General features: G+C 54.1%; 42 protein-coding genes and 3 pseudogenes (1 of these 45 running past the window's edge). 24 read left to right on the top strand and 21 right to left on the bottom strand.

Annotation, left to right across the window (positions count from 1 at the left end; all coding sequences use genetic code 11):
* A protein-coding gene (locus J8X26_RS22220) for a PLP-dependent aminotransferase family protein (protein WP_244370794.1) crosses the window boundary here: on the bottom strand, positions 1-1,209 show its 5' portion. It extends 348 nt beyond the left edge of the window; 1,209 of the gene's 1,557 nt are visible here — the first part of the coding sequence; the start codon lies at positions 1,207-1,209; the stop codon falls past the left edge of the window.
* 145 nt (positions 1,210-1,354) lie between these two features.
* Here J8X26_RS22220 and J8X26_RS22215 point away from each other — a divergent pair, with 145 nt between their 5' ends.
* From J8X26_RS22215 to J8X26_RS22180, 8 genes and pseudogenes are all read left to right on the top strand, one after another.
* The gene (locus J8X26_RS22215; protein ID WP_208951980.1) at positions 1,355-2,623 is read left to right on the top strand and encodes a 4-aminobutyrate--2-oxoglutarate transaminase; all 1,269 of its coding nucleotides are present in this window, start codon (positions 1,355-1,357) and stop codon (positions 2,621-2,623) included.
* Positions 2,624-2,631: 8 nt separating this feature from the next.
* Positions 2,632-4,087: pseudogene (locus J8X26_RS22210) on the top strand (NAD-dependent succinate-semialdehyde dehydrogenase).
* Positions 4,088-4,356: 269 nt separating this feature from the next.
* Complete coding sequence (locus J8X26_RS22205) at positions 4,357-5,385, top strand: ABC transporter substrate-binding protein (RefSeq protein ID WP_165059897.1); 1,029 nt, start codon at positions 4,357-4,359, stop codon at positions 5,383-5,385.
* A 170-nt stretch (positions 5,386-5,555) separates the two neighbouring features.
* Positions 5,556-6,821, top strand: a complete 1,266-nt coding sequence (locus J8X26_RS22200) for an ABC transporter permease (protein WP_165059899.1) — start codon at positions 5,556-5,558, stop codon at positions 6,819-6,821.
* A gap of 12 nt (positions 6,822-6,833) precedes the next feature.
* Positions 6,834-7,673 (top strand): ABC transporter permease, encoded by an 840-nt coding sequence (locus J8X26_RS22195; protein WP_371819750.1) that lies wholly within the window; start codon positions 6,834-6,836, stop codon positions 7,671-7,673.
* 86 nt (positions 7,674-7,759) lie between these two features.
* Positions 7,760-8,494, top strand: coding sequence for an SDR family NAD(P)-dependent oxidoreductase (locus tag J8X26_RS22190; protein ID WP_152326703.1), 735 nt, complete (start codon positions 7,760-7,762; stop codon positions 8,492-8,494).
* Positions 8,487-9,554 (top strand): phosphotransferase, encoded by a 1,068-nt coding sequence (locus J8X26_RS22185; RefSeq protein ID WP_208951979.1) that lies wholly within the window; start codon positions 8,487-8,489, stop codon positions 9,552-9,554. Before J8X26_RS22190 ends, J8X26_RS22185 begins: the two co-directional genes overlap by 8 nt.
* Positions 9,548-10,807, top strand: coding sequence for an aspartate aminotransferase family protein (locus tag J8X26_RS22180; protein WP_208951978.1), 1,260 nt, complete (start codon positions 9,548-9,550; stop codon positions 10,805-10,807). Before J8X26_RS22185 ends, J8X26_RS22180 begins: the two co-directional genes overlap by 7 nt.
* A 2-nt stretch (positions 10,808-10,809) precedes the next feature.
* On the opposite strand, the gene J8X26_RS22175 is transcribed toward J8X26_RS22180, so the two are convergent.
* The gene (locus J8X26_RS22175; protein ID WP_101078088.1) at positions 10,810-11,481 is read right to left on the bottom strand and encodes a GntR family transcriptional regulator; all 672 of its coding nucleotides are present in this window, start codon (positions 11,479-11,481) and stop codon (positions 10,810-10,812) included.
* Between the two features lie 292 nt (positions 11,482-11,773).
* On the opposite strand from J8X26_RS22175, the pseudogene J8X26_RS22170 reads away from it, so the two are divergent.
* The 4 genes and pseudogenes from J8X26_RS22170 (at position 11,774) to J8X26_RS22155 (ending at position 16,494) form a co-directional block, all read left to right on the top strand.
* A pseudogene (locus J8X26_RS22170) lies at positions 11,774-14,154 on the top strand (DMSO/selenate family reductase complex A subunit).
* A complete protein-coding gene (locus tag J8X26_RS22165; RefSeq protein WP_208951977.1) occupies positions 14,151-14,771 on the top strand; it encodes a DMSO/selenate family reductase complex B subunit in 621 nt (206 codons plus the stop codon). The pseudogene J8X26_RS22170 and the gene J8X26_RS22165 overlap by 4 nt, the downstream one beginning before the upstream one ends.
* A 2-nt stretch (positions 14,772-14,773) precedes the next feature.
* Positions 14,774-15,622, top strand: coding sequence for a DmsC/YnfH family molybdoenzyme membrane anchor subunit (locus J8X26_RS22160; RefSeq protein ID WP_208951976.1), 849 nt, complete (start codon positions 14,774-14,776; stop codon positions 15,620-15,622).
* Positions 15,622-16,494 (top strand): 4Fe-4S binding protein, encoded by an 873-nt coding sequence (locus tag J8X26_RS22155; protein ID WP_208951975.1) that lies wholly within the window; start codon positions 15,622-15,624, stop codon positions 16,492-16,494. Before J8X26_RS22160 ends, J8X26_RS22155 begins: the two co-directional genes overlap by 1 nt.
* A 33-nt stretch (positions 16,495-16,527) precedes the next feature.
* Here J8X26_RS22155 and J8X26_RS22150 read toward each other — a convergent pair whose 3' ends face one another.
* A complete protein-coding gene (locus J8X26_RS22150) occupies positions 16,528-18,000 on the bottom strand; it encodes a sugar porter family MFS transporter (RefSeq protein ID WP_208951984.1) in 1,473 nt (490 codons plus the stop codon).
* A gap of 345 nt (positions 18,001-18,345) precedes the next feature.
* Between J8X26_RS22150 and fabV the strand changes: the two genes are divergently transcribed.
* Entirely contained in the window at positions 18,346-19,542 is a 1,197-nt protein-coding gene (fabV, locus tag J8X26_RS22145) for an enoyl-ACP reductase FabV (RefSeq protein WP_152326696.1), read from the top strand.
* A 361-nt stretch (positions 19,543-19,903) separates the two neighbouring features.
* Here the strand turns inward: fabV and J8X26_RS22140 are convergent, their stop codons facing one another.
* From J8X26_RS22140 to J8X26_RS22130, 3 genes are all read right to left on the bottom strand, one after another.
* Positions 19,904-20,206 carry a TM2 domain-containing protein gene (locus J8X26_RS22140; RefSeq protein ID WP_152326695.1) on the bottom strand — a complete coding sequence of 101 codons (303 nt, stop codon included), beginning with the start codon at positions 20,204-20,206 and terminating at the stop codon, positions 19,904-19,906.
* A gap of 197 nt (positions 20,207-20,403) precedes the next feature.
* Positions 20,404-20,709 (bottom strand): DUF1471 domain-containing protein, encoded by a 306-nt coding sequence (locus J8X26_RS22135; RefSeq protein WP_101078070.1) that lies wholly within the window; start codon positions 20,707-20,709, stop codon positions 20,404-20,406.
* A 298-nt stretch (positions 20,710-21,007) separates the two neighbouring features.
* Positions 21,008-21,268 (bottom strand): helix-turn-helix transcriptional regulator, encoded by a 261-nt coding sequence (locus J8X26_RS22130; protein ID WP_152326694.1) that lies wholly within the window; start codon positions 21,266-21,268, stop codon positions 21,008-21,010.
* 741 nt (positions 21,269-22,009) lie between these two features.
* Here J8X26_RS22130 and J8X26_RS22120 point away from each other — a divergent pair.
* On the top strand, positions 22,010-22,507 hold the full coding sequence (locus J8X26_RS22120) for a ferritin-like domain-containing protein (protein WP_152326693.1): 498 nt from the start codon (positions 22,010-22,012) through the stop codon (positions 22,505-22,507).
* 48 nt (positions 22,508-22,555) lie between these two features.
* Complete coding sequence (locus J8X26_RS22115; protein WP_152326692.1) at positions 22,556-23,071, top strand: ferritin-like domain-containing protein; 516 nt, start codon at positions 22,556-22,558, stop codon at positions 23,069-23,071.
* Positions 23,072-23,148: 77 nt separating this feature from the next.
* On the opposite strand, the gene J8X26_RS22110 is transcribed toward J8X26_RS22115, so the two are convergent.
* Positions 23,149-26,871 (bottom strand): autotransporter domain-containing protein, encoded by a 3,723-nt coding sequence (locus J8X26_RS22110; RefSeq protein ID WP_208951974.1) that lies wholly within the window; start codon positions 26,869-26,871, stop codon positions 23,149-23,151.
* A 391-nt stretch (positions 26,872-27,262) separates the two neighbouring features.
* Positions 27,263-29,463: pseudogene (gene fhuE, locus J8X26_RS22105) on the bottom strand (ferric-rhodotorulic acid/ferric-coprogen receptor FhuE).
* A 411-nt stretch (positions 29,464-29,874) separates the two neighbouring features.
* On the opposite strand from fhuE, the gene J8X26_RS22100 reads away from it, so the two are divergent.
* Positions 29,875-31,518 (top strand): methyl-accepting chemotaxis protein, encoded by a 1,644-nt coding sequence (locus J8X26_RS22100; RefSeq protein WP_208951973.1) that lies wholly within the window; start codon positions 29,875-29,877, stop codon positions 31,516-31,518.
* Positions 31,519-31,537: 19 nt separating this feature from the next.
* Positions 31,538-32,869: a sugar ABC transporter substrate-binding protein gene (locus J8X26_RS22095; protein ID WP_244370789.1), complete on the top strand. Its 1,332-nt coding sequence runs from the start codon at positions 31,538-31,540 to the stop codon at positions 32,867-32,869.
* Between the two features lie 62 nt (positions 32,870-32,931).
* Here J8X26_RS22095 and J8X26_RS22090 read toward each other — a convergent pair whose 3' ends face one another.
* Entirely contained in the window at positions 32,932-34,323 is a 1,392-nt protein-coding gene (locus J8X26_RS22090) for an aldehyde dehydrogenase family protein (RefSeq protein WP_208951972.1), read from the bottom strand.
* Positions 34,324-34,423: 100 nt separating this feature from the next.
* Between J8X26_RS22090 and J8X26_RS22085 the strand changes: the two genes are divergently transcribed.
* From J8X26_RS22085 to J8X26_RS22075, 3 genes are all read left to right on the top strand, one after another.
* Positions 34,424-35,308 (top strand): LysR family transcriptional regulator, encoded by an 885-nt coding sequence (locus tag J8X26_RS22085; RefSeq protein WP_165059929.1) that lies wholly within the window; start codon positions 34,424-34,426, stop codon positions 35,306-35,308.
* Between the two features lie 536 nt (positions 35,309-35,844).
* A complete protein-coding gene (locus tag J8X26_RS22080; protein ID WP_152326686.1) occupies positions 35,845-36,252 on the top strand; it encodes an H-NS family nucleoid-associated regulatory protein in 408 nt (135 codons plus the stop codon).
* Between the two features lie 216 nt (positions 36,253-36,468).
* The gene (locus tag J8X26_RS22075; protein WP_165059931.1) at positions 36,469-37,002 is read left to right on the top strand and encodes a cytochrome b; all 534 of its coding nucleotides are present in this window, start codon (positions 36,469-36,471) and stop codon (positions 37,000-37,002) included.
* A 343-nt stretch (positions 37,003-37,345) separates the two neighbouring features.
* Here J8X26_RS22075 and panE read toward each other — a convergent pair whose 3' ends face one another.
* From panE to rhaS (J8X26_RS22050), 5 genes are all read right to left on the bottom strand, one after another.
* Positions 37,346-38,263, bottom strand: coding sequence for a 2-dehydropantoate 2-reductase (gene panE, locus J8X26_RS22070; protein WP_208951971.1), 918 nt, complete (start codon positions 38,261-38,263; stop codon positions 37,346-37,348).
* 238 nt (positions 38,264-38,501) lie between these two features.
* Positions 38,502-39,467, bottom strand: a complete 966-nt coding sequence (locus tag J8X26_RS22065) for an ABC transporter permease (RefSeq protein ID WP_152326813.1) — start codon at positions 39,465-39,467, stop codon at positions 38,502-38,504.
* Between the two features lie 44 nt (positions 39,468-39,511).
* Positions 39,512-40,525 (bottom strand): ABC transporter permease, encoded by a 1,014-nt coding sequence (locus J8X26_RS22060; protein ID WP_208951970.1) that lies wholly within the window; start codon positions 40,523-40,525, stop codon positions 39,512-39,514.
* Positions 40,522-42,036 (bottom strand): sugar ABC transporter ATP-binding protein, encoded by a 1,515-nt coding sequence (locus J8X26_RS22055; RefSeq protein ID WP_208951969.1) that lies wholly within the window; start codon positions 42,034-42,036, stop codon positions 40,522-40,524. Before J8X26_RS22055 ends, J8X26_RS22060 begins: the two co-directional genes overlap by 4 nt.
* Before the next feature lie 67 nt (positions 42,037-42,103).
* Positions 42,104-43,096 (bottom strand): rhamnose ABC transporter substrate-binding protein, encoded by a 993-nt coding sequence (gene rhaS / locus J8X26_RS22050; RefSeq protein WP_104925188.1) that lies wholly within the window; start codon positions 43,094-43,096, stop codon positions 42,104-42,106.
* 130 nt (positions 43,097-43,226) lie between these two features.
* Here rhaS (J8X26_RS22050) and J8X26_RS22045 point away from each other — a divergent pair, with 130 nt between their 5' ends.
* The 4 genes from J8X26_RS22045 to J8X26_RS22030 all read left to right on the top strand — a co-directional run bounded on the left by J8X26_RS22045 (position 43,227) and on the right by J8X26_RS22030 (position 47,225).
* Positions 43,227-43,445, top strand: a complete 219-nt coding sequence (locus J8X26_RS22045) for a hypothetical protein (protein ID WP_193333159.1) — start codon at positions 43,227-43,229, stop codon at positions 43,443-43,445.
* A 51-nt stretch (positions 43,446-43,496) separates the two neighbouring features.
* Positions 43,497-44,315 carry an HTH-type transcriptional activator RhaS gene (gene rhaS, locus J8X26_RS22040; RefSeq protein ID WP_152326680.1) on the top strand — a complete coding sequence of 273 codons (819 nt, stop codon included), beginning with the start codon at positions 43,497-43,499 and terminating at the stop codon, positions 44,313-44,315.
* 216 nt (positions 44,316-44,531) lie between these two features.
* Positions 44,532-45,971 carry an aldehyde dehydrogenase gene (gene aldA / locus J8X26_RS22035; protein ID WP_208951968.1) on the top strand — a complete coding sequence of 480 codons (1,440 nt, stop codon included), beginning with the start codon at positions 44,532-44,534 and terminating at the stop codon, positions 45,969-45,971.
* A 210-nt stretch (positions 45,972-46,181) separates the two neighbouring features.
* Positions 46,182-47,225 (top strand): hypothetical protein, encoded by a 1,044-nt coding sequence (locus J8X26_RS22030; protein WP_208951967.1) that lies wholly within the window; start codon positions 46,182-46,184, stop codon positions 47,223-47,225.
* Positions 47,226-47,336: 111 nt separating this feature from the next.
* Here the strand turns inward: J8X26_RS22030 and J8X26_RS22025 are convergent, their stop codons facing one another.
* The 7 genes from J8X26_RS22025 to J8X26_RS21995 form a co-directional block, all read right to left on the bottom strand.
* Complete coding sequence (locus tag J8X26_RS22025) at positions 47,337-47,750, bottom strand: hypothetical protein (protein ID WP_208951966.1); 414 nt, start codon at positions 47,748-47,750, stop codon at positions 47,337-47,339.
* Between the two features lie 224 nt (positions 47,751-47,974).
* Positions 47,975-49,396, bottom strand: coding sequence for a hypothetical protein (locus J8X26_RS22020; RefSeq protein WP_208951965.1), 1,422 nt, complete (start codon positions 49,394-49,396; stop codon positions 47,975-47,977).
* Complete coding sequence (locus tag J8X26_RS22015; protein ID WP_208951964.1) at positions 49,380-51,302, bottom strand: hypothetical protein; 1,923 nt, start codon at positions 51,300-51,302, stop codon at positions 49,380-49,382. The genes J8X26_RS22020 and J8X26_RS22015 overlap by 17 nt, the downstream gene beginning before the upstream one ends.
* A gap of 10 nt (positions 51,303-51,312) precedes the next feature.
* Positions 51,313-52,971, bottom strand: coding sequence for a hypothetical protein (locus J8X26_RS22010; protein ID WP_208951963.1), 1,659 nt, complete (start codon positions 52,969-52,971; stop codon positions 51,313-51,315).
* Positions 52,972-52,980: 9 nt separating this feature from the next.
* Positions 52,981-54,816: a hypothetical protein gene (locus J8X26_RS22005; protein WP_208951962.1), complete on the bottom strand. Its 1,836-nt coding sequence runs from the start codon at positions 54,814-54,816 to the stop codon at positions 52,981-52,983.
* Between the two features lie 67 nt (positions 54,817-54,883).
* Entirely contained in the window at positions 54,884-57,034 is a 2,151-nt protein-coding gene (locus tag J8X26_RS22000; protein WP_208951961.1) for a hypothetical protein, read from the bottom strand.
* A gap of 21 nt (positions 57,035-57,055) precedes the next feature.
* On the bottom strand, positions 57,056-57,535 hold the full coding sequence (locus J8X26_RS21995) for a hypothetical protein (protein ID WP_208951960.1): 480 nt from the start codon (positions 57,533-57,535) through the stop codon (positions 57,056-57,058).
* Between the last annotated feature and the right edge of the window lie 136 nt (positions 57,536-57,671).

Raw genomic sequence — 57,671 nt, 5'->3', positions numbered from 1 at the left:
CACATTACGCCGCTTGCCGTAAATCAGCCGCATCCGGCGGATATGCGCCGCGTAATGACCTTCGCGTATAAATTCCGCCAGCGTATGTTGCGTCAGTCCGTTACCCGCCCGGTACAACTCGGAATGTGCAATCTTGAGGCGCGAAGCCAGAGGGCGCGGCAAAACGACGTAACTGATTCGCATCGCCGGGTACAGCGTTTTGCTGAACGTCCCGATATAAATCACAGGTGCATCACTGCTCAGGCCTTGCAACGCGGGGATCGGACTGCCGGAATAACGAAATTCGCTGTCGTAATCATCTTCAACCACCCAGCTGCCTTGCTGGCTGGCCATCGCGAGAATTTTTTGTCTGCGCGCCAGACTCATTACCGCACCCAGCGGATAGTGATGTGACGGTGTCACGCATATCAGTTTAGGTGCGCGGCTTTCTGGTGGATTTTCAGGCGGATCCATACCGTTTTCATCCACAGGAATTGGCTGAATATCCACGCCGTTGATGGTTAGTACATTGCGAATGCCCCAGTAGCTGGGTTCTTCAATCCAGGCGACATCGCCCGGATCGCAAAGCATTTTTGCCAGTAAATCCAGAGCCTGATGCGTACCGGCGGTGATGAGGATCTGGTCGGCGGTGCAGTCCACCGAGCGTGCAATACGCAGATAATCAGCGAGCGCATGCTGAAGTTCCGGGCAGCCACCGTGGCGCGAATAGGTGAGATATTCCGGATGCAGACGGCGGCTCAGGCGGTTTTGCAGCTTGCGCCAGATGTCATGAGGAAACTTTGTGACATCCGGTACGCCCGGCATAAACGCGCCCCACTGGTGCGACGCCACGCCGGTGCGCGTCAGCAAATTTGAACCGCGTTTGGAAAGTGAAACATGGCTGCGGAGCGGGGCACAGCGTGTGGTGTTTTTGTCGGCGATTACGCCGTCTTCCGGTAAATCGGATGTGACGAAGGTACCACTTCCGGTACGCGTCTGAATGTAGCCCTCAGCCTGCAATTGCTCGTAGACCGCCAGCACCGTATTGCGCGAAATATCCAGTTCTTTGGCCAGGTCCCGGGATGCAGGTAAACGGCTGCCGGGGCTGATGCTGCCGTCAAAGATAGCCTGTTGTAATGCCTGATAAACGCGCCTGTTCAGCGTGCCTCCGGAAGATTCAGAAAGCCCGGTGAGACGCTGAAAAATGAGGTCAGAGAGCAGTGAGCGCAAAAGTGGATCCTCAAAATAATTAAAACTGGTTCTGGATTATAGAACCGCTGACAGGATAAAAAACAAGGACAGATTGCTATTTCGACAAATTGTTCACCTTGCAACCGGCAATCTCCAAAACATAACCCTCAGGCAGGAGCGAAAGATGAGTCACAGCGAACTGGAAAAACGCCGTAAAGAAGCGACACCGCGTGGTGTCGGCGTCATGTGTGATTTCTATGCAGCGAAGGCGGAAAACGCAACGTTGTGGGATGAGCAGGGTCGGGAATATATCGATTTCACCGCCGGGATCGCCGTGCTCAATACCGGTCACCGCCATCCGAAAATTGTCGAAGCGATCCGCAAACAGCTCGACCTTTTCACGCACACCGCCTACCAGATTGTGCCTTATGCAAGCTTTGTCACGTTGGCCGAATGCATCAACGAAATCGCTCCGGTGACAGGAAATGCGAAAACCACCTTCTTCAGTACCGGTGCCGAAGCGGTAGAAAACGCGGTGAAAATTGCCCGCGCTGCCACCGGTCGCCCCGGCATTATCACTTTCTCCGGTGCATTCCACGGCCGCACCTTACTGACCATGGCGCTGACCGGAAAAGTCGTGCCATACAAAGTGGGTTTCGGTCCATTCCCGGCATCAGTATTCCACGGTCAGTACCCGAATGCGCAACACGGCATCAGCACCGAAATGGCGCTGGAAAGCATCGAACGAATTTTCCGCAGTGATATCAGTCCGCAGCAGGTTGCCGCCATTCTTTACGAACCGATTCAGGGCGAGGGCGGTTTTAATATTGCGCCGGAAGATTTTGTGAAAGGCCTGCGCGACATCTGCGACCGTCACGGCATCGTGCTGATTGCGGATGAAGTGCAGAGCGGCTTTGCGCGTACCGGTAAAATGTTTGCATCTGATTACTACCCGGATTCCCGGCCGGATTTAGTCACCATGGCGAAAAGCCTGGGCGGCGGGATCCCGATTTCAGGCGTGACCGGTCGCGCTGAACTGATGGATGCGCCGGAACCGGGCGGTCTGGGCGGCACTTACGCGGGCAACCCGCTGGCGGTGGCGTCGGCGCTGGCGGTTCTCAAAATCATCGAAGAAGAAAAACTCTGCGAACGCGCGAGCCGTCTGGGTGCGGAATTGGTTGAAACGCTGGAAAAAGCAAAAGCGAAATGCCCGGCGCTGGTTGATGTGCGTGCGCGCGGTTCCATGGTCGCGGCAGAATTCAACGATCCGGCGACAGGCAAACCGTCGGCAGAACTGACAAAACAGTATCTGCGTAAAGCGCTGGATGCCGGATTGCTGATGCTGAGCTGCGGCGTCCATGGCAACGTGATCCGTTTCCTGTATCCGCTGACCATTCCTGATGCGCAGTTCAAAGACGCACTGGCTATTTTGTCCCGTGTGCTGGCTGACTGAGGAACGCTATGCAACTCAAACATACTGAACTCCTGCGCCAGCAATGCCTGATCAACGGTGAATGGGCCGACAGCGAAAATGGCGAACGCGAGGACGTCGTCAACCCGGCAACGGGCGCGGTAATCGGCAGCGTACCGCAGATCACCACCGCGCAAACGGCGCAGGTTATTGCTTACGCCGAACAGGCGCAGGCGGTCTGGCGGGAAAAAACTGCCAAACAACGTGCCGCGCTGATGCAGAAATGGGCGCAACTGATGCTCGAAAATGCGGACGACCTGGCTGCGTTGCTGACCGCTGAACAGGGTAAACCGCTGACGGAGGCAAAAGGCGAAATTGTTTATGCCGCATCGTTTATCGAATGGTTTGCCGAAGAGGCGAAACGCGTGGAAGGCAGCGTGCTGGCACCGGTTCAGGCGTCACAACGCATGCTGGTTCTGAAGCAACCGGTTGGCGTTTGCGCGGCCATCACCCCCTGGAATTTCCCGGCGGCGATGATCACCCGTAAAGCCGCACCGGCGCTGGCCGCAGGTTGCGCGATGATCGTGAAACCCGCAGAACAAACGCCGTTCAGCGCTTTAGCGCTCGGGCAACTGGCGGTCGAAGCGGGCATTCCGGCGGGGGGTATTGCAGGTGATCACCGGTTCCGCGCAAAAAGTCGGCAAAGTGCTGTGCGCGAGTCCGGTGGTTCGCAAACTGAGCTTTACCGGATCCACTGAAGTCGGGCGCATCCTGATGGCGCAAAGTGCGCCGACGGTGAAAAAACTCTCTCTCGAACTGGGCGGTAACGCGCCGTTTATCGTGTTCGATGACGCCAATCTCGAGCGCGCCGTGGCCGGTATTATGGCTTCGAAGTTTCGCAACAGCGGGCAAACCTGCGTCTGCGCTAACCGGATTTATGTCCAGCAGGGGATTTACCCGGCGCTGGTGAAACGGCTGGTAGAAGAAGTGGAAAAACTGAAAGTGGGCGAGGGTTCTCAAACCGGCGTCACGCAGGGGCCGCTGATCGACGACGCAGCCGTCAGCAAAGTGCGTGAGCATATCGACGATGCGCTCTCACACGGGGCAACAATATTGACCGGCGGCGAGCCGCACGCGCTGGGCGGCACGTTCTTCCAGCCTACCGTGGTCGGCGGTGTGACATCTGCGATGAAATTTGCGCGCGAAGAAACCTTCGGGCCGGTCGCGCCGGTTTTCAGTTTTACCGATGAAGCGCAGGTGGTGGCGATGGCGAACGATACCGAATTCGGGCTGGCTGCTTATCTCTTCACGCGTGACGCTGCGCGCCAGTGGCGGGTACCGGAAGCCCTGGAATACGGCATGGTGGGCATCAATACCGGTCTGATTTCCAACGAAGTCGCGCCGTTCGGCGGTATTAAACAGTCCGGTCTGGGGAGGGAGGGGTCCCGCCACGGTATGGACGACTATCTGGAAATGAAATATCTGTGCATCGAACTGGGTGAGTAATTCTGAAGCACAACGTCCCGATAGGGTGCAGAAATGCACGTCAGCTGTGCAAGGTTCATTAATAAAAAGAAACTGAGTGGTCATGAGGCACAAAAAAATCACATAACGCCTCTGCAAAACCTGTCCGCCCGTCATTTACGGCGTGGCGGACGGACTCAACAGTAATGGCATGGTTTATGCTTCGTTATAAAATATGATGCATCATGTTTTTAATAATGCCGTTACCTTAGCGCTTTCCTTACTTTTTTAGTTAACCCAGGAGTCACAGCATGTTTAAAAAAATTGCCCTTACCACTCTTCTCGCCGGGTTGGTGTTTCAGGCTCAGGCTGAATCTCTGACAGTGATCTCTTTCGGCGGTCTGAACAAAGACGCTCAGGACAAAGCGTTTTACAAACCTTTCGCAGCAGCCGGTAAAGGCACGATCGAGCCGGGCGAATACAACGGTGAAATGGCCCGTATCCGCGCCATGGTAGAAACCAAACAGGTAGGCTGGGACGTGGTGGAAGTCGAAAGCCCCGAACTGATCCGTGGCTGTGATGAAGGGCTGTTTGAACCGCTGGACTGGAGCAAACTGGGCGACAAAACGCAGTACGTGCCGGGCGCGGTAACCGAGTGTGGTGCGGGCATTTTCCTGTGGTCAACTGTGCTGACGTATGACGCCAGCAAACTGAAAAAAGCGCCGACCAGCTGGGCTGATTTCTGGAATGTAAAAGATTTTCCGGGCAAACGTGCGCTGCGTAAAAGCGCCAAATTCACGCTGGAAATCGCCTTACTGGCCGATGGCGTGAAGCGTGAAGACATCTATAAAGTGCTCGCCACGCCAGCCGGTGTGGAACGTGCCTTCAAAAAACTTGATCAAATCAAACCGAACATTCAGTGGTGGGAATCCGGCGCGCAACCGCTTCAGTGGCTGGTGTCCGGGGACGTTGTGATGACTTCTGCCTACAACGGCCGCGTGAGCGCCGCGCAGGGTGAAGGTCATGACTTCAAAATGGTCTGGGACAACAGCCTGTATGACCTCGACAGCTGGGCTATCGTGAAAGGGTCCAAACATAAAGATCTGGCCGAACAGTTCATCGCTTTCGCCAACAAACCTGAAAACCAGAAAGTCTTCGCCGAAACCATCCCCTATGGGCCGACTGAAAAATCAGTCACCGGCATGATTGACCCTAAATATGCGCAGAACTTGCCAACTGCCGAGAAAAACCTGGCAGGCGCTTTGCAGGTAGATACTAACTTCTGGATTGAGCATGGCGAAGATCTGGAACAGCGCTTCAACGCCTGGGCTGCTAAGTAAATACCCGTCATCCTTCGGTCTGACTCTGCTTTGGCTTCGCTCACGAACCCCGGTCACAGTCTTTTGTGTGCTCCCGGGGACTTGCTCACTTGCCGCCTTGATTCAGACCGAATGATTTTGTGCTCAGCACCTGTGAAAAAAGAAATCAGAACCCGCAGCGGGAGAAAATTATGAGCCAGACCGAAATGCTGACGACACCGGTGCCGGACGACGCCGCTTCAGGGCCGACGCTGCGTCAGCGCCTGCGCAAAGTAGAAGCGGCGTATACGCGACGTTCTTTGTTGCTGATTGCGCCACTTTTGTTATTTGTGATTGTCAGCTTCCTGTTCCCGATTGCGTCCATTTTGGGTAAGAGCGTGACCAACCCGGAGCTTGGCGAAACCCTGCCGGAAACCGTGGCGCAGCTTGCGCATTGGGAAGGCAAAACTGTGCCGGATGAAGCGACGTTTTCCGCGCTGGTGACGGATCTGCGCAACGCCCGCAACAGCGGGCAGATGGCGACTATCGCCAAACGTCTGAGCTATGAGGATAACCGCTACCGGAGCCTGATCACCGGCACATTACGCCATGTGCCCGAAGGTACCGCGCCGGTCAAAGAGGCGCTGATCCAGAGCATGCCGCTGTGGGGCGAAATGAGCACCTGGCAGACGTTGCAGCGCGCGGCGAAACCGCTGACTTCCTATTACCTGCTGGCTGCGTTTGACCGCAAAGTTGACGTCGATACCGGCAAAATTACTGCGCTGCCGCCGGATCAGGCGCTGTATGTTAACGTTCTTCTTCGCACCTTGTGGATGGCGCTGGTCGTCACGCTGTGCTGCGTTGCACTCGGTTATCCGCTGGCGTACTGGCTGGCGAAACAACCGGCCGGTCGCGCCAATCTATTGATGATTTTGGTGTTACTGCCGTTCTGGACATCGCTGATTGTCCGCACCGCCAGCTGGATTGTTTTGCTGCAATCCGGTGGTCTGATCAACCGCGCGCTGCTTTCCACCGGCATCATCGATCATCCGCTGGTAATGGTGTTCAACCGTCTCGGCGTTTACATCTCGATGACGCACATCATGCTGCCGTTCATTGTTCTTCCTTTATATGCCGTGATGAAAAGTATTTCGCCGAACTATGTTCGCGCGGCGATTTCACTCGGCGCGCATCCTTTCTCCGCGTTCTGGCGGGTGTATGTGCCGCAGACCTATGCCGGGGTCACGGCGGGTGCGCTGCTGGTATTCATGATGGCAATTGGTTACTACATTACGCCCGCGCTGCTCGGCGGGCCGGGCGATCAGATGGTCAGTTATTTTGTGGCGTTCTTCACTAATACCACGATGAACTGGGGAATGGCGGCGGCGCTCGGGAGCCAGTTGCTGGTGATTGTTGTGCTGCTTTATATCGTTTATATCCGCGTGACGCGCACCAAAGCCGAAGTGGCTGCGAACTAAAGGGGCCTGACCATGAAACACAGTATGAAACAAAAAGGGGCGCTGATTTTGCGGTTGTGGCGCTGGTGTTTCAACTTCTACAGCGCGGCAATCTTGCTGTTTCTGATTGTGCCGGTGCTGATCATTGTGCCGCTGTCGTTTAATTCCGGCTCGTTTCTGAGTTATCCGCTGACCGGTTTTTCGCTGCGCTGGTATCACACGTTCTTCCACTCGGATGAATGGCTGAGTTCGCTGGGAAACAGCCTGCTGATTGCGCCGCTGGCGACGATCCTGGCCACCGTATTGGGTGTTCTGGCCTCTGTCGGATTAGTGCGCGGGGAGTTTCGCGGCAAATCTCTGGTGATGGCAATTCTGATTTCGCCAATGATTGCGCCGGTGGTGATCATCGCCGTCGGAATGTTCTTCTTCTTTGCCCGCGTTTCCCTGCTCAACAGTTATCTGGGGCTGGTGCTGGCGCACGCGCTGCTCGGCGTGCCTTTTGTGGTGATTACGGTTACCGCAATCCTCAAGAACTACGACCGTAATTTATCGCGCGCCGCCGCCAGTTTGGGCGCTTCGCCGTGGCGTGTATTTCGCAAAGTGACGCTGCCGCTGATTGCACCCGGCGTATTTTCCGGTGCGCTGTTTGCGTTTGCGGCCTCGTTTGACGAAGTGGTTGTGACATTATTCCTCGCCAGCCCGCGTCAGCGCACGTTGCCGATCCAGATGTTCGCCGGTATCCGCGAAAACCTTGACCCGACGATTGCCGCTGCGGCGTCGCTGATGGTTGGCGCATCGCTGATTTTGCTGCTGGTGATGGAACTGCTGCGCCGCCGGGGCGAACGCCTGCGCCATTCTTTCGCCGCACATTAAACATAAATGACTCAGAGGACTTTACAGGTCCTCTTTTTTTGATTATTCCTGATGCATCAAATATCAAAACGACAAGGACCTTCATCATGACAGAGAAAAAAACGTTACTGCTGACCGGGGCAAGCCGCGGTATCGGTCACGCAACGGTGAAACATTTTTATGCTGCAGGATGGCGGATTTTCACCGCGTCGCGTCAGAACTGGGTGGATGAATGTCCGTGGGCAGAAGGTTTTCTTAACCATATTCATCTGGACCTGGAAGACATCGACAGCGTGCAAAAAGCGTTGCCGATGATTAAAGAGCGCCTCGGCGGACGGCTCGATGCGCTGGTAGATAACGCCGGGATTTCGCCAAAAACGCCGGCGGGCGGGCGCATGGGCGTGCTCGGCAGCGATTACGCCACCTGGTTGCAGGTGTTCAACGTCAACCTGTTCTCGACGGCGATTCTGGCGACCGGATTATTTGATGAACTTAAGGCCGCGCAGGGCAGCATCATCAACGTTACGTCGATTGCGGGCAGCAAAGTGCATCCGTTTGCGGGCGTGGCGTATGCCTGTTCCAAAGCCGCACTTTCCACGCTGACCCGCGAAATGGCGCATGAGTTTGGCCCGCACGGCGTGCGGGTTAATGCGATTGCGCCGGGGGAAATCGATACCGCCATTCTGTCGCCGGGCACGCAGGAAATCGTCGAGCGCAGCGTGCCGTTACAGCGTCTGGGCAAAGCCGAAGAAGTGGCGTCGCTGATTTATTTCCTCTGCACGTCGGGCGCGTCTTATGTGAACGGCGCGGAGATCCACGTAAACGGCGGTCAGCATGTCTGAAACACCGTCACTGCTGACTACCGAAGTGCCGCGCGTCAGCCCGTTGCAGGCCGAAAACATCGCCGCGCAAATCTACGGGCTGGAAGGTTCCGCGCAGGTTTTGGGCGGAGAGCGCGACAGCAATTTTTGCCTGACCACGCTTTCAGGCCGCGCTTACATGCTGCGGTTTGTGAATCCGGCGGAAGTGCCGGAAGAAGTCGATTTTCAGACCGCCATTCTCAGTCATCTTGCCCGGCGCGACAGCCATCTGCCGGTTCCGCGTTTGCAGAAAAGCCGCAGCGGCGAACTGACGCCGCAGGTCAGCGTCGCCGGGCAGAACCTGACTTTACGCGCCGTCAGTTATCTTCCGGGCACTGCGCAATTTCAGGTTCCACGATCTCAGACACTGATGCGCGAACTTGGCGATACGCTGGCGCGTCTCGACATTGCGCTCAGCGATTTTGAACATCCCGGCGCAAAACGGGATTTATTGTGGGACATCAGCGATATGTCACGCCTCGAAGGCTGGATCCCGCATCTGACTGACCCGGAGCAGCGCCACACCATCAGCCGCGTGCTGGATATCCATCAGCAAAAAGTGGTGCCCGCCAGCCGCTTTTTGCGCAAGCAGGTGATCCACAACGATTTGAACGCGCACAATGTGCTGGTAAAAAGCGCAGACCCGCAGCGTCTGGCGGGGATTATCGATTTTGGTGATGCGCTGCGTGCGCCGCTGATCAACGAACTGGCAACGGCGCTGGCGTATCAGCTCGACAGCCAGGGCGAAAATCTCTTCCAGTATTGTCGCCCGATGATTGCGGCGTACACCGCCCGTCAGCCGTTGAGCGAGGCAGAACAACACGTTTTGCCTGAACTGGTGGCCTCGCGTCTTGCGCTGAGTCTGCTGATCGCCCAGCACCGCGCCGTGTTATATCCGCAAAATCGTGACTATATTTTGCGTAATCAGGCGCACGCGTGGGGCAGCTTATCGCGTCTGATGACGCTGTCGTTTTCGCAGACTGGCGAGATTTTCAGTCAGTCTTGTACGTCTGAATGGCCGTATAGGGAGCAAAAATGCTGACTCAGCAACAGGTTCTGGAAGGCCGCCAGCAGTGGCTGGGCGGCGGTTATCGTCTGTTTTATCAGGAACCGCTGCACGTCGTGCGCGGCGAAGGCGTCTGGCTGTACGACAGCGAAGGGCGTCGCTATCTGGATGCTTACAACAACGTGGCGTCCGTGGGGCATTGCCACCCGGCCGTTGTCGAAGCGATTGCCACGCAGGCGGCGCAGCTCAACACGCACACGCGGTATCTTAATGACGCCATCGTAGAGTTTGCTGAAGATTTTCTGACGGAATTTCCGCCGGAACTGCGCAATCTCACCATGACCTGCACCGGCAGCGAAGCCAACGATCTGGCGCTGCGCGTGGCGCGGCAAATCACCGGCGGGCAGGGCGTTCTGGTCACGCGCTGGGCGTATCATGGCGTCACCAGCGCACTGGCCGGACTTTCGCCTTCACTCGGTGACGGTTTTGAGCAGGGCAAAAATGTCTGGCTGATTGATGCGCCGGATACTTTCCGCCGCAAGGGCGCTTTCGCCGATGGCGTGGAACGGGCGCTGGAAGAAATGAAACAGGCTGGTGTAAAACCGGCTGCGCTGCTGCTGGACACTATTTTCTCCAGCGACGGCGTTTTCAGCCCTGAACAGGCCGAAATGCAACGCGCGGTGGCGCGGGTGCGTGCGGCGGGCGGATTATTTATCGCCGACGAAGTGCAGCCCGGTTTTGGCCGTACCGGCAGCCAGCGCTGGGGCTTTGCCCGTTACGGCGTGATGCCGGATCTGGTGAGTCTGGGTAAACCGATGGGCAACGGCCATCCGGTCGCCGGGCTGGTTGGCAGGCCGGAACTGTTCGCGGAATTTGGCCGTCGTCAGCGTTATTTCAACACCTTCGGCGGCAATCCGGTTTCGTGCCGTGCGGCGCATGCGGTTTTGCAGGTTTTACGCCGTGAAAAGCTGCAACAAAACGCGCAACGGACGGGGGAAATTCTGCGGGAAGGGCTGCTGAAACTGGCGGCGCGTTATCCGGTGATCGGCGATGTGCGCGGTGACGGTTTGTTTATCGGCGTGGAACTGGTGAGCGATCAGCACAACACGCCCGCGCCTGAGCTGGCAGCATTTGTCGTTAACCAGATGCGGCACAAGCAGATCCTGATCAGCGCTACCGGCCCGGCGGCGAACGTCCTGAAAATTCGCCCGCCGTTGGTCTTTCAGCCCGAACACGCCACGCTGTTGCTGGAAACGCTGGCGGGCGTACTCGCAGATATCCCGCTCTAAAATCACCTTTCCCGGCTGGCGGCCAGGAATTCGACCATCTTCTGGCTGCCGTCGAGAATGTCTTCCTGAATGGCTTTTCTTGCCGTTGCGCTGTCGCCTTTGCGCAGTGCACGCAAAATTTCTTCATGATGTTCGATCGCCATCCGCTCGGAAAAATGTGCGTACGCCTGCGCAATCAGCGGGCCAGTGCGCATCCATAAACTGTCGATGAAATTACTCAGCAGCGGCATGCGCGCGCTTTCGGCCAGCATCAGATGAAATTCACTGTTGAGGCGCAGCGCCTCCGGCAAATCTTCACTGCTGATGGCTTTGCGGTTGTTTTCAATGTTCTGTGCGATGCGCTGTAACTCATATTCGGTGACTGTCTGCGCCGCTTTTTCCGCCCCGAGACCTTCGAGATCTAAACGCAACGTGCGGATTTCCTGATACTGCTGTTCATCCAGCTGCGGAACACGAATATCTTTCGGTGTGCGCATTTCCAGTGCCTGCTCTTTTGCCAGCTGCAAAATCGCATCACGCACCGGCGTCACGCTGGTGCCGACCTGTTCCGCAAGTTCGCGGATCCGCAGGCGGTCATTGGGTTTCAGGCGGCCGGTAATCAGGGCTTCGCGCAAGGTGGCGTAGACGCTGCTGCCCAGATAGGCGTGGTTAATTGAGCTGATGGGATAATTCAAAGTTCACCGTAGCAATAGAGTGCGCGCACCCGGATTAAGGAAGAATTCGTGGAAGCCGATTATACAACATGATGCATCAAATGTGATGGGCAGAAATACTCCGAAGTTTGATACCTATTCCGGGTGATGAGTAATGTGCGATACATCACGGTAATTAATACATAACCTTATGAAATTAAAAAATAATGGGCGTATACCCCGAAAGGAGAGGCCACCTGCGTGCGCGTTGATATCACACAAGGAAAAATTTGACTTAAGCATGAGATGATTTTTTCTTTTGCGAGCTAATGTTATGAAAAATAATGAAGATTGTAAGGATCCCTCAGGCGTCAACCGCCGGGATTTTGTCAAACTCAGCGGCATGGTGGCTGCACTTCCTCTGATCGGCTTTAAATTTGCACATGCAGGCGGGAAAATCTCCGTCGCCTCTCAGGAATTCCCCTCCTCACCGGAAAAAATCGTTCCTACCTGTAGTTCATTCGACTGTGGCGGCAAATGTGATATCCGCGCCCATGTTCAGGAAGGCGTCGTTACCCGCATTTCCACCCGTCCGGATGCCGATCTTGACCCGGAAATGCCCATCATGCGCGCCTGCGTGCGCGGACGCAGTTACCGGAAGTTTGTCTATCACCCTGACCGGCTGAAATACCCGATGAAGCGCGTCGGCAAGCGCGGCGAAGGCAAATTCGAGCGGATCAGCTGGGACGAAGCCACGACGCTGATTGCGGTTAATCTCAAACGCATCACGGAAAAATATGGCCCGGAATCGCGCTATGTTCACGTCGGCACGGCGGTCAGCGGCAGCCCGTTCTCCGGCGATACCATGGTGCGCCGGTTGCTGAACCAGACCGGCGGCTATCTCAATACTTATCACTCGGTGAGTATGGGCAATACGGCGGCGGCGACGCCTTACACCTATGGCGCGGCAGCCAGCGGCAATACGCTGGATACGCTGGCGGACACGCCGCTGGTGATTTTGTGGGGACATAACCCGAACGAGACCATATTCGGGCATACCAACCACTATTTTCAGAAAATGAAACAGAACGGCACCCGGTTTATCGTGGTGGATCCGCGCTATTCGGATACGGCGGCTTCTCTGGCGGATCAGTGGATCCCGCTGCTCCCCTCCACCGACAATGCGCTGATGGACGCGATGATGTACGTCATCATCACGGAGAACCTGCATGATAAAGCGTTTGTTGAGCGTTACACCCTGGGTTTTGACGAACGTTCGATGCCAGAAGGCGTTCCGGCCAATGAGTCGCTGGTGGCGTACCTGACCGGCGCGAAAGACGGCGTGAAAAAGACGCCGGAATGGGTGGAAAAATCACGCATGTGCCTGCGCAAACCATCCGCCAGCTGGCGCGTGATTACGCCACCACCAAACCGGCGGCGCTGATCCAGGGCTGGGGCCCGCAGCGTCACAACTGCGGCGAACGCACTGCGCGAGGTTCGACATTACTGGCGACGATCACCGGAAATGTCGGCGTGAAAGGCGGCTGGGCAGGCGGTTATGGCGGTGACAGCAGCCGTAAATTCACCGCCGGCGTGGAAATGCCGGACAATCCGGTATCGAAGAAAATCTCGGTGATGAACTGGGTGCAGGCGGCGGATGACGCCAGTAAAATCACGCCAGCGGACGGGCTGACCGGAGGCGACAAACTGGACAGCAATATCCGCATCCTGTTTTCGCTGGCGGGGAATTATCTGGCAAACCAGAACCCGGATATCCATCAGGCCGTCAAGGTTCTCGAAGATGATTCCAAAATTGAATTTATTGTGGCCAGCGACCTGTTCCTCACGCCCAGCGCGAAGTATGCCGATCTGCTACTGCCGGAAACCAGTTTTATGGAACGCTGGAATATCGGCGAGTCGTGGGGAACCGGTAACTACCTGATCCTTTCTGAAAAGCTGATAGAGCCGCAGTTTGAAAGCCGTACCGACTACGACTGGTTACGGGAAGTCGCGGGCAAACTAGGCGTTGAAAAAGAGTTCAGTCTCGGACGTACGGAAAAAGACTGGATCGTCAGCATCTGGGAGAAAACCCGTGAATCGATGCCGGAGGAGAAACTGCCGACCTTTGACGAGTTGCTGATCACCCGCCGTTATCTTTTTAAAGACAAACCGCATATCGCATTCGAAGCGAATATCCGCGATCCGCAAAACAATCCGTTCCCGACGCCTTCCGGCAAAATCGAGATTTTCTCAAAGCGTCTTTACGACATGCAGCACCCGGAAATCCCGGCGTTGTCGCATTACGTTCCGGCGCACGAAGGCCCGGAAGATGAACTTTCTGCCCGCTTCCCGTTGCAGCTGATCACCTGGAAAGGTAAAAACCGCGCGAACTCGACGCAGTACGCCAACCCGTGGCTGAAAGAAGTCTAGGAGCAAAAACTGTGGATCAACCCGGCTGATGCCATGCAGCGTGGCATTGCGCAGGGCGACAGCGTGCGCATTCACAACGATCGCGGCGTGACGCTGATCCCGGCGGAAGTGACGCAGCGCATCATGCCCGGTGTGGTGGCTTTACAGGCGGGCGCGTGGTGGCAGCCGGACGAAAACGGCGTTGACCGTGGCGGTTGCGCCAACGTGCTCAGTTCGGCGCGCATTACCGCGCTCGCAAAAGGGAATTCTCATCAAACCATGCTGGTGGAGGTTGTTAAAGCATGATCCAATTTATAGATTACGCGCCGGTCAGTGACCGCCAGCTGGGTTTCTTTATCGACTCTTCCCGTTGTTCTGGCTGCAAGGCCTGTCAGGTTGCCTGCAAGGATAAAAACAATCTGGAAGTGGGCCGCCGTTTCCGCCGTATTTACGAAGTGAAAGGCGGCGGATTCGTACCCACCGGGCAGGGTGGCGTTTACAACAACGTCTACGCCTACACGCTGTCGATTTCCTGCAACCACTGCAAAGACCCGATCTGCACCAAAAACTGCCCGACTACCGCCATGCACAAACGTCCTGGCGACGGCATTGTGCGCGTCAATACCGACAAATGTGTCGGCTGCGGCTACTGCGCGTGGTCGTGTCCGTACGGCGCACCGCAGTTAAATCAGGAAACCGGCCAGATGTCGAAATGCGATTTTTGCGTCGATCTGCAAGCCGCCGGAGAACAACCGGTTTGCGTCGCGACCTGTCCGCTGGGCGCGATCAAATTCGGGCCAATTGACGAGTTACGCGCGCAATACGGCGACCTGTGCGACGTTCAGGGTTTGCCGGAGTCCACGCTGACGCAGCCCAGTCTGGTCATCAAACCGCATCAGGGCGCTGAAAAGGGAGGTAAATAATCATGCACGAATGGCCACTTATTATTTTCACTCTGCTGATCCAGAGTTCCGTCGGCATCACGCTGTTCACCACGCTGATCCTGATTTCCGGCGCGGACAAACTGAGCGCCAGAGAAAAGCATCGTCTTGCGCTGCCCGCCATGCTGACGGCGTTTATTGCCGGTGCGCTAGGGCTTATCGCGTCCACCGCGCATCTCGGGTATCCGCTCAACGCGTTGCATGCACTGAGCCATTTCAGCAGTTCGTGGCTGAGCCGTGAAATCGTGTTTGCCAGTGCGTATCTGGCGGCGCTGGGATTGGCGACGCTGATTGCGCTTCTGACCAAACGGGTGATCGCGCTGTTAATGGTGATTGCCGTTGCGATGGGCGCGGTGGATATCTTCTGCATGAGCGCGATTTACGTTCACGCTTCCGTTGTCACGTGGATGCACTTCAACACCTACGTGATGTTTGGCGGCACCGCGCTGACCCTCGGCGCGGTCAGCGGAATGTGGACACTGGCGGCGCGTCCGATGCTGGCGTGGGGAACGGTGCGCAGGCTGGCGGTGATGTCGATTGGCGTGCTGATCGCGATCACCGTTTTGCGCCTGCTGGTTCAGCCGGTTTACGGCAACTATCTGGCGAGCCTGGGCGGCGCGGATCTCATCACGTTCCCGCATCAGCCCCTGGAAGCTTACGGGCAGATGGCGGTCACGCGTTTTGCGGCCTGGGCGTTACTGATTGCAGGTGTGTGCGTTACGGCATTGTCTCTGCACACGCAGCGGTTCAGCCGCCTGCGGTTGCTGGCGGGCGTGGTGCTAATCCTTATTGCCGAAGTGATGCTGCGCTTTAACTTTTTCAGTATTCAATAATGAAATTGTTTTCGCTCGATGCCCGTCCGCCCGAAGCCGGTGCCGGACGGGCCTGCGTTCGTAACCAGCTTCCCCTCAACCCTTGTCAGGCCTGCGTGGATGTCTGTGGCGCGGGCGTCATAAAGGTAAACAACGGAAAGATTGAAATAGAAACCGCAGGCTGTACAGCCTGCGGGGCCTGTCTTTTTGCCTGTCCGGCCGGTGCGATTGAAGGCATTACGCCGCCGGAACGTGCTTACCGCGACGGCTGTCTGACGATGCCGCTGAGCCTGAGCGCGCCGTCAGTTAACGAACTGCTGATGTGGCACGTGCAACACCAGATACGCGGCGTCGAGATGGAGACCGGTGCGCATTCCGGCTGGCTTATGGCGGTTGCCGCGCTGAATATCTGGCTGAAAAAAACCGGTGAACCGCTGTGGAATCTACAGCCGCCTTCTGAAGACACTCAGCAGGGATCGCGCCGTCACTGGCTGCGGATTAAAGACGATTCCCACCAGATCGGCTACGTTACACCGGGCGGCAGGGCAAGACGCGCCAGCTTCCCGCAGGTCACTGAATATCGCATCGTGCTGGATCGCGAAAAGTGCTCGTTGTGCGGCGCTTGTGCGCGGGTTTGTCCCGAATCAGCGATTCATATCAGCAACACGTCTTTTACGCTGAACGCGGAAAAATGCACGGGTTGCGGCAACTGCGAAACCCTGTGCTTCGAAAAAGCGATCGGCGTGGAGAAAGATATCGCGGCGGGTTTAGAAATTTTGGAAACAACGAGCGCGGTGTGTACGACATGCCGCCGCCCGTTTACGGCATGGTCAGCAGATGAAAAACGGTGCCCGGTATGCCGGAAGCACCGTTTTAATATGCGTGAGGTTTGAGTGAAAGGCGCGTCCCTGCACCGGTAAACCTGATTAAACGCCTGCCTGCTCTGGCGCCGGGTCATCCTGTAAATGCTTTTTGAAGTGTTTCTCGATCTGTTCCAGCGTTTTACCCTGGGTTTCCGGGGCGAAAATCACCGCGAATATCCCGCCCGCCACGCCGATGGCGGCGAACGTGAAGAAGGACCAGGTCAGCCCGATGCTTTCGAGCATGATCGGAAACATAAACGCGATGGAGAAGTTCGTCATCTGCATGGCAAATACCGAGACGCCGTTCGCCATACCGCGGATGCGCATCGGGAACATTTCCGACAGCAACAACCAGGTGACCGGCGACAGCGCGCCCTGCTGGAAGCACAGGAAAATCAGCATCCCGCCGAGCACCAGATAACTTCGCACCGCATCAGGATGGCCGTTGACCGTTTCCGGCATCAGCCAGGTCACCAGCCCGATGGCAAGCAGCGTACAGGTGCAACCAATTTGCCCGGTGAGCAAGAGCGGACGCCGTCCGAAACGGCTCAGCAGCATGATCCCCACGAACGTCATGATCACCGAAATTACGCCGTTCGCGATGGTCGCCATGAGCGACGCATTGGTGCTCAGCCCGGTGGCCTGCAACATCGTCGGCGCGTAGAACATAATCGTGTTCACGCCCGACAGTTGCTGAAGCATCGCGATCCCGATCCCCAGCGCGACCAGCCGCTTCATCCACACGGAAATGGTCTTCTGGCGGCGTGAGTGTTTCTCACTTTTAGAACTCATGGAACTGCGGATTTCGCTCAGTTCTTTCTCGACTTTGCCCGCTTTACGGGTGCGTTCCAGCACGTCACGCGCCTCGCGGTAGCGGCCATGCATGGCGTACCAGCGCGGTGTGTCAGGCAGAAATAACATGCCTACCCACAAAATCACCGCCGGAACGCATGCCACGCCGAGCATCCAGCGCCACGTCGTTTCGCCGCCCCAGACTTCGTTAATCGCCGCATTACTGGTGTATGCAATCAGCTGGCCGGAAACAATCATCAGTTCCTGCAAGGTTACAAACTGCCAGCGACGGTTAGACGGCACAATTTCGGCGATATAAATCGGCACAATCGCCGCTGCGCCGCCGACGGCCAGCCCGAGAATGAAGCGGAAGATAATCATCAGCACGACGTTCGGTGCCAGCGCACAACCCAGCGAGCCGAGCATGAATATCAGCGCCATTACGAGGATGATTTTCTTTCGGCCAAACCGGTCAGCGACACGTCCGGCGCAGATGGCTCCTATGGCGGAACCCAGTATCAGAAAGCTGGTGACCATCCCGGTGGTCACCGAGGTCAGGTGAAGGTCGTGCTTCATAAACAGCAGCGCGCCCGCGATCACCCCTGTGTCGTAGCCAAAAAGCAAACCACCGAGGGTGGCGATGAACGCTATTACTTTTACAAGCGGTTCGGTCGGCTGCGGCGTTTTCTTCGCCTCGCTTTCCTGTCCGTCTTTGAGTTTGTCAGTCACAAGTGCTCCCTGTATTTCATTATTGTCGTTATGGAGTGTGATGCAGATCACACAACTATTAAACGTAACGCATGTTGAGGATTTTGGTAGGAAAAAGGGAAAATGAGTGGTTTGTGGCACGCCGGATGCTGAAATTTCGGAAAATACTGAACAGCACGCAGGAGTGGGACGTGAACTGGATTACACTTGCTCACAGAGGATAGTCCGGTGGTTTTTTTATCCATTCGGGTAAAATTGAATCAGTTTTCACTTAAGAGAAGTCTGTTTACGATGGGATAAAGCAGCAGGTTTTGCCTGAAACGGCGCAAACCTATATTCTATCGGCCAATTTACTGAGACAGTTGCAACAATGAGGTCTATATGATTATCAAACCACGCATTCGTGGCTTTATCTGTGTTACTGCCCATCCGGAAGGTTGCAAGGCGAACGTTAAAGAACAAATCGATTACGTGACCGCACAGGGTAAAATCGACGGCGGCCCGAAAAAAGTCCTGGTGATCGGTGCCTCCACCGGTTACGGCCTCGCTGCCCGCATCTCCGCTGCTTTCGGTTCTGACGCTGCCACGCTGGGCATCTTCTTCGAACGTCCGGGCGATGAATCTAAAACCGCCACTGCGGGCTGGTACAACTCTGCCGCATTCGAAGAATTCGCTGAAGCAAAAGGCCTGTATGCTAAAAGCATCAACGGCGACGCGTTCTCTGATGAAGTAAAACAGAAAACCATCGAACTGATTAAACAGGATCTCGGTCAGGTTGATCTGGTGGTTTACAGCCTGGCAGCGCCACGCCGTACCCATCCGAAAACCGGTGAAGTGTTCAACTCCACCCTGAAGCCAATCGGTAAGCAAGTGACTATCCGTGGCATCAACACCGATAAAGAAACCATTAACGAAACCACGCTCGAACCTGCAACGCCGGAAGAAATCGCCGGGACTGTTGCGGTGATGGGTGGAGAAGACTGGCAGATGTGGATTGAAGACCTGAAAGCAGCCGGTGTGCTGGCGGATGGCGCGAAAACCACGGCCTTCACCTACCTGGGTGAAGAAGTGACGCAGGACATCTACTGGAACGGTTCTATCGGCGAAGCGAAAAAGGATCTGGACAAACGTGTTCTGGATATCCGCAGCTCACTGTCAGAACAGCACGGCGACGCACGCGTTTCCGTTCTGAAAGCCGTTGTCACTCAGGCGAGTTCTGCCATTCCTGTGATGCCGCTGTACCTATCCTTGCTGTTCAAAGTGATGAAAGAGAAGGGCACCCACGAAGGGTGTATCGAGCAGGTTTACGGCTTGTACAAAGAGAGCCTGTACGGCGCTTCTCCGCTGCTGGACAACGAAGGCCGTCTGCGCGCTGACCTGAAAGAGATCGCGCCAGAAGTGCAGGAAGAAGTCGGTAAACTGTGGGACGAAGTCACCAACGATAACATCGCTGAACTGACTGATTTCGCAGGTTACAAAAGCGAATTCATGCGCCTGTTCGGCTTCGGCCTGAACGGCGTTGATTACGCCGCCGACACCAATCCGGACGTGAAAATCAAACATCTGATCCAGATGTAATCTGATTTAACGCGCAACGATTGCTGAAAACCCGGTTCTGCCGAATGGCGGAGCTGGGTTTTTTTATAGCGAATAACTCAGTGCTTTATGGCTTATTTATTTCAGTGCGGTATTACCCGTCTGGAAATCAATTTGTTGTCCCGCCGCAAAAGCACTTCAGATTTCAGCGGCACCTGCTTGCCCATTGTATTTAAATTTTAATTTTCCGGTTAACACGTCTACCGAATGAAAGCTGAGCATAATCCGGGGGGCTTGTGTTAGACACAAAACAACGTCTCACGATGAATTTCATAAGCTGACTGGCGCAGAACATAAAAAAAGCCACTTAAACAGTGGCTTTTATCGTGACGGATGAGTCAGTTCAGCCGTATTTCTTGGCAAAATTCTCATCTGAATCGCATAAGTAAATAATGAACTCAATGAATGCGATTATTGACGGAATAAACGTCCAGCAGAAAATGAGGTATAAGAAACCTTGCCCGATTTTGCCTAAGTAAAACTTGTGGACGCCGAAACCCCCTAAAAAGAATGCTAATAAAGCTGCCGCAATTCTGCTTTTAGTCCCCTGCGTATTAATGCCTTGAGTGGCTCCGCAGTGAGGACATGCTTTGGCAGACTCGTGGATCTCCTTTCCGCATCCTCTACAAAAAACCATCGATCCCATTTCCTATCCCTTTCCTTATTTGTTGTTATTCGGGCTAATCTTACCCGTTCTTTACATTAAGAAAAAGAGAATGATGGGCGTTGATGGCGCAGAGTGTTCCCTTCAGTTGATGGCAAATAGCCATTCTGAGAATTAAAAAATGCCGCAAACCTTCCCGGTGTGCGGCATTTTCATTTCAACACTGCTGTTGTAATCCATTAGCCATAAGCCACTTTGTGGTTGATATGGTAGAAGGTCGCCGTTGCGGCCATAACGTGCTGATCTTCCTTGCCCGGTTTGTGCGATTCCACATTGGTGATGTGGTAGCCGACGGCACCGGCGTCTAACGCTTTTTTAACAAACGCGCTGTTGAGTTCTTCCATGGACGTAGCCCAGGAAACCGTGGTCACGCCGACGGCTTGCAGGGAGGCTATTTCACGATGCGATAATCCGGCGCGCACCAAAACAGGCTTAACAGCTTTTGGATAGAATATGGATAAAACATCATTTACTAAGCCTTTCATGGATTTACTCCTCACTAATACAGTCTCTATACCCGGATGATTCGGGTATTCAGAATGTGCCGTAATAATCAGAGGCGATTGCGCACTTGAGATATTTATCCGGCACAATGCCAATAAACACCTTTTCATGTTGCGACCTTTAGCTTTAATTGCTAATTCATTGTTAAGCAAACTTCCGCCACAATTAACGCAGTATTTAAAGAGGATATTTACAGTGGGTTACAGGTTCAGTGTTTTTGACATGAACAAATAAAAGGGCGCATTTAGCACCCTTAATCTTATTTCCTCAATCCTGTTTTTAAATCCGGTTCGCCGCGCGCGGTGGTCGCTGCATCAGCTCATGGGTGACAGGATGGTAATAGCGACCCGGCCAGATGACGGAAGGGGGAATACCCAGCGCCTGACCAATCAGCATTTCACCTTTGGGCCACGGTCTGGAAAGCGCATTTGAAAGCGTCGAGGAACTCAGACCGGCAGCGCGGGAAACGGCGGCAAGCGTGGTGCCTTTCTTGCGTAACGCGGCAATGATATCGGCCTGATGCCAGTCCTGATTAGTCATAACGGTTTGCTCCTGTGTTGGCTTGCGCAGGAACCGCGGTGCAGAAGGGCAGAAAAGTGGGGCTATGCGATAGTTTCATTGTCTTACTCTCTGGTTTGTTAATTTAACCACCGCCAGAGCTGCGAAACTCTTAATGGTGGTAGCTCAGACAAGGTTCGCAGTACCGGTACAAACCAGAAACCCGGCCAACCCGAGGGTTGCCCTGCCTGAGCCACCATTGAATGTGCAAACACGAAATCGGTGTTTGACAGGTACAAGGAAGCCCAACACATAATTATCACATATGTGTTACTGGTTTAGTATTCAGGCTGCGAAACCCGGCTGCGGATTTTGCCGCAGCGGGCGCACTATAGCGTAATACAAAGAAGTAAACCAACAGGCTTAATGCGAAATTGAGGTTTGCTTTCCAGAGAAATTTCAAGCGTTGCAGTGAGTTATATTCTGTACTTCCCATAGCAGAAAATGCGTTTGACGGTGAACAAACAAAACGAACGCACTTCCTGAATTCATGACGTCATAAATGGAAGTTTGCTTTTTAATATAAAAGCAATGTTATTTTTTTCTGTTGTCGGTAAATAATATTATCGTCATAGCAGGCAGGGAGTTAGCGTATTTAGGGATGAATAAAAAACGATTTTTATTTTATATTTCTGATGAGATAAGTCTCAAACAAAATTTACGGGGCTCAAAGGGGCTACGCTTAATGAGTTAATAAATTCGCCTCCGTAAAAAGGAACTACAATGTCTATTACAACCTTAAAAGAATTATTTATTCATGATTTATCTGATGTTTATAGTGCTGAACGTCAGATAACCAAGGCGCTGCCTAAAATGGCTCGTGCCGCCACTGACCCTAAACTGGTCGATGCTTTCAAAACACACCTTGAAGAAACGCAGGGACAGATCGAAAGATTAGATCAGGTCGTTGAGTCTTCTGATGAAATTCGCCTTAAACGTATGAAATGTCATGCGATGGAAGGGCTGGTAGAAGAAGCGCAGGAGCTGATTGATTCTGTTGAAAAAGGCGAAGTACTGGACGCCGGGCTTATCGGTGCTGCCCAAAAAGTTGAGCATTATGAAATTGCGACTTACGGAACCTTAGCCGCGTTGGCGAAAAAACTGGGATATTCTCAGGCTGCGAAATTACTTGAAGAAACATTGCAGGAAGAAAAAGACACCGATAAAAAATTAACGGTTATTGCGGGTTCACAACCCGTGACCAAAACTGCAAAGAGTTAATTGCGCACGAACTATTACGTAACGTCCCCTATAATGAAAGGAATAACAATGAGCAAATCTAAAGCGCAGGAAAATTATATTGACTGGGTGCGTGACGCGCATGCAATGGAAAAACAAGCAGAAACCATGCTGACTAAAATGGCGGACCGGCTTGAACATTACCCGCTTTTACAGCGCCGCATCCAGGAGCACATTGTGGAAACACAGGGCCAGCAGAAACTGGTTCAGGATGTGCTGGATCGCCTCGATACTTCCCATTCGGTGATTAAAGATGTTGCCGCGAAAGCCACGGCGATGGGACAGTCGTTGAGCGGAATGTTTGTCAGCGATGAAGTGGTGAAGGGCGGGATCAGCGGCTATGTGTTCGAGCATTTCGAGATTGCCTGTTACAGCGCCCTGATTGTTGCCGCCGAAGCCGTGGGTGACCTGCAAGGCGCACAGACGTTTAGGACGATCAAAGTTCAGGAAGAGCAAATGGCGAAATGGCTGGAAGAGAATCTTCCTGCAGTAACGCAGCGTTATCTCGCCCTGCTTGAAAACCCGGATGTCGATGCAAGTCGCTAGTTCCCGGCCTAAACCACGCACCAAATCCCGCATAAAAAAGGGCGCTTTCGCGCCCTGTAACTCTTTTCTTAAACGCCTCAGAATCCGATATTCACCCTTACCATGATCATCTGCGAACGGCTGCGCGCATCATCCAGCCCCAGCGTTCCCTGATACGCGATGCCCGGCGTAATGTTGTGTGGCAGCAGGAAATCCAGCCCCATGCCCAGCACGATATTTTCCTGACTGTCGCCGAAAACATCTGCGCTCCAGCTGTCATTGCCGCTGTCCGCATACCCGAGACGGGCGCGTCCCTGATCGCTGAAGGCGTGCGTGTATTCGACACGACTTTGCCAGCGCAACATCGACCAGGTCAGCGGCAACGCGTACTGCGTCCGGATCCCAACGGCGCCGGTGACGTCATTCAGCACTTGTGAGGCAAAGGCTAAATCATAGGCGTCGGCGTTCGATTCGGTGTAGCTGTTCAGACGGGTGCGCGATAATTGCAGACGTCCGTAAGGGGAAATAAGCAGGTCTGGCAGGCGGTAATCGTAACCTGTGGTGACTGCGCCAAATACCTGATAACCACCACGGTCGCCGCGTGCGTAGTGATCCATTTCTGTTACGTAGCGGCGGCTGTCATAGTCCAGACGGCTATAGCCGAGCAGGCCATCGATAAAGTAGTTGTCCGGATGATAACTGCCATAAAACGCTGAACTGACGGAGCGCCCGTTGCTGCGGGAGCCGCTGTCCCCAATGTCGCTGACGTCCCGGCCAAAACCCATCCCCATACCTGCGGTAAATGCAGGGGTGAACTGATAGTCTGCGCCGGTGCTGATCCCCACCAGCGTATGGCTGAAACTCACGCCGTCTTTGCCGGAATGACCAAAGTCGACAAAGCCACCGGTCCAGTAATTGATGCGTGAATTATTGCGGTTGAGCGGATGCTGTGCGGAGGTTTTATCTGTCAGCCGGGGCAATTCGGGGGTCTGACGGTTATTTTCCCAGGCAGAATTCCACAGCGTATCGTCAAGTCCGCGTTCTTTTTTAGACGACGGCATGTTGAAGCGGATACCGTTCATCCCGCTGTGAACACTGGCCGGATTGTGCAGGGTTTCCAGACGATCGCTGAAGTTACGGATCTGAGCGCGCGCAAAATTCTGCGCCGACTGAATCTGGGCACTGACCAGACCGAGAACATCTGGATCTTTTGACGGATCAGGGCGTCCTGCGATGGTGAATGTCACTGTCGCAGGCGCAGATTGTGAATCTTGCGTCAGCAGCACATAACGCAGAGCCACTGTGCCGGAAGCCTGACTTGCAGCATCAAAATCCAGATAAACGCTGTTTTCACTCTGTCCGAGCGTGGCGTTACCTAATGTTTTTGGGGGTAAATCAACCAGGCGCGCGCCGGTGAACGGGCCGCCTGTGGCGCTTTCGGTCAGGTTAACGCGCACTGATTTACCGGCCAGTACGGAAGCGGCATGGCTCGCACCCACCGGCTCCGCAGTGATGATATTGAGTGTATACGTGACCTGACCGGTTACGCCGCTGGCATCCGTTGCCGTCAGCGTGAAATTGCTGTTGCCTGCGGCGGCTGGCGTCCCGCTCAGGGTATCGCCAGCCAGCGCTAATCCGGCCGGTAAAACCCCAGAAATGCGGTACTGATAAGGCGCTGTGCCGCCGGAAACGCTGAACGTCTGACGGTAACTTGTGCCTGCACGACCCTCCGGCAACGCCCCGCTGGCGGGCGTAAATGCCAGCGTCGTGGCGGTAACGTTAAGTGTGACCGTCGCCTGTGCCGCGCCAAAATTGTTAGACGCGCTGTAGATGAAACTGTCGCTGCCGGAATATCCCGCGACAGGCGTATAGCGGATTTTCAGGCTTTGGATCCCCGCAGTGCCGTGTGCGGGTTGTTGCACAATGGCAAGCGACGTTACTGCGCCGCCGGATAACACCGGTTCAATCAGATTCTCACGGGTATTGGCGACCACGGTTGATGACACCGCGCTGACGACCGGTGCCTGACCGGCAACGATAAGCTGATAACTGACCGTGCCGGTGATCCCGGAGTTATCCGCAGCGCTGACCTGAATGGTATAGCGACCAGATACCGTCGGCGTTCCGGAAATTTCGCCGGTGCTGGCGCTGATTGTCAGGCCGGCGGGCAGGCCGGACGCGCTGTAGGTGTAAGGCGAAGTGCCGCTGCTGGCCGTGATGGTCTGTGACCACGGCGTGCCCGCCGTGGCAGAAGACAATGTGCTGCTGGCCGGTGTGAAGCTCAGCGTCACATTGGTCACATGGATGCTGACGGTGGCTGGCGCAGAGGTTCCCCAGTTATTGCTGGCGGTATAGGTGAAGGTATCCGTGCCTGAATATCCGGCAACGGGCGTATAACTCAGGGATGTGCCGGAAGCGACCGCCGTGCCATGAAGGGGGGCGGTGGCAACGGTGACCGACGCCGCCGCTCCGCCGGAAAGTGAGGGCACAATGGCATTATTGCTGCTGTTCCCGGTGACGGTCGTGCTGACCGCATTGGCAACCGGCGCCTGCCCGGAAACCGTTATTGTGTAGTTTTGCGTCCCCGACGCGGCGTTCGCCGTATCCTGCGCAATAATCGCAAAATGATAACTTCCCGCCGCTGCCGGTATTCCCGAAAGTTCGCCAGCCGGTGTGAACGTTAAACCCGGCGGTAATGTGCCTGATATCGAGAAACTGTAATTGCCCGAACCGCCGCTTGCCGTGAATGTCTGGGCGTAAGCGGTGCCGGAAATCGCTGCTGCGAGCGTCGCGGGGGAAAGGGTTATCGTGGGCGCAGAAATCGTCAGGCTGATGGTCGCCGGAGTGGACGTTCCCCACGAATTGCTGGCGGTATAACTGAAACTGTCCGCGCCAGAATAGTTGCTTGCAGGTGTGTAAGTGGCGGAGGTTCCCGTGATGACAACGGAGCCGTGTGCGGGCGGAGACGTTACCGCCACCGATGTGGCTGTTCCGCCGGAAAGGGGCAGGGTGATGGCGTTATTGCTGCTGTTAAATGCCACGCTGGCGCTGTTCGAACCTGCGACCGGTGGCAGCCCGCTGCGTTGCACCACTACGGTATAGGCGGAAGTGGTTGTCCCGTCTCCCGCCGTAACGACCACGCTTAATGTGTTATTACCTTCGCTTAACGCAACCGCACCGGATGCGCTGCCCGATGTGACGGAAACGCCGTTCACGGTGACGGTTGCCGTGTTATTGCTGGTGGTCGGCGTCAGAGAAATGCGGGTGACGCTGTTGGCCACAACCACGTTGTAAGACGAGGTGCCGGAGGAAAACGCCGGAGACAGTGAACCCTGAGAGGCCGAAAGCGCCGAAAGGCTGGCGTCTGTTGATACGCTGGCCGCAGAGGTACAGGAAACCGTGAGCGGGCTGAGGTAGCCGTGGCTGGTCGTCATGCGAAACCGGAGTCCGGCACTCACCAGTTGCGAGCCCGTGACGGTATAAGTATGTGTTCCCGCCGTACCGCCGGAGCCTGCTGTGGGGTAATAGGTTGTGAACGTGCTCATCCCGTAGTTCGTCAGGCCGAAACTGTCGGTATTCGTGTTGTCACTGTTCACGCCAGCACCGGAGTCGGTAAACGTCAGGGTCAACGTATCACCGGCGTCAAACTGGCTGGCCTGATAAGCCTGTGCAGCGAATGTCGCGGAGGAAAACGTTGCGTTATTCAGTGCGGTACAGCCTGCGGATTGTGCGAAGGCCGATGATACCGAAACTAAAGACAACAGAAGAAAAGTGCAGACAAAACGGGCACAGCCGCCTGTTGCGCGATGAAGGCGAGTCATGGTTATTCCCTGAGATAATCAGACGTTCAGGCGTCGTTTTTGTTGGTTTATTTCAGGGATGTTATCGGAATGTTCCGAAAGCCAATCGCGCAATTACCGCATCAAAAGGGGGTTAATTACGCGATGGCGTTCGAAAGGTGAAAGCAGTCTTAGTACTGAAATCTCATTATTTCTTTGGCCGGTATTTGTGGATCATTTTGCGGAGAGTGAGTTTTTCACGGGCGATGCGTTTACCGGTCATAGACGTAACCTGAAAATTAAGGTGCATCTATTAGACCTGTTCAAGTTTTTTCCGCAGACGACCTGACTCAATAATTCAGTTCATGAATGCTTTCTGGAGAACAGAAAGCCGCAGGCACAACGCCTGCGGCAAAACGTTCATCGGGTCAAATCAGAACGCGTAAGAAAGGCTGACGGAATAACTGCGAGGCTGGCCGTAAACGGCGTAATCGCTCAGCCATGAGTAATAGCTGCGGTCAAAGAGGTTATCGATATTCGCCTGCACCGCGAGCTGACGGGTAACCTGATAACGGGTGAACAAATTAACCAGTGGAACGCTGCCCTGATACACGCGCACTGTGTTGCCGTCTGGCCCGGTGGCATCCTGGAAGGTACGGTTTTGCCAGTTCACGCCTCCGCCGACGGTGAGATCCGGCATCCACGGCAACTGATAGCGGCTGAACAGTTTGAGCTGCGTCTGCGGCATATTGCTGTTGAGACGCCCGCCGGTGTTATCGCGCGCAACGTAGCGTGTGGCGCCGAAAGTCATTTGCAGGTTGTCGGTCACTGCGCCGTTAATCTCGAATTCTGCCCCTTTGCTGACCGTGCCCTGCGCGGCGTAGTAGGCCTGTTCACTGGTGTCATTGACGAAGTTGTCGCCGTCAGCTTCTGCGACATTATCCTGTTCGATGCGGAAAACGGCGAAAGTGGCGGTCAGGCGGTCGTTCATCCAGCTGGATTTCAGGCCGGTTTCGTAGTTTTTCCCGGTGGCCGGTGCCAGATAATGGCCGTCGCGGGTGCGGTAGGTTTGCGGCTGGAAGATGGAGGTATAACTGGCGTAAGCCGACCACGTATCGTCAATGTCGTAAACCAGCCCGCCATAAGGCGTGAGGTTATTTTTACTCATGTTGCCGCTGCTGCCAACGGTGCTCCACTGCGTATAACGCGCGCCGATAATCAGTGAGAGCGGGTCGGCCAGCGAGAACCGGGTCGCCAGGTAGCCCGCTTTCTGGCGCACCACGTCGTCGGCGTTCAGATACCAGTCGTCCCATTCCGGTTCCGCAACATCGCCGTTCCAGTTGTTGAAACTGCCCATGGTGTCGCTGTCGATCGGGCCGTTGGCGCTGTAGGTCGAGTTGTGCTGGCGGCTGTAACTGACGCCCGCGACCATTTCATGCTGGCGGCCAAAGAGCTGGAAAGGTCCGCTGGCGTAGGTATCCACCGAGTCCAGTTTGCGCGTTCCGCGGTCTTTACTGCCGAACCCGGAAATCCCTTCGCCCGTCGTCGCGTCCGGGAAGTCTTCGATATACAGCAGCTTGTCGTCGAATTTCTGTTCGCCGTGCGTACCGTTGACGCGGAATGTCCAGCCGTTATCGAAATCATGTTTCACATTGGCGAACACTTTGCGCGATTGTGTGTTGTAGTGCGTCCAGTCCGCGGAAGTGTTGGTGCTGCGGTCGAAATGCGTGCGTGCCCCGTTGCTGTACCAGGTCGGCAGCCCGCCCCACGTCGGATTGCCGGTATTGTTTTCCTGATAATCGTAGCCGAGCGACACCGTGGTGTTATCGGTCACGTGGCATCGACCACGCCATAAATGAATTTCTTGGTTTTATGGTAACGGTCGAGCCAGCTGTCCTGATCCTGATAACCGGCCACGACGCGGCCGCGCACCGAGCCTTCTTCGTTGAGCGGGCCGGAAACGTCGAGCACATAACGCTGCTTATTCCAGCTGCCGTAGCTGGCGCTGATATTGCCGGTGAACTCTTTGCTGTCCGCCTGTTTGCGCACCATATTGACGGACGCTGCCGGGTTACCGGCACCGGTCATCAGCCCGGTTGCGCCGCGGACCACTTCGATGCGGTCATAAATGGCGGTGTCTTCGGCGGCATCGCCAAAGTTCCAGGTATCGCTGACGGAAGAAGGAATGCCGTCGTAGGTGTAATTATTGATGTAAAAGCCGCGTGAGAAATAGGAAACGCGTTCGCTGTCGATCACTTCCGTCGAGATGCCGGTGGTGTTATCCATCACGTCGCCGACCGATTGCAGGTTCTGATCCTGCATGCGCTGTTTAGTGATCACGCTGACGGACTGCGGCACGTCTCGCGGCGTCAGCAACATTTTCGTGCCCGCGCGCGTGGTTTTGACGTTGTAATCCTGTGACTCATCGGAGGTTCCGCCCGTCGTGCCTTCCACAATCATATTCTCATCGGCGGCGGGCGCGGCGGCTGTCGCTGTGCCGGTGGCGGCTGCGGCGTGAGCCGCGGAGGAAGCCGTCATGACCAGGATCGCCAGTGCCGACAATGAGGTTGAAAGCTTACTTTTGTTCTCCGGCGCAGACGTTTCCGCGCCGTAATCCCTGCCACTGAAAGACATAATGTATCCCGTAAAAACCACATTAATAGAAAGCGCCGCCGCTTCTTTTCATTGTCTTTAAACAGGATCATCTGACCGCAGTCATCAGCCCGAATCGCAAATTTTAAGAAGAGCACGCAATGAGAATGTGAATAGTAATCATTTGTGTTTTATCCGTCCCAAAATCTTTTGCCATCGTAAAGTAACAAAATATGTTTGCGTCTGACCGGCAGCATAAATCCCTGATTAAACGTAAACCACTGCCATCTAAAATCGCCAAAGTCGTCATTGCGACGCAGGCACAGGCGACTGAAATAACTGACTAAACATTCTTCAAGGCCTGCCGATAAACCGTGCAAAGGGCGATCACCCATTTGCCATCTGGTGCTGACGCCTTCCTGTTGGATTACCGCTGTTATCAGAGGAATTGATATGGGATTTACCATCAAAAGCCGGTTGATTGGCATCGTGGGATTGTTGTGCGTCTTGCTGACTGTCGCCGCCGTCTGGGCCATTTTAGGGTTACGCGCCGCCGATCAGCGTGCGATTTCGACCTACCGCACCGAGTTATTACCGTTACAGCATTCTGCAAAATTATACCGTCTGGCACAGATGCAATCGGCGACGCTGTTTGAATCGCTGCGCTACTGGACCGATCCGGCAGAAGTCGATCAGCGTGTCGCGCAGATTGATGCTTACGGCAGGCAAATTGCCACCGAGCGCAAGGCGTATGAAGCCACGTTTGCCGTGCCCGGCAGCGAAAAACTCCGCACCACTTTTCTCGATGACCTGAACAGTTATCAGGCCGCCATCAGCCATGCTGCAAAACTGGTCGCCGGAGGCAATCCGTCCGGTGCGCTGGTCATTATCGAAACGCGTCTGAAAAGTGGCAGTCAGGCATTGCAGCAGGATATCGACGGGCTGGATAACCTGATGCGAAACCATGCCGAAAACAATTACGCCACCAGCTCAGCGGCGTACGCCACGATGCGCAACAGCATGGCGGCGATCCTGGCCGTCGGTTTACTGGTCGCCGGAATTGCGGGCTGGTTGCTGGTGCGTTCGATTACCGGCGCAGTGCGTCGCGCACGTCGTCTGGCTGAATCCATTTCCGAAGGCGGCCTGAATCACCGTCTGGGCGCAATCCCGAAAGATGAAATGGGCGAACTGATGCAGGCGCTGGCGAAAATGGACGCCCGTCTGAGCGGCATTGTGCGCGAAGTCGGGGAAAGCGCGCTGGCGCTGAGCAGCGCAGCCGGGCAAATGGCCGACGGCAACAATGATTTGTCCTCGCGCACGCACGCGCAGGCCAGCTCGCTCGAACAGACAGCGGCGAGCATGGAACAAATGACCGCCACGGTGAAATTCAACGCCGATAATGCCGCGCAGGCCAGCGTACTGGCGCAGACCGTCCGCAAACAGGCGCAGCAAAGCAGCGGAATTCTGGACGATGCGGTGACCGCAATGCGTGACATCGAAGAATCCAGTAATAAAATTGCCGATATTAACCGGGTGATCGACGAAATTGCCTTCCAGACCAATCTGCTGGCGCTGAATGCGGCGGTGGAAGCCGCGCGGGCAGGCGAACAGGGACGCGGTTTTGCGGTGGTCGCCTCAGAAGTGCGTCAGCTGGCACAACGTTCTGCCACGGCGGCGCAGGAAATCAAAACCCTGATCCAGACCAGCGTCAGCAAAGTCGATGCGGGCAGCAAACTTGTGCTTCGCTCCGGCGAAACGCTTCAGGAAATCAACGGCGGCATGGCGAAAATGGTGGAATACGTGGCTGACATCGCCGTCGCCAGCCGTCAGCAGTCCAGCGGTATCGATCAGGTTAACGTCGCCATCGTACAGATGGACAGCGCGACGCAGCAAAATGCGGCGCTGGTGGAAGAGGCCAGCGCGGCCAGCCATACCGTGAACGAACACGCAGCGCGGCTGGTTGAGAAAATGTCGTTCTTCCATCTGCGTCCGTCAGCACAGTTTGCGCCGGGTGCCGTGGAAGGCGTGCTGGAACCGCTGCCTGCGCTGAATTCGCCGGAAACTACGCCCCGTCAACCGCGCCTGGCGAATGCCTGAGCCGAAAAGGAGCACGAATATGTCAGGTCTCATGCCAGGTCTTTTTCAGCGACGAGTCTTCAGTATTTTGCTGCCGCTGGCCTTTTGCGCCAGCGCGCAGGCGCAAACCGTGGTCAAAATTGCCACCATCGCCAACGGTGACATGACGATCATGCAGCAGATGTCCGGTGAGTTTGAGAAATCACATCCGGACATCAGACTCGAATGGCACGTCATGGACGACGGTGAGCTGCGCAAACAGGTGCTCAGCGACATGAACAGCGGGCAGGCGAATTTCGATGTGATCACGGTCGGCACGTATGAAGCGCCGTTGTGGGGCAAAAAAGGCTGGCTGCAACCGCTCAACAATTTGCCCGCTGATTACAATGTCGATGATCTGCTCAAGCCCATCCGCAGCGCGCTTTCCTGGCAGGGCACGCTGTACGCGTTGCCGTTTTACGGCGAAAGCAGCATGACGTATTACCGCAAAGATCTGTTCGCGAAAAAAAATCTGACCATGCCGAAAAATCCGAGCTGGGATGAAGTGAAAGCTTTCGCGGCGCAGCTGACCGATAAATCACAAGGCGTTTACGGCCTGTGCCTGCGCGGCCTGGCGGGGTGGGGCGACAACGTGGCGTTTATCACCACGATGGCCAACGCCTATGGCGCGGAATGGTTTGATGAAAACTGGCATCCGCGCCTCGACAGCGACGAGTGGCGTGCAGTGCTCACTGATTACGTACAGATGATGCATGATTACGGCCCGCCGGATGGGACATCCAACAGCTTTGGTCAGAACCTGAAACTGTTTGCGCAGGGCAAATGCGCGATGTGGATCGACAGCACCGTCGCCGCCGGAATGGTAATTAATCCGCAGATTTCGCCTGTCGCCGACAGCGCCGGTTTCGCGCCCGCGCCGACGGCGCTTTCGAGTAACGGTTCGCACTGGCTTTGGGCGTGGGCGCTGGCTGTTCCGCAACGCGCCAGCCATAAAGACGAAGCGCAGCAATTCATCACCTGGGCCACATCGCAGGCATATATTCAGGACGTCGCGAAAACCGTGGGCTGGGGCGCTATCCCGCCGGGCAGCCGCTATTCTTCTTACGCGCAGGTGAAATACCAGAAACTCGCGCCTTACGCAGACGGCGTAAAACAGGCGGTGGAAACCGCGACGCCGGAACAGCCGACATTATATCCGGTGCCGTATCAGGGCGTGCAGTACGTGAGTATTCCGGGCTTTGATCAGATGGGTGATGCGGTCGGGCGGAATATTTCGGATTTGCTGGAAGGGAAGAAAACGCTGGATGAAACGCTGAGCGCCAATCAGCAGGCGGTCACCACAATTTACGCCGAGACGTCGCAGGGGAATTAAATGCAAAGAATCACAGGATGGTGGAATCCTGTGATTCTTGTTTTGACCACACGTTTCTGTGATTACGTGCGGTCAGTCCAGACCGTCTGCACGTTGCAGAATTCACGCAGGCCGAAATGCGACAACTCGCGGCCATAGCCACTTTTCTTCACGCCACCAAACGCCACACGCGGATCCGATGCGCTGTATCCGTTAATGAACACGCCGCCGGTTTCCAGCTCTGCGGTCATCTGTTTTGCACGTTCTGCATCAGCGGTGAAAATCGTGGCGCTCAGGCCAAAATCGCTGTCATTGGCCAGTTCGACCGCGTGATCTGCGTCGCGGGCAACCGTAATCGCGGCGACCGGCCCGAACAGTTCCTGACGAAATGCCGTCATTTCCGGTGTAACGTTGCCGAGAATAGTCGGTGCATAGAAGTTACCGTTTCCGGCCATTTTCTCACCGCCCAGCAGCAACGTCGCGCCTTCGGACAGGCTGTCCTGAACTTGTTTATCCAGCTCATCGCGTAAATCGAAACGGGACATCGGGCCGATATAAGTGGCGTCATCCAGCGGATTTCCTACGACCAGCGCCCGGGTGGCCGCCACAAATTTCGCTGTAAATGCGTCGAGCACGCCTTCTTCAATGATCAGACGTTTTGCAGCGGCGCAAACCTGCCCGGTATTCTGATAACGCCCGGCGACGGCGGCTTTCACCGCTTCGTCGAGACTGGCGTCGTTCAGTACGATAAACGGATCAGACCCGCCGAGTTCCAGTACGCATTTTTTAACCTGTTTGCCCGCCAGTTCAGCAATCGCCGCACCGGCACGCACGCTGCCGGTGACCGTCACCGCCACCACGCGCGGATCGGCAATCAGCGTGGCAACGGCCGGAGTACCGACATTGATCACGCCAAATGCACCCGCCGGGAAACCGGCTTTCAGCACGGCCTGCTTCACCAGATATGTGGTGCCCATGACGCTCGGCGCAGGTTTGAGCAGGAACGTATTCCCCGCCAGCAAGGCCGGAACCGCGCCGCGCAGGATCTGCCAGACCGGGAAGTTCCACGGCATAATCGCCAGAATCATGCCGGAAGGGCGGTAATGAATGTGCGCTTCGCCGTTATCGACCCGAGTCGGTTCCGGTGCCAGCATCGCCGGGCCATTTTCGGCATACCATTCGCACAAACCGGCGGATTTCTCCACTTCGGCGCGCGCTTGTTTCACCGGTTTGCCCATCTCAAGAGAAATGCTGCGGGCGATGTCTTCACTGGTTTCGCGCAGTGCGGCTGCCAGGCGGATCAAAAGGGCAGCGCGTTCGCTGACGTCTGTTTTGCGCCACTGCTTGAAGGCAGAAAAGCCCTGCGCAACGGCGGCTTCAAGTGCCAGATCGGTGTCGTACGCATAATCTGCGATATGTTCGCCGTTAAACGGATTGACTGAGATTGCATGTGTGTTCGAAGTTGCTGTCGTCATTTCGGTGTCCTCGTTAAGCCAGTTCATTAAGAATAGAGGCTTGCGCGATTTAATAAAAATGAATAAAAATAAGCAAACCGTTCACTTTTTGAGAATCACTATGAACCTGTCCCAGCTTGAGATGTTCCGTGCCGTGGCCGAAACCGGCAGTATCAGCGCCGCCGCGCAGCGCGTACACCGCGTGCCGTCGAACCTGACGACCCGCATTAAACAGCTTGAAGCCGAGCTGGGTGTGGAGCTGTTTATCCGCGAAAACCAGCGTTTGCGGCTTTCTCCTGCGGGCCGGAATTTTCTCAGCTATAACAACCGCATACTGGATTTAGTCGAAGAAGCGCGCTTGTCGGTGTCCGGCACAGAACCGCAGGGAATTTTCTCGCTCGGCGCGCTGGAAAGCACCGCGGCAGTGCGCATTCCGGCATTACTGACGCGCTATCATCAGCAGTTTGGCAAAGTCGAACTGGCGCTGAGCACTGGCCCTTCCGGCGAATTGCTGGATAAACTGGTGGAAGGTGAACTGGAAGCGACGTTTGTCGACGGGCCGGTTTTGCATCCGGTACTCGACGGGATCCCGGTTTATCAGGAAGAAATGGTGATTGTGGCACCGCTCAGTCACGCGGCGGTGACGCGGGGGAAAGAGGTTAACGGCGAAATTATCTATGCGTTTCGTTCGAACTGTTCGTATCGCCGTCATTTCGAAAGCTGGTTTGCCGATGACGGTGCCGCGCCGGGCAAAATCTACGAGATGGAGTCATATCACGGGATGCTGGCGTGTGTGATTGCGGGCGGCGGGCTGGCGCTGATGCCGCGCAGCATGCTGGAAAGTATGCCGGGCAGCACGACGGTCAGCGTCTGGCCGCTGGCGGATAACTACCGCTTTCTGACGACCTGGCTAATCTGGCGCCGGGGAACGCTGACGCGCAATCTGTCGGAATTCATCAGGATGGCAAAAGTCGCTGCGGTCAGCCCTCAACCGTCTGTAAAATAACCTGCCAGTCGAGCGCCAGTTTGAGTAACACGCAGGCGGAGCACACGAAAATAATGGTTTTGAACATAATATGAGGGAAATCCTGTTTGTGACCGAAGTCACAGTCTAAGGCGAGAATTGTTAAATTACGCCCTATTTCTTGTGCAGAAAATGCGTTGAGGCGTAGAAAAATCGGATGATTCTATCAAAACGCTATTTTCCCCGCAGCGGTTCGCACGAAAAGAAAAGAACTTGTGTCAATCGTGCATAATAGCAACATCGGTTATTCACGCTGCGATACTATTAAGAAGATGCCTAAATTTAGGTTAATAATTCCCAACCTATTTCAAGGGGGTAAAGCGGAAAGTGGATAACTTTATTTATTCTCATGCGGCAAGCCCTTATAAAAATAGCATATTAACATTCAATGAAACTAAACGGCAGGCAAAGGAATTGTGTAATCGCTTGTAATATTATCCTGGCGCAATTGATATCATTATTTGTTTGTGTAGAATCAGTGTCACTAATTTAATGATACCCCCTAAAGTGAGCACATCATGGACAACGCGTTAAACGTTTTGAATAATATCCGTACACTTCGGGCTCAGGCTCGTGAAACGCCATTAAGCACTCTGGAAGAAATTCTGGAAAAACTGACCGCTATTGTTGAAGAATCCCGCGAGAACGTGAAAGCACGCAGCGCGCAACAACAAGAACGTGATGAGAAATTACTGAAATATCGTGAAATGCTGGCAAATGACGGCATCGCAATTGATGACCTGCTGGGGCATCAGGCGGCAAAAGAAACCACCAAAGCGAAGCGCAAGCCGCGCCCTGCGCTGTATGAGTACACCGACACCGACGGTTCCAAAAAAACCTGGACCGGTCAGGGTCGTACTCCTTCAGCCATCAAAGCCGCTCTGGATAAAGGCGCTGCGCTGGAAAGCTTCCTGATCGCGCGTTAATTAAATCGTGATGTGTTGGGGCGTTACCTGTCAGCTTGTGAAACGGGCAGGTAGCGTTATCCAACTTCTCAGCTTTTAAAGCCCTTATTCATTCACCGCCAAAGCGGTTAATTTTTCTTTCCACACAATCTTCTCCCCGGCGCGTTTACCGCCGTCTTAATGTAAGCTTAAGTCTCAACAAGTAAGATAACGGTAACTTTGTTTACCGGAAATTCTATGCGTACCCGATATTCTTATCCGCAAATTGTGCTGCACTGGCTGGTGTTTGTTTTGGTCGTTCTGACCTATACGACGATGGATATAAAAGACGCGTTCGCCAAAGGTTCCTTTGTACGAGAACTATTAACTCTTACGCATTACAGCCTGGGTTTCTGCGTATTATTTCTGATGTGCGTACGCCTTTTTATCCGCGCGATGTACGTCACGCCTGCCATTAAACCTGTTCCACCGCGCTGGCAACATTGTTTGTCGGTCCTCACGCATGGTTCTGTTTATCTGATGTTTATGGGTTTACCGGTGCTGGGCATTTTGTCGCAATATTTTGGCGGCCATGACTGGACGATGTTTAACATCAGAATGCCCAAAAGCTATCTGGCCGATCTGACATTACAAAAACAGTTAAAAACCCTGCATGAATGGCTGGCGAATGCCGGATATTATCTGATCGGATTACACGCTTTCGCTGCGCTCTGGCACCATTACCGCCGCCGCGATAATACGTTGATACGCATGTTGCCTGGGAAGAATTAGCAGACATTAAAAAAGGCAATCCCGAAGAATAAAATTTCCCGGGGTGGATTTTGTATTGGATATCACGCCAGGCGGTTTTATTGAAATAACCTGTTTGATTTTTGCAAGCGACTGAATTTATGGCTCAACTTAACTCAAATTAAACCCATGAAAGATATGCCAGAACAATGAGTTCGCGCGATTTGTAGCCGGGTGCGTGAATTTGAGTTAATCACCTCCCCGCAAGTCGTCTGTTTATTGTCAGACCGCTAATCGAAGCACCACAAAAATCCCGCCTTTTGGCGGGTTTTTTGTTTTTATCGTTTGAAGATCCTCTGGCCTTCAAATTTGGCAAAATCAGATATTATTCGCGGTTCTTCTGATAAACACACAAATGCGTATACGCTGCCTGTAAAAGTGGAATGCTGATCCCCACACGCGTTGCGCGTTCTACCAGGTCACCAATAATCTGCTCCGCTTCGATAGGATATCCCTGCGTCATATCGCGATACATAGATGACGTCTGCGGCGAATTTTTGTCGGTCACGGCTTCCCTGACTTTCGCCACCGCCGCCGCGCGTTCCGCGTAGCCAAAGGCTTTCATGGTGGTTAATGCTTCGCTCACGATGGCCTGTGCGAACTCCGTTCCGCCAGGCGCAGAGGCGACCTGACCGATGTTGCCGCGCATGGTGCAGGTGATGGCGCCGAAGCTTGACAGCAGCAGCCACTTCTCCCACAAATCGCTGATGATGGTTTCCGAAAGGAGGGCATCGATACCGGCGCTCTGAAATGCCTGATCGACGCTAAGAATGCGCTCGGTTTTCCCGCCGGAGAGTTCGCCATAGATAATCTGATGCAGCGGCGTCATCTGGTGGATATGGCCGTCGGCATCCAGCGTGGCGTTGATTTTGCACAGTCCGCCAATCAGCGCGTGCTCACCAAACCGCTGGCTGAGCGTTTCCATGTGCTTCATGCCATTAAGTACCGGCATGACCAGCGTATTTTCGCCAACGACCGGTGCGATATCCTTAATGGCCGCTTCCAGCCCAAAACTTTTCACCGTCAGCAAAATCAGATCATAAGGGCCGGTCAGCTGAGAAGCCTGTACCACGGCGGGTTGCAGGTGAAAATCACCGTGCGGGCTGTGAACCGTCAATCCGTCTTTCTGCACCGCCAGCGCGCGCTTCTCGCGCAGTAAAAATGTCACATCCTGCCCGGCCTGAGCCAGCCGCGCACCGAAATATCCGCCCGTCGCACCCGCGCCTACCACTAAAATCCGCATATGTTTTCCCCATTGTTTCAAGACATTCAGAAACCAAGCTGTGGGTTTAAACTACGGGACAGTGTGCCTTTTAATCAAGAGGGGGTAATAAAGGATTGAGTAACAAGGTGGTAATAAAGGGTTGAGTAACAAACAGAAAAGAAGAGTTTTTGATGATTTTTTTCACCTGATATTCTTCAGTGTCATTTATTCGGCGAACTGCACTCCCCGCCCGTAGACGGGGAGTGCAGGCCAGACGCTATTTCCCCCGCGCTGTCATCAGCCTCCGGTAGAGCACAGGCAGCGAAATCACCACAATCAGCATCGCGCCGACGATGACTGACATCACAATCCCCGGCACGTTCAGCAGGCTGAGGCCGAAGGTCAGCAGACCCATCAGGAAGGCGGCAATAATGACGCCGGTCATGCTGCCTGAACCGCCCAGCACGCTGACGCCGCCGAGCACCGCCATCGTAATCACGCTCAGCTCCCAGCCAAGCGCCAGCGTCGGGCGCGTACTGCCGAGCCGTGACGTCAGCAGAACCGCCGCCAGCCCGGACATCACGCCGACCAGCACAAACAGCGTCAGGTTGTGACGCTTCACGTTAATGCCGGAATACCAGGCCGCCACCGGATTATTGCCGATGGCGTAGGTACGGCGGCCAAAGTTGGTTTTGTGCAGCAGGAAGTAAAAGACAGCGCCCAAAACCAGAAATAACGCGAACTCAAACGACAGCGGCCCCCAGACATAACCCTGCCCGAACCACGCAAAGCTGGCCGGATATTTATTCAGTGACTGATCGCCGAGCAGCACATACGTGATGCCACGGAACAGGCTCATGGTCCCGATGGTGATCACGATCGATGAGAGATTCAGGCGCGTCACCAGCAGCCCGTTAATCAGCCCGCACAATAATCCCACGCTCAGCCCGACGCCCACCAGCGCCGGTGTCGGCAGACCGGCCTGCGCGCAGAATCCCATTATGGTGGAACTCAGCGCCATCGTGGAGGCGACGGATAAATCGATTTCACGGGCGATAATCAGCATCGCCATCGGCAGAACAATGATGGCCTTTTCCGTGAAATTGAACGTCGCGTCGGACAGATTCCAGATATTGAGGAAGTACGGCGAGGCGAGGGCGTTCACCACGAACACCAGCAGCGTCACCACCAGCAAAAATCCTTCCCAGCACATCAGGCGGCGGAAGAAGGGCGTCACGGCCATCGGCACACTTTCCCGTGCAGGCGTGCGCGAAGTTAAGGTCTTATTCATGATCTGGCCTCTGATTCAGGTCCTGATGCGTGGACGGAAGGAGAATGGCGTAAAATCAGTCTTCCTTTACGTTTATTGCCGCGTTCGTTGAGGATCACCGCGATAACAATCACCGCGCCCGAAATGGCCATCTGCCAGAACGGCGACACTTCAATCACCGGCAGGGCGTTATTAATGACGCCGAGGAACAGCGCGCCGAGCAGGCAGCCCACCACTGAACCGATGCCGCCCATGGTGCTGATCCCGCCGATGACGCAGGCGGCGACAATCTGCAATTCAAAGCCGTTGGCGACGTCCACGTAGGCGACGGCAAAACGTGAAATCCACAGGTATCCGCAGAAACCCGCCAGCGCGCCGGACAGGCAGAAGCTGATGAACTGCATTTTGCCCGCGTTGATGCCGGCGTAATACGCCGCCGTGGCATTGCCGCCCGCGGTATATAACGCGCGGCCTGTGCGGCTGTAGCGCAGGAAATACGCCACCAGAATAAGCGCGGCAATCGCGCACCAGCCGAGCAGCGGCAGGCCAAGAAACGGCGCGCGCGGCAGGCTGAGGAAATCCGGGCTCATCTGGTGTGCGTTAATCCAGCCGCCGTTCGAGAGCAGGAAAATAATCCCGCGATAAATACTCATGGTGCCCAGCGTCACCACAATCGGCGGGATCCCTACTTTCCAGACCAGCAGGCCATTAACCGCGCCCATGATCAGGCCGAGAACCGTCGCCAGCACGACCAGCGACCATACCGGAATGTCAGGGTGATGGAAGTTGATCAGCGCAACAATCATGCCGGTGAGCGCCAGATTGGCGGCCATCGACAAATCAATGCCCTTGGTCAGCAGCACCATCATCTGGCCGAGCGCCAGGATGATCAGAATCGAGGTGTCGTTGAACATCTCAAGCAGGTTTCCGGCGCCGATAAACTCCGGTGAGCGTGCGCCGACGCCGAGCACCATCAGGACAATCACCACCGCCAGCAACAGCTCACGGTACTTGAGTAAATTCTTGATCATGCCGCCTCCTCGCCCGCGCCGCTGGCGGCACTGACAATCATTTCGGCGGTCGCGTCACCCGCGTTGAATTCCGCCACCATCAGCCCTTCGTGCATCACAATAATTCTGTCCGCCATGCCCATGACTTCCGGCAATTCGGAAGACACCATAATCACCGCCAGCCCGCGTCCGACCAGCTCGGACATAAACTGATGTACCGCCGCTTTTGAACCGATATCAATCCCTTTGGTGGGTTCATCGAGAATGATGATGTCCGGCTGCGTCGCCAGCCATTTTGCGATCACCACTTTTTGCTGATTACCGCCAGAGAGCGTGCCCACCGGTTGTTTCCAGCTTGAAGCTTTCACCTGCAATCGGCGCGCATAATCGTCGGCCAGCGCCCACTCTTTTTTATCATTGAGCACGCCGCGCGGGTTGAGCTGACTAAGCTGCGGCAAACTGATGTTCTGGCTGATCGGCAAATCGATGATCGCGCCCTGTTTCTGGCGCTCTTCCGGCACGTAAACGATTCCCGCGCGGATGGCCTGAGAAGGGCGGGTGAAATGATGTTCCTTGCCGTGGATCAGAATCTTGCCGCTGCCCGGTTGCGTCACGCCAAACAGCGCCTGCATCAGCTCGGTTCGTCCCGCACCGACCAGCCCGTAGAATCCGAGAATTTCGCCCTTGCGCAGTGAGAAACTGATGCCTGCAAATTCGGTCGGATGGCTGAGATTCTGTACCTGCAACACCGTTTCACCCGGTTCGCAGTTCACTTTCGGATACGCCTGGCTGACTTCGCGCCCGACCATCATCGTGACCATCTGCTGCTCGCTGATATCACTGATTTTGCCGGAGCCGACATAACTGCCGTCGCGCAGCACCGTGTAGTAATCGGAAATCGCGAAAATCTCGTCGAACTTGTGCGAGATAAACAGGATGGCTTTTCCTTCATGTTTCAGGCGTTCGACAATCTGATAAAACTCCACGATTTCATGCTGCGACAACGCCGCCGTCGGTTCGTCGAGGATTACCACCTGTGCATCAAACGACAGCGCGCGGGCAATCGCCACCATATGGCGTTGCGCGATGCTCAGTTCTTTCAAAATGGCATGCGGATCGATGTTCACTTCCAGACGCGTCAGAATATCGCGCGCCTGCTGATGCATCGCCGGCCAGTTCAGCCGCTTGAAAATTCCGCCGTAAACATAGTGGCCGACGAAGATATTTTCGGTCACGGAAAGCTCATCAAACAGCACGGTTTCCTGATGGATGGCGGTAATACCGACTTTGTGCGCGGATTCCGGATTGGGCAGTTTTATCGGAATCGCTTTATAGCGCAGCTCGCCTTCTTCCGGCTGATAAATGCCGGTCATGACTTTCACCAGCGTGGATTTACCCGCGCCGTTTTCGCCAATCAGGGCCGTTACTTTTCCCGGATACAAATCCACATGCACGTTATTCAGCGCCCTGACGCCCGGAAAGACCTTGCTGATGCCCTGTAATGACAACAGCGGAGTCGTGGAATCTGTCATTTCGTTTCCCCTGTCTGGCTAAGTACAACAAAACGGCTCACCGCAAAACGATGAGCCGCCGTCAGGATCAGAATATTTTCGAGAATTTGTCGATGTTGCTGGCGTCGTAAACAAACGGTTCAGCCATCGCGCCGCTGCCGTCCGCGTCCAGTTTCACTTTGCCTAAACGCCCCATGCTGGCTTCGGTTTTGGTGGCGGTGCCTTTGACCAGATCGTCGGCCAGATAGGTTGCCGCGTAACCAAGATCAATCGGGTTCCAGATGGCAAAACTTTTGGTCGCGCCGGATTTCACCGCACCCGCCATTTCAGACGGCAGACCGAGGCCGGTGACGTAAACTTTGCCGATTTTGCCCTGATCTTTCACCGCCTGCGCGGCGGCCACAATCCCGACGGAAGACGGAGAAATAATCACTTTCAGATCCGGATAAGATTTCAATAAGCCGATAGTTTCGCGATAACTTTTATCCGACAAATCATCGCCATACGCCACAGTCACCAGATTGACGGAAGGATACTTTGGCAGCACCTTTTTCATCTCGGCAATCCACAGATTCTGGTTGGTCGAGGTGGGTGTGGCGCTGAGGATCGCGACATCCCCTTTTTCGACATTCAGCGCTTTCAGTGCATCGGCGGCCAGTTTGACGTTGGTTTCGCCGATCAGCGCATTGTTGGACGGATTCAGGTGGATCTGACGGCCCTCTTTGGCGACGCCGGAATCCCAGGACACCACTTTAATGCCGCGCTGCATGGCTTTTTTCAGCACAGGCACCAGCGCGTCCGGGTCATTGGCGGAAACCGCAATCGCATCAACACCCTGTGCAATCAGGCCGTTCAGCACTTCAATCTGCGCTTCGGCGGTGGTAGTGGTCGGGCCGGTGTAAATTACTTTCACATCACCCAGCTCTTTCGCTGCCTGCTGCGCGCCAACGTTTGCCGCTTCAAAGAAACCGTTGCCCAGTGACTTTGCCACCAGCGCAATCTTCACTTCTGCCGATGCCGCGCCTGCCAGCAGGATGCTGCTCGCGATCAGGGTGAGGCTCAGTACGTGTTTTAATTTCATTGTTTGTACTCCGCATAAGTCTGCATAAAGTTTAACGACCAAAAATTGCCGACGCGCCAGGCGCATGATCACGACTCTAGGAGGTTGCTGAGGATCTGACCTTTCCGCGAGTGCCAGTTCTGCGCTAACTATGGCAAAGCTGCAAAGGTTTAAGAGAACAACCTCACAAATTGATAACAATCTTGTTTCGACCCATGGAAATGCCCCGAAAAAAACCGATTTCGGGCAGGGAAAAACCGCACTGAAAGAGGGCGTAAACCTGCGTCATACGCCGGATTGCGCAAGATTGTGCCGGGAAAGAAAGGTTTTGTTCAAAAGCGGCTGGCAGATCACAATTTCAGCCCGATGACGGCGTCAGTGACGACTAAGATATTACGATAATGTTAATAAGGAGTCGGAAATGACCGTGTTACGCAGTAGTGAATATTTCCCTTCAGGAGATTTTCCGGTCGCCATTGAACCCCGTTACCCGCAGGAAACTTTTCCTGAACATCATCACCAGGATTTCAACGAGATTGTGCTGGTCGAACAGGGCACCGGGACACACGTTTTTAATGACCATCCGCTGATCCTCAGTGCAGGCAGCGTCTGCTTTGTGCGCCACTGCGACCACCATCTTTACGAAGATACCGACAATCTGCATCTGACCAACGTTCTGTACCGTGGCCCGAATGCGTTTCGATTCCTCAACGGGGTCAGTGATTTACTGCCGAAGGAAGTCGATGGCATTTATCCGGCGCACTGGCGCATCAGCCCGAACCAGGTGACGCAGGCTAAAACGCTCATCGACCTGCTGGCGCGTAAAACGGTCAGCCAGACGCCGGAATCCCAGGCTCAGCAGGAACTGTATTTCATGCAGCTTTTATTGTTGCTGCGTCAGGGCAGCCGTGACGTCGGGTATCGCGGGCAGGGTGGCGACCTGAATAATCTGCTGGACTGGATGAACGAGCATTATGACGAAGAGATCAACTGGCCGGTGCTGGCGGAACAATTCTCGATGTCGCTTCGCACATTACACCGCCAGATGAAACAGCAAACCGGCTGCACGCCGCTCAATTATCTTAACCGCCTGCGGCTGCTCAATGCGCGCAACATGCTGCGTTTTAGCGACAGCTCGATCACGGACATCGCGCATCAGTGCGGTTTCTGCGACAGCAATTATTTCTCTACACTCTTTAAGCGCGAATTTGGGTATGCGCCCCGCCACGTCCGTCAGTAACTACCCGGCATATTCCTTTCACAAATGCTCAATTTTCAAAAATGTTATGTCGGGCAGACCGATCATGACATTTTTGCCATTTCTCAAAACCAACTGGCAATCACGGAAAGGTAAAAACGTCACGGATAGAACAGGCTGTTAGAACTTTACAAAAAAGAGCTTATTTTTTAACAACTCGTTCATCATCCCTCTATCCGTTCTTTGGAGATTTCTGACATGGGCACAGTTCAAAAACGTATGTACATCAACGGTGAATTCGTTGAAAACACCGGCGGTAAGTGGATTGACGTGGTCAATCCGGCCACAGAACAGGTGATTTCGCAGATCCCTGAAGGCTCTGCCGAAGACGCGAAAAAAGCCATTGATGCTGCCGAAGCGGCGCAAGCGGGCTGGGAAGCGTTGCCCGCAGTGGAACGGGGCGTGTGGCTGCACAAAATCGCCGCCGGGATCCGCGAACGCGAAGCCGAACTGACAGAAACCATTATTGCGGAAGGCGGCAAAACCTACGGCCTGGCGCAAACCGAAGTGCTGTTTACCGCCGATTATCTCGATTACATGGCCGAATGGGCGCGCCGTTACGAAGGCGAAATCATTCAGAGTGACCGTCCAAACGAAAATATCTTTGTGTTCCGCAAAGCCATCGGCGTGACGACCGGTATTTTGCCGTGGAACTTCCCGTTCTTTCTGATTGCCCGTAAAGCCGCACCGGCGCTGATCACCGGCAATACTATCGTGATTAAACCGAGTGAAATCACGCCAAACAACGCCATTATTTTTGCAGAAATCATTCACAAAATCGGTCTGCCAAAGGGCGTGCTGAATATCGTCACCGGCTACGGGCCGGTTGTCGGGCAGGAACTGGCGGCGAACCCGAAAGTCGGCATGGTCAGCCTGACCGGCAGCGTGGCGGCGGGTATCGCTACCATGACCGCTGCGGCGCAGAACGTCACCAAAGTCTCGCTGGAACTGGGCGGGAAAGCCCCGGCCATTGTGATGAATGACGCGGATTTGGGTCTTGCGGTCAAAGCCATCGTCAGCTCACGCGTGATCAACACCGGGCAGGTGTGTAACTGTGCGGAACGTGTTTACGTGCAGGAAGGCGTGTACGACGAATTCATTTCGCGGATCAGCGTGGCGATGAAAAAAGTGACCTTCGGCAATACCGCTGAACAAAAAGAGCTGGATATGGGGCCGCTCATCAGCGGTGCGGCGTTAAAACGCGTCGAGGACAAAGTGGCGAAAGCCGTCTCGCAGGGGGCGAAAGTGCTGCTGGGCGGCAAACGTCACGGCGACAAAGGCTTCTTCTATCAGCCGACGGTGCTGGTGGATGTAAAACAGGATATGCCGATCATGCATGAAGAAGTGTTCGGCCCTGTCCTGCCGGTCGCGACATTCAAAACGCTGGAAGAAGCCATCGCGATGGCCAACGACAGCGAGTATGGTCTGACGTCTTCTATCTATACCTCCAATATCAACACCGCGATGAAAGCGCTGAAACAGCTGAAGTTCGGGGAAACCTATATCAACCGCGAAAACTTTGAAGCGATGCAGGGGTTCCATGCGGGCTGGCGTAAATCCGGCGTCGGCGGCGCAGACGGCAAACACGGCTTGCAGGAATATCTGCAAACCCACGTCGCATATCTGCAATTCCATTAATTTGTGCATGAAAACAGCCGGAGCGGGGGAAACCGGGTTCCGGCTTTTTGTATCTCAAGACTACGGCCATTAATCCTTCAAAACATCCGCTTAAAATAACTTCGATAAATAAAACAAATCCTATCTGATACAATGAGTAATTAGAATCTGATGCACCTAAGGTCTGCATCATGCGTGTCCTGAATATATCCTGCGAGCGAGCACGACAAAATGAGCGTGATACAGAGCCTTATCAAACAAGCCTTTGGCACCGGTAACAGCAATGAAGCGGCCACTTTTCTGGCCAGCGCGTGCAACCGGATGAAGGCAATGGATAAAACGTCTATCGCCCGCGAAGTGGAAAGCGCACTCAGAGGCGTCAGTTTCAGCCGCGCTGAAGGCGATAAAGCCAAAGTCAAAACCGTTTTTAAAGACACCGCCGTCACGCTCGAAAAACTGGTATCACTGGAAAAGCAGGTGCGCAGTCTGACCCATGAACTGGCCGTTGCACGCAACCAAACCAGCAGCGGGAATAAAGAAGACGTTCAGCGACTGGAAGGAGAATTATACCGTCTGAATACGCGGGTCAGCGAACTGCTGCGCCAGGCTGAAATACAGAAAAAACGGCACGCTGACGAACTGGCGCTGATGCGCGCACGTCAGCAAACTGCCGGGAATTCAGTTTCCGCCGAGCTGGAAGAGTCCAGAAATCTTGTCGCTTATATGGGCAGTCAGATGGCGGCGATGGCCGCTGCCCGCGACAGGCTTCAGGAGCAGGTGACCGGGGAAGAAGACAAACGCCACGCGGCTAACCGTCGTGCCGACGGTAATTACGCCTTGCTCGGTCAGCAGAAAGAACTGACGGCTGAGGCTAACCGTAAAGTCACGCAACTGCGTGCCAGTCTGAAACTGGAAGAGTACGAAGGGCAGAACGCGAAGAGTGAAAAAGCGAAACTGAAAAAGCAGCTCGCTGAAATTCAGGAAGAAAATACCCGTCTGGCAGAGCGCGTTCGCGATAACGAAGAAGATTGCGAACGCCTGAGCCAGGCGCTGGATCGCACGAATCAGGAATTCGCCGCCTACAAAGCACAAAAACAGCGTTTAACCCGCTGGATCCATATTCCCGGCGCGATGATGGGGATCGCCGTTTCGGCGGTCATATTGTATACCGGCGCCCAGCCGGGACATCTCTATGACAGCCTCGCCCCCGCCGCCTTCCTCGGCTGCGTGGTGTACGCGCTATCCCACATGATCGCGTACACCCGAAAAGCATAACTTTTTATACGCAGCGCCGGAAATGGCTGCCACAACTCAGCAGGGATCTGGCCCGGAAAAATATTTCCTGCAAAACACGCATAAAATATTACCGGGCCTGATTTAGTCTGCTTATTTAAGTGCAAACATTTGCCATGCACCTTTGATATTTTTCAACTCAATATTACTGATTATGCAATGGTTGGGGTTACCCGGCTGCGGATCCGTGGACACCGTGGCATTTTTATTAACCAGCGTGGACGCATTGGTGCCTCCTGCCTGTTTTAAATCTTTAGATCTGCCGGTATCCGTTTTAATTAACGCTTCGACTTTAGCCTGATCAACGCCGGAATTCGCTTTAGAGCATAAGGCCGAAACGTTTTGTAAGGTGCCCGGATATCCATCCTGGCTGGCGTAATTCGCATCCGTATTAGCCGCACCGTAACGGACTACTAATGCCCCTTTAGGCACGTCGTTAACTTTTGCAAAAGATGACGCGGAAACCAGCAAACCAGCAGCAATAACGAGCATATAATGTTGTTTCATTTGAACCTCGCTAACAGATTGATTTAAAGACATATGCAGGAAATCTGCACAGGTCACTTCACAAAAAATGGCCGAGGACAGATCGCAAAACAGATCATCTGCTTCGGGAATCTAACGCTAAATAATTTGTACAGAATCTTTATTCTCATATCAGATTTCGGGCATAGGCATCTCCTGATTGTGATATTTAAACTGACGGCATTCAGCCCTTTCCGGGTATTACATTACGGCACATAAATAATCTCAAACGTGGTGGTCTGGTTATTACGCTCCACTTTTCCTCCGTCGACGTAACGAATTTGCAGGTCATAGGTATATACGGGTTTTTTATCCGGATGCAGGATGAGATCTATCACCGATACTTTTACGATGGCGTCGTGATCCGGATTCGTTTTATTCAATTCGAAAGTTTCATTCCCGATATTGACTAACATACGCTCGATCGGACGTGGCCCGGACGAACTGTAGGCCTGGGGATCACTTTTGAACGTAAGGGTATTGGAAATGTCCACGGGCGTGGACTGTGTAATAAAATCGAGCGGTTTATCCTTATATTTGTCATCCAGCGCAATTCTTACCGGCAGTTTATCGGGATTGAATCCCTTGAACTGAACCTCCAGCTCCCCTTTGAGTAACAGGCTTTGCGGTGATTTTGAAAACAGAGCATCCCAGATTGTCACAAACTGACTGACCGGCAGGGTGAACGAATCTGCGATGCCGCTTTGCAGGTTAATCAGCGCATTCTTCTCCTCTGTTTTACCCGCGGGCAATTCCAGCTGTAATGCCAGCGTATCGGCATTGGCAAACGGGATCAGTTTTCCGTCAGGATGTTTCTGGGTGAACTGGTCTCTGGCGTTGGCAATCCGCGCCTGGTTCACCTTAGGCAGTAAAAAGTAGTCCATCGTGACGTTGACCTGATCCAGTTTCGTGGCGTTATCAGGGGCGGAAAATGAAAATGAGAGCATCGGTTTAAGGTCTGTGCCAAGACCAACCTCAAAGGTATCAGGCAGGTAATACAGGTAATTCTGGAGAACATAGTCCTGATAATAGTTGTAGGTCACATTTTGAAAAACCAGCGGCAGAAGTTTCAGTTGCAGTCGCGCGGGTGGCGGCATAATGCCCTGATAAATATACGGATAGTAGTTTTCCGCGAAGTAGAAAACTTTAGGATCGGTGATCGTATTGGTAATGCTGTGATCGGTTTTGAGTGCAACGACCAGCGTGGTTTGCGCATCAAAATCAGACAAGGCGCGCAGCAACGCATCACGCTGTGCCAGCTCGTTCAGCTCAAGCTCTGCCTGATAAACATTTTCCGTTTCAGTCTCCATCACTTTGTCAAAGACCATTTCTTCGGCATTGCCGAAGGTGCTGAAGCTCAGCACAACATAAGGCGTTTGCGGAACCGGCTGGCTCAGCGCGAAGTTCAGCATCATCTTCCAGCTTGTGCCGTCGGTGCTGGTCGCAATTTCGTAGCGGGTTTCTCCTGAGATGATTTCGGTACACACTTTGGCGGTCAGCGCATCGGCCAGCACCGCCTGGGCAGCCCGGTAGCGCAGGTGTTTCCCCTCTGCAACCGGGAACTGTTCGCGAGCGTTTTGCAAAATAATTTGGTTCAGCGCCACCAGGTTATTAAGAAATATATTCATGGTTTTCCTCAGCATATTCAGTTTGAGCCAGAGATCTGAACTGATTCAGGCAGGGAGACGTCCAGAGATAGCGCCCGTCATGCCGGCGATAAAGCGGGCTTTCCCGTTGTCCTGCGGGCAATTGCCAGCAGGAAAGTGCATTAATCAACGGCGTGAGTTGCGGGATCCCCGCTTGTCGGGCGTAAATCAGTGTGGCCAGCCATTCCGCAGGGTGGGCGTAATACGGGGTTAATGTACTGAGCCGGTCGAAGTCACTGCCGCTCCATTGCACTGCCTGATTCAGCATCTGAGTAATGCGCGGATAAGCGGGCGGCAGAGGACTGCCTTCATCCGTCAGCCTGTGCAGCAAAATCAGCGCATTAGTGTTGACGCAGCAATCGAGCTGAGAGAGTTGGTTCTCATCCTGCATCCAGGTATAAAAGCTCTGACACTCAGCCCACTGGTTTTGCGTGGCTTTCAGGCGGGGATCCACTTTCCGCACCTGATAATTGTTCATATGAGAAAGCGTCTGCCGGGCCTGCGCGAGCGACAGTCGGCCAGATTTATAAAGCAGTTCGGTAATGATGGCCGTGTCATCAATATCGGCACAGATTTTCAGGTTCGCCATCCACTGAGGATGGGCGGCGGCTGGCCAGAAACTGAAATGGTGCGGACGGGTTTCACAGGTTGTCAGGAAACCGAGCGCCTTTTCAATGTACGGAGCCGTCTGCGCGGTGTTCTCCAGCGTGCGTAAGACCTGCGCGGTCACAAACGCATTTTCATCCTGATGCCAGCGCCCGTCGGGTGTTCTGACATACGACACAAAAGCACCGCTGGCAGACTGTTGCGCCAGTAAGGCTTTCAGGCTGAGCCGGGGCGTGTGTACTGACGGCGGCGATGGTCTGACCGGCAATGTCTCAAAATGACTATTCTGCGGGCTGAAAGTGCAGCTGATGGCACGGCTTCCCTGCCTGTCCACCGAAAAGCCCACCACGTTGAACTGTATGGGAATTTGCTCAGTAACCACCCGTTGCAGTAAAGGCAGCTGTTGGTCATTTTGCGTCAGCAGGTTCTGAACTGCGGGGAAAACCCGCTGATTATCACCAAAGAAACTTGCCGCCATCACAAACAGCGTGAAGCTTGCAGGCTTTGCATCCTGTCCATAAACCAGACTAAAACCGTAGGTTGTCGCCGGAAAAACCTGCCCGTTTAGGGTTTGTTGTACGGCCTGCTCCAGCAAGGGCTTCAGCGCAGGCCAAAGCGATTCACAGTCAAAAAAACGCATGACCGCCGCAATGTCAGCGTGCGTGATGTGCGCGCTATGCCATTGAAAGTAATACTCACGCGGCGAGGCGGATTGCTGCGGATATTCGCCGGTCATCAGCAATGACAATCCGGCTTCCCGGCAGGCGGCGAGGGAGAGATTCTCCATCGCGCCGGGCCAGTTCGTTTCGTCAAAACCACCGGACTGCACCTCGGAATAGATCTTCGTTTTCATCCCTTCAGGCGTATATTTTCGCCCCAGCCAGGAGCCAAACCGCAGCGGTTGCGCGCTTTGGTTTTGCATTATGGCTGCCGCATCAAAACGAATGTCAGCGTCATTCTGCGAAACCGGCGCAACTATCTGCCGGTAATGGCGGGCAAACGCGTCTATCCGGCGATCTTCTGCGTAATAAGGTAAAAAGGGATCCAGAGTGCAGGCAAGCGCCTGCGGTTTTGACGTCGAAACAGTAAATTCAAGCGGACAGCCGTTGTAGGCCAGCAGGCTGGTATTAAAAGCCGTCGCTAAACCGCCGGATGCCAGACGTGCCTGCGTGAAACGGGCAATTTCCGCGGTCAGCGTTGCCCGCAGATAAGGCGCTTCCCGGCAAAGTGCGTTAACCAGGGCGTTCCATGCCACTGGGATTACGGTGTTAAGTTCGACCATTGTCTGTCGCCTACGCTACTGCCGGAATAACGATAGCGGGCGGGTTTTCGCTGCCATCAAGCGTCGTTGTCTTACCGCCGACTAAGAAGTACGTGATTTTGTAGTTAACGTTCCACGGTTTCTCGGTCAGACAACGGTATTTAAAGGTCTGGGCTTCGCTTTTATCTTCGCTGAAGGTGTACTTTTTGCTTTTTTTGCTCTGCTTATCGTCCGTATAAGCCAGCTCGACGATCAGCTGGTTGCAATTCTCCCACGAAAATTTCTTGTCCAGAAAAATGGAGATTTCATTGAATGTCAGCACTGAGCCGGGATCGAGATTCAGCAAGGTTGAGGCCGATTGTGATTTTGGCTGGTAGCTGCTGCTGCCTTCCCAGCCGGACGCGGCGGCGGATTTAAAAATAAACTCGCTCTGGATATCGAACAGTTCATTGGTGTTTTTACTCCGGGAGATATTCTTGCCCCATGTCCCGTCGTCGGCGGTGAACGGCGGGGCGGTATAGACCTGATTGTTGTAGCCGATTTTGAAGCTCGCGGCTTTAATGCCGTATTCATCAAATCCGTCCGGCCCGAGCACGGTGAAGTCAATTTTCTGGAAGAACGGATCGTTAACGTTGACTTCAATGAAGTAGGGAGGAACCTTCTTCGCCCGCAGGATATCGCTGCCGATAAAGTTTTGGGGCACCGCGGCCTGGGTGATCGCCTGTGACGAGATGTAGTTGAAGTTCAGCGCTTTCGTCTCTTCGATGCGCACCATTTTTATCTCCAGTGATGCGCTGGGGAAAAGCCCGCCTTTTCCGCCTTCTTCGTCCTCTTTTTTGTCGCTGGCGATCAGGGAATCCAGAATGGAGGAACTGGCCGATTTCGCCTGAGTATTGCTGTCGTCGTTGGGGCTCAGCGAAGCGGTAAAGAAGCTTTTCAAAATCTCTTCTTTGACAAACTGCAACGCCCATTCCTTTTCTTTTTCCGCCTGATCGCCTGGCATACTTTCAGTGACTTTGATGATCAGTTTCTGATCCTGCTGTAGCTTCTTAATGACGCTGTCAAAACCCAGCCAGAAGCTGGCGGGCGTTTCGACCGGGATCGGAATATTGGCCCCAAATTTAAGATCAAACTCTTTATAAAGACTTTCGAGCTTGGCTTCGACTTCCACTTTTAAGGCTGGCGTGATGCCCGTAAAACTGAGGTTGTACGCCACGGCGGCTGGTGCCTGCGCCTGATTAAACGAGGCTTCCAGGATCACCGCTTGTTCCGGCGTTAATTTCGCGCTGAAGATCGCGCTGTTTTTGCCAAAAAGGCTGGGGCTTTGGGCGCTGATTAGCTCGCCGTTCGTCCCTTCCGCACCCAGTACAAAGAAATTCACCGTGCCTTTGTCAAACATCACCTGCGTTTTGCGCGCCGTTTTCGGATCCACCTTGAGTTTGCTCAGGTACTCCTGGAATGCGTTGTTGAGTACATCTTCATCAATGGACGTGTTCACCTCGAAGTTGATGTAGCCCCCTTGCTGACCGCTGCCGTCGCCGGTGTATTTAATCAATGAAAATACCGGCTTTTTATCATTTTCCGCGATATGGATATCACCGGGTAAATACCAGAACTGCTTGTCATCGGAGTCATCAGCAAAGAAGGTGATGTTGTTGATGGTTTGTGTTCTTTCTCTAAGTAATAACATGGCGTTTCCTTAAATGAGGTTGGCGATATTGATACTGTCTTGAACGGTTGCGGTTTGGACGTACTCGGGGTGATCACCGCCTTTGCCATCCTGGTAGGTGAACCAGATATCAAGGTTGACGGTGAGCCGCGCAGGGTCTGGCTGATCAGCGCTGAAACGCTGAATGGCGGCGTCTTTTTCGGTAAATTGAAACACCTGTTGCAGGCAGGCATTCTCGTCAGTGGGAGAATAAGGGTAGCTGACCGACACGATCACTTTTTCGACCTCCTGCCAGTCCATGTTGGCGGAAAGTGTTAATACCCGCTGGTGATACAACGAGGAGAACAGCGAGATATCCTGGCTGGTCGGCTCATCAAGCACGGCGGATAAATGCGGCGAATTGACCTCACTGCTGTACTCCTTGCTGACGTCAAAGAGATACAAATCGGGGTCCGGCAGCGTGACCGGATAATCTTCTTCCCGGGACGTGGAGGTGATCTGAAAAATTTTTGACACGATGGGGCCCGGCAAGAGCCTGTGGCGGCAGCGCACGGTAACCAGAACCGACTGATACCAGTTCCAGTTAAACTGGCTTGCTGCGCGGATAAGAAAATCATAGCGGGCATAAACGGAATCGAGATCCAGATAAATATCGTCCAGCTCAGTTTGCAGATCGCCGGAACTGACGGACGTCACGCTCCCAAAAGGCTTATTAAAATAGACGATAAAATCGTACCCGACGGGCCACAGCATTTTCCCCGTGTTCGGGTCGGTAATGCTCGGTGCTTTGAAATGCTTGGGCAGAACGTCGCCTTTACGGAAGGCATATTGCTGGACGTTGTCGCCATAACGCAGGCGTGCCATCACCAGCTGAATATTGCTGTCCAGCTCGGGCGTCAGTAAGTTTATCTGCACGTTTCGGGAGGCAAAAAAATCATCCTGCAGATCCGTTTCCGTGATCACGCGGCCGGCCTGATAGTCCGTGCCTTTGACCAGTTCACTGAATAAAGCCTGCGGATAAACCGAGCGTTTTACCACCGTCGTTTCGCTCAGTTTTCCGCTCAAACGGCGCTGCTCAATGTCTTTAACAGAAACCCGCTGCAGATAAAAACCGGCCTGTGGCCGGGGTTGCGCAGGGACATCGGCAAACACCGGGGTAAAGAATTCGCTGAGCAGGATCTGCGTCAGTTCGGCACCGGCCTGCGCGATATGTTTGTCGGGGTCTGTGTCGCGGACTTTGATGGTCACGATTTTATCGGTGATCAGCCGTGACGAGGTATTTTCGATATCGACCGAAAAAAACAGCAGGTTGAAGCCCATCGATTCTTGCAGGAACTCATAAACTTTGTCCCAGCTGGCCTCAAGTTCAAAGGTTGCGGGCGGCAGCTGTTGCAGATAATCAATTTTATAGCTGACCGTGACAGGTGCCGTTTCCGGCTTCGCCATCAGGCTGGTCAGCAGGGCGATATTGTCTTGCGGGCCGAGCCTGGCCAGCAGATAGCAATTTTGCTGGTCGTTCAACGCCGTCTTACTGGTTAGTCCGGTAATGAAACCGGGAATATTCAGCGTTGCGCTGCAGGAAATAGCCTGCAAGGGCAAAAGCACCGCATCGCGCGGGATATCCGTGCTGGCATCTGCCGCTGCGCGCGCGGCTTCGGGGCTGCTGGCTAATAAAGTTTGCAGTGACAAGCTGGCATAATAAACGGTGGCCGGTTCGCTGCTGTTTCTGAAAATCTGTAGCTGGACCGCGGGCTGATCGTCGCGGGTGACCATAATGCCCGGCGCTGCGGCGCAGTAAAAATAAACAGGTCTGTCCGGGTCGGCACGGATAAAACAAATGTTTTGCACTATGATCTGATTATTCATCGCGACAATCCTGCGTGACGGAAGTAAAAACAGGGCAACGTTGATTGCCCTGTGTTATTTCAGAGCATCAGAACTTCACCACCACAATTGTCGTGGTGTTCGATACCTTATCTGTTTTCGTTTTCTCTTCGCCTTTGTCACCGAAATACACGGTCGAGACATAGCTTATTTCCGGCTCATTGCCCGCTTCTGCCTGCATGAGATTGAAGGTCAGATATTGGGTCATCGACTTACTGTCGAATTCGGTGATGGCAATACTTTGCGATTCACTGAAGTCCCATTTCGGGTATTTCACCGTCATTTCATAGGTGATCAGCGTGACGTCTTTCTGCGTTGGCTGGAAGATAACCGTGTACTTCTGCGCTTTAGGCAGGGCGTTAGGGATCAGGATCTGATTGCCCTGCGTCAGGCCATAACCCGGCAATTGCGGGCTGGTCTCAACGCCATTGGGAATGTAGGTCAGGCTGTCGCCATTGATGGCGTAGTAATCGGCAGAGTAATAAATTGGTTTATCTACGGTCGTGCCGATGGGATAAATGAACGGTTTAGGCGGAGCTGATTCGCTGATGACCTGGCTGGTGGTTTTAAGATCAACCCCCTTATCGGGATCGGAATAGCGCGTTTTAACCACCACCTGGCTGAAGACTTTCCATCCCAGCGGGTCGAGCAGGGTAGAAATATCGGCGTAAACGACGCCGCACTGGGCGGTGTTAATGGAGATGATCAGATCCCTGTCGCTCTGAATATCGCCGGAATGATAGGGTTTGGCCTGTGTACCGCTGAAGTTAACGGTGTAGGAATATTTAAACGCGCGGCCCAGCTCCGGCTTGATAAACCATTTGCCGGTTTTTTTCGGATCCATATCTTTAGGGTTAAATTGCAAGGTGCTCTGGTTGTCTTTGTCGTAGATGGCCGTCACGACAATATTGGCGATGTTATAGGTCGCCAGATCCTGAGTGACATAGAACTCAGGCTGAATAAATTGATAGAATGGATCGTTCAGGTCGTACTCTTTGAAATAATCCTTCAGGTTCGCTTCGCCCACGATGGACTGGATAGACGGCAGCTGGGTTTGCGGTGCGATGGCAAAGGAAACGACAGAGTTTTCGTCATAAACCCGGGTAAAACTTTTGGTCTGTTTAAGGCTTTCCTGGAATTTACCAAAGTTACCCGCGTCATTTAGCATATCGAGACTCATGTCCAGGCCGGTCTGACTGCTTAAGATTTGCTCAACCTGTTTCTGCCCCCACGCCGTCAGGCCCTCTTTCCACTTGATGTACTGATCGGCCGTCATCCCCATTTCTGCCGCGGTCAGCCCGACCTGAACATCAATTTTAATGGCCCCTTTCTCAATGTATTCGCGTTCAATCTTTTTCTCATCTGCCGACCACGTATGGTAAGAGATGGTTTGCGTGACCGACTTGGTGATTTCGCTGTCGTAGCTCACCGTTACTTTGGCCGCAGGCAGGGAAGCGTCCAGATTGAAGTTAAAACGAACGCCGACGCTTGAGTTTTTATCGGTGCCCGCCAGCACATTTTCAAACAGGGTGGCGCCTTCGCCGGTCAGTGTCAGCCCGAAAACGGTTCTGTTATCGCCTAAACCAGATGGCGATAAAGGCGTCGGGATCTGACGGTAGAATTTTTCATTGTCATCAAGAATTAATGTGGCCTGCGCCGAGGTGTAGTTAGGCTGCAACAGCTTAATTTTCTGTGCTTCTTCCGGCATCAGCTCAGGAAGAAACTGGTCATTGCCTTTGCTGCTGTCATACAGCGACACAAATTTGCTGGCCTGATCGGTGTCAAGGCCGGTATTTTTCAGCGCAGCGTCCATCGCCGCTTTTTTAGTCTGGTTTTCCGGATCCGCTGCCGAAGCCTGTTCGGCTTTAACATAGGTGACAATCAGGGTGGATTTCGCCGTCAGCTGGCCCTGAATATTGCCAAACAGTTCAGCGCGGATTTTGGCTTGCAGATCATCGGGAGGCAACGGCAGCATCACGGTGAACTGGGCATAACCGCCTTGCATGTCTTCGCCGCGATATTTATAGAACATGAAACTGGGGCTGTTAGCGTCGCGGGCAACAAATACCGGGATTTCGGGCACGACGTAATACGTATTCTTGTCCAGGCTGTCGCCGTAACAGGTACAGATATATTCAGTTTCGCCCAGATACTTATCCGTTGGGATTTTGATCGACTGCTGCAAAGCGGTGGTTAACATAGGGCATTCCTCTTGTTTATATCACTTGGTGTATTGCAGTTTGACGGGGCTGACACTGGCCTTCAGGCGGCCAGAGTCGTAGGTTTTCGGGAACAGCGATTTCAGGTTTCCACTCCAGCTGTATTCAATCTGGCCGTTGAGACCGGCAAAATGGACGTTGACCCACCAGCTGGCCTGCCACGTGGGTTCTGTGGAAAATGAGAAGCTAAAAGATTGTTTTTTTGCCGGGCCCGCGGGCAGGTAGGTCGCGCTGCCTTTGACCGACTTAAAGCTGGATTTCAGGTCTTCGGCATCAAACAGGACGCTGTAAAAACCCAGTTCCTGCGGCGTAAGGGCAATGTCGTCTTGCCAGCGAAGTTGCGTTTCGTAGTCGCTGTAATCCGCAAATTTGACCCGGAGCGTGATCGTGCTGATGTCCGATTCGGTTTTCAGCGTGACCGGTGTGAAATTGGGCCACGGCATCGGTGTCTGCTCATCTGCGTACACCAGATCAACCGACATGATGTTGAAACCGGCCGGGTTGAAACCCAGACTAACCCGGCATTCACGCGTGATGACCGGCTTGTCAGCTACCGTGTTCCGTCAAAGAAAAGTTGCGTCAATTTTGGAAATACAGCCCCTAAGCGCTGTCAGCAAG

This window comes from Rahnella sp. ChDrAdgB13 (assembly GCF_017655185.1).
Classification (GTDB): domain Bacteria; phylum Pseudomonadota; class Gammaproteobacteria; order Enterobacterales; family Enterobacteriaceae; genus Rahnella; species Rahnella contaminans.
The sequence above is the reverse complement of the archived record's forward strand: the minus strand, read 5'-3'. Positions and strand labels throughout refer to the sequence as shown.

What these genes read in the sequence shown, in the direction of transcription:
- J8X26_RS21995 (WP_208951960.1), bottom strand. Translation starts at nt 57,535, where the DNA reads ATGTCGGTTGATCTGGTGTACGCAGATGAGCAGACACCGATGCCGTGG.
- J8X26_RS22155 (WP_208951975.1), top strand. Translation starts at nt 15,622, where the DNA reads ATGAAATTGTTTTCGCTCGATGCCCGTCCGCCCGAAGCCGGTGCCGGA.
- J8X26_RS22065 (WP_152326813.1), bottom strand. Translation starts at nt 39,467, where the DNA reads ATGGCCGTGACGCCCTTCTTCCGCCGCCTGATGTGCTGGGAAGGATTT.
- J8X26_RS22205 (WP_165059897.1), top strand. Translation starts at nt 4,357, where the DNA reads ATGTTTAAAAAAATTGCCCTTACCACTCTTCTCGCCGGGTTGGTGTTT.
- J8X26_RS22195 (WP_371819750.1), top strand. Translation starts at nt 6,834, where the DNA reads ATGAAACACAGTATGAAACAAAAAGGGGCGCTGATTTTGCGGTTGTGG.
- J8X26_RS22110 (WP_208951974.1), bottom strand. Translation starts at nt 26,871, where the DNA reads ATGACTCGCCTTCATCGCGCAACAGGCGGCTGTGCCCGTTTTGTCTGC.
- J8X26_RS22185 (WP_208951979.1), top strand. Translation starts at nt 8,487, where the DNA reads ATGTCTGAAACACCGTCACTGCTGACTACCGAAGTGCCGCGCGTCAGC.
- rhaS (WP_152326680.1), top strand. Translation starts at nt 43,497, where the DNA reads ATGACCGTGTTACGCAGTAGTGAATATTTCCCTTCAGGAGATTTTCCG.
- J8X26_RS22005 (WP_208951962.1), bottom strand. Translation starts at nt 54,816, where the DNA reads ATGAATAATCAGATCATAGTGCAAAACATTTGTTTTATCCGTGCCGAC.
- J8X26_RS22115 (WP_152326692.1), top strand. Translation starts at nt 22,556, where the DNA reads ATGAGCAAATCTAAAGCGCAGGAAAATTATATTGACTGGGTGCGTGAC.
- J8X26_RS22015 (WP_208951964.1), bottom strand. Translation starts at nt 51,302, where the DNA reads ATGGTCGAACTTAACACCGTAATCCCAGTGGCATGGAACGCCCTGGTT.
- J8X26_RS22165 (WP_208951977.1), top strand. Translation starts at nt 14,151, where the DNA reads ATGATCCAATTTATAGATTACGCGCCGGTCAGTGACCGCCAGCTGGGT.
- J8X26_RS22010 (WP_208951963.1), bottom strand. Translation starts at nt 52,971, where the DNA reads ATGTTATTACTTAGAGAAAGAACACAAACCATCAACAACATCACCTTC.
- J8X26_RS22130 (WP_152326694.1), bottom strand. Translation starts at nt 21,268, where the DNA reads ATGACTAATCAGGACTGGCATCAGGCCGATATCATTGCCGCGTTACGC.
- fabV (WP_152326696.1), top strand. Translation starts at nt 18,346, where the DNA reads ATGATTATCAAACCACGCATTCGTGGCTTTATCTGTGTTACTGCCCAT.
- aldA (WP_208951968.1), top strand. Translation starts at nt 44,532, where the DNA reads ATGGGCACAGTTCAAAAACGTATGTACATCAACGGTGAATTCGTTGAA.
- J8X26_RS22140 (WP_152326695.1), bottom strand. Translation starts at nt 20,206, where the DNA reads ATGGGATCGATGGTTTTTTGTAGAGGATGCGGAAAGGAGATCCACGAG.
- J8X26_RS22025 (WP_208951966.1), bottom strand. Translation starts at nt 47,750, where the DNA reads ATGAAACAACATTATATGCTCGTTATTGCTGCTGGTTTGCTGGTTTCC.
- J8X26_RS22120 (WP_152326693.1), top strand. Translation starts at nt 22,010, where the DNA reads ATGTCTATTACAACCTTAAAAGAATTATTTATTCATGATTTATCTGAT.
- J8X26_RS22060 (WP_208951970.1), bottom strand. Translation starts at nt 40,525, where the DNA reads ATGATCAAGAATTTACTCAAGTACCGTGAGCTGTTGCTGGCGGTGGTG.
- J8X26_RS22030 (WP_208951967.1), top strand. Translation starts at nt 46,182, where the DNA reads ATGAGCGTGATACAGAGCCTTATCAAACAAGCCTTTGGCACCGGTAAC.
- J8X26_RS22215 (WP_208951980.1), top strand. Translation starts at nt 1,355, where the DNA reads ATGAGTCACAGCGAACTGGAAAAACGCCGTAAAGAAGCGACACCGCGT.
- J8X26_RS22045 (WP_193333159.1), top strand. Translation starts at nt 43,227, where the DNA reads ATGGCAAAGCTGCAAAGGTTTAAGAGAACAACCTCACAAATTGATAAC.
- J8X26_RS22190 (WP_152326703.1), top strand. Translation starts at nt 7,760, where the DNA reads ATGACAGAGAAAAAAACGTTACTGCTGACCGGGGCAAGCCGCGGTATC.
- J8X26_RS22095 (WP_244370789.1), top strand. Translation starts at nt 31,538, where the DNA reads ATGTCAGGTCTCATGCCAGGTCTTTTTCAGCGACGAGTCTTCAGTATT.
- J8X26_RS22075 (WP_165059931.1), top strand. Translation starts at nt 36,469, where the DNA reads ATGCGTACCCGATATTCTTATCCGCAAATTGTGCTGCACTGGCTGGTG.
- panE (WP_208951971.1), bottom strand. Translation starts at nt 38,263, where the DNA reads ATGCGGATTTTAGTGGTAGGCGCGGGTGCGACGGGCGGATATTTCGGT.
- J8X26_RS22090 (WP_208951972.1), bottom strand. Translation starts at nt 34,323, where the DNA reads ATGACGACAGCAACTTCGAACACACATGCAATCTCAGTCAATCCGTTT.
- J8X26_RS22100 (WP_208951973.1), top strand. Translation starts at nt 29,875, where the DNA reads ATGGGATTTACCATCAAAAGCCGGTTGATTGGCATCGTGGGATTGTTG.
- J8X26_RS22020 (WP_208951965.1), bottom strand. Translation starts at nt 49,396, where the DNA reads ATGAATATATTTCTTAATAACCTGGTGGCGCTGAACCAAATTATTTTG.
- J8X26_RS22055 (WP_208951969.1), bottom strand. Translation starts at nt 42,036, where the DNA reads ATGACAGATTCCACGACTCCGCTGTTGTCATTACAGGGCATCAGCAAG.
- J8X26_RS22200 (WP_165059899.1), top strand. Translation starts at nt 5,556, where the DNA reads ATGAGCCAGACCGAAATGCTGACGACACCGGTGCCGGACGACGCCGCT.
- J8X26_RS22160 (WP_208951976.1), top strand. Translation starts at nt 14,774, where the DNA reads ATGCACGAATGGCCACTTATTATTTTCACTCTGCTGATCCAGAGTTCC.
- rhaS (WP_104925188.1), bottom strand. Translation starts at nt 43,096, where the DNA reads ATGAAATTAAAACACGTACTGAGCCTCACCCTGATCGCGAGCAGCATC.
- J8X26_RS22000 (WP_208951961.1), bottom strand. Translation starts at nt 57,034, where the DNA reads ATGTTAACCACCGCTTTGCAGCAGTCGATCAAAATCCCAACGGATAAG.
- J8X26_RS22080 (WP_152326686.1), top strand. Translation starts at nt 35,845, where the DNA reads ATGGACAACGCGTTAAACGTTTTGAATAATATCCGTACACTTCGGGCT.
- J8X26_RS22180 (WP_208951978.1), top strand. Translation starts at nt 9,548, where the DNA reads ATGCTGACTCAGCAACAGGTTCTGGAAGGCCGCCAGCAGTGGCTGGGC.
- J8X26_RS22085 (WP_165059929.1), top strand. Translation starts at nt 34,424, where the DNA reads ATGAACCTGTCCCAGCTTGAGATGTTCCGTGCCGTGGCCGAAACCGGC.
- J8X26_RS22135 (WP_101078070.1), bottom strand. Translation starts at nt 20,709, where the DNA reads ATGAAAGGCTTAGTAAATGATGTTTTATCCATATTCTATCCAAAAGCT.